The 57,671-nt window shown below is 34.0% G+C and carries 56 protein-coding genes, 1 tRNA gene and 2 riboswitches (2 of these 59 running past the window's edge); of the genes, 46 read left to right on the top strand and 11 right to left on the bottom strand.

Annotated elements, in window-relative coordinates:
- From CPG45_RS02180 to CPG45_RS02155, 6 genes are all read left to right on the top strand, one after another.
- Window positions 1-15: the 3' end of a nucleoside phosphorylase gene (locus CPG45_RS02180; RefSeq protein WP_096230423.1), read on the top strand. The gene continues 726 nt to the left of window position 1, outside the view; 15 of the gene's 741 nt are visible here — the last part of the coding sequence; its start codon lies beyond the left edge, outside the window; it ends in the stop codon at window positions 13-15.
- Window positions 16-67: 52 nt separating this feature from the next.
- The gene (locus CPG45_RS02175) at window positions 68-670 is read left to right on the top strand and encodes an ECF transporter S component (protein WP_096230422.1); all 603 of its coding nucleotides are present in this window, start codon (window positions 68-70) and stop codon (window positions 668-670) included.
- 139 nt (window positions 671-809) lie between these two features.
- The gene (locus tag CPG45_RS02170; RefSeq protein WP_096230421.1) at window positions 810-1,577 is read left to right on the top strand and encodes an energy-coupling factor transporter transmembrane component T family protein; all 768 of its coding nucleotides are present in this window, start codon (window positions 810-812) and stop codon (window positions 1,575-1,577) included.
- Entirely contained in the window at window positions 1,574-2,416 is an 843-nt protein-coding gene (locus tag CPG45_RS02165) for an energy-coupling factor ABC transporter ATP-binding protein (protein ID WP_096230420.1), read from the top strand. The genes CPG45_RS02170 and CPG45_RS02165 overlap by 4 nt, the downstream gene beginning before the upstream one ends.
- Complete coding sequence (locus CPG45_RS02160; protein WP_096230419.1) at window positions 2,409-3,218, top strand: energy-coupling factor ABC transporter ATP-binding protein; 810 nt, start codon at window positions 2,409-2,411, stop codon at window positions 3,216-3,218. Before CPG45_RS02165 ends, CPG45_RS02160 begins: the two co-directional genes overlap by 8 nt.
- Window positions 3,219-4,159: 941 nt before the next feature.
- Window positions 4,160-4,564: a VOC family protein gene (locus tag CPG45_RS02155; protein WP_096230418.1), complete on the top strand. Its 405-nt coding sequence runs from the start codon at window positions 4,160-4,162 to the stop codon at window positions 4,562-4,564.
- Between the two features lie 180 nt (window positions 4,565-4,744).
- On the opposite strand, the gene CPG45_RS02150 is transcribed toward CPG45_RS02155, so the two are convergent.
- Window positions 4,745-5,362 carry a nitroreductase family protein gene (locus tag CPG45_RS02150; protein WP_096230417.1) on the bottom strand — a complete coding sequence of 206 codons (618 nt, stop codon included), beginning with the start codon at window positions 5,360-5,362 and terminating at the stop codon, window positions 4,745-4,747.
- A gap of 394 nt (window positions 5,363-5,756) precedes the next feature.
- Here CPG45_RS02150 and CPG45_RS02145 point away from each other — a divergent pair, with 394 nt between their 5' ends.
- The gene (locus tag CPG45_RS02145; protein WP_096230416.1) at window positions 5,757-6,176 is read left to right on the top strand and encodes a transposase; all 420 of its coding nucleotides are present in this window, start codon (window positions 5,757-5,759) and stop codon (window positions 6,174-6,176) included.
- A 350-nt stretch (window positions 6,177-6,526) separates the two neighbouring features.
- Here CPG45_RS02145 and CPG45_RS02140 read toward each other — a convergent pair whose 3' ends face one another.
- The gene (locus CPG45_RS02140) at window positions 6,527-6,871 is read right to left on the bottom strand and encodes an ATP-binding protein (RefSeq protein ID WP_502695813.1); all 345 of its coding nucleotides are present in this window, start codon (window positions 6,869-6,871) and stop codon (window positions 6,527-6,529) included.
- A gap of 396 nt (window positions 6,872-7,267) precedes the next feature.
- Between CPG45_RS02140 and CPG45_RS02135 the strand changes: the two genes are divergently transcribed.
- From CPG45_RS02135 to CPG45_RS02120, 5 genes are all read left to right on the top strand, one after another.
- Window positions 7,268-8,467 (top strand): iron-containing alcohol dehydrogenase, encoded by a 1,200-nt coding sequence (locus CPG45_RS02135; RefSeq protein ID WP_096230415.1) that lies wholly within the window; start codon window positions 7,268-7,270, stop codon window positions 8,465-8,467.
- Window positions 8,468-8,865: 398 nt separating this feature from the next.
- Window positions 8,866-9,042 carry a hypothetical protein gene (locus CPG45_RS16700; protein WP_157732308.1) on the top strand — a complete coding sequence of 59 codons (177 nt, stop codon included), beginning with the start codon at window positions 8,866-8,868 and terminating at the stop codon, window positions 9,040-9,042.
- A gap of 441 nt (window positions 9,043-9,483) precedes the next feature.
- Window positions 9,484-10,338: a sulfide/dihydroorotate dehydrogenase-like FAD/NAD-binding protein gene (locus CPG45_RS02130; protein ID WP_096230414.1), complete on the top strand. Its 855-nt coding sequence runs from the start codon at window positions 9,484-9,486 to the stop codon at window positions 10,336-10,338.
- Window positions 10,331-11,722, top strand: coding sequence for an NADPH-dependent glutamate synthase (gene gltA, locus CPG45_RS02125; RefSeq protein WP_096230413.1), 1,392 nt, complete (start codon window positions 10,331-10,333; stop codon window positions 11,720-11,722). Before CPG45_RS02130 ends, gltA begins: the two co-directional genes overlap by 8 nt.
- Before the next feature lie 726 nt (window positions 11,723-12,448).
- Window positions 12,449-12,532 (top strand) — tRNA-Leu (locus tag CPG45_RS02120).
- A gap of 364 nt (window positions 12,533-12,896) precedes the next feature.
- Here the strand turns inward: CPG45_RS02120 and thiC are convergent.
- The 3 genes from thiC to CPG45_RS02105 all read right to left on the bottom strand — a co-directional run bounded on the left by thiC (window position 12,897) and on the right by CPG45_RS02105 (window position 16,396).
- On the bottom strand, window positions 12,897-14,198 hold the full coding sequence (gene thiC, locus CPG45_RS02115; RefSeq protein ID WP_096233424.1) for a phosphomethylpyrimidine synthase ThiC: 1,302 nt from the start codon (window positions 14,196-14,198) through the stop codon (window positions 12,897-12,899).
- Window positions 14,199-14,244: 46 nt separating this feature from the next.
- A riboswitch (TPP riboswitch) is annotated at window positions 14,245-14,349 on the bottom strand.
- Window positions 14,350-14,710: 361 nt separating this feature from the next.
- Window positions 14,711-15,892, bottom strand: coding sequence for an MFS transporter (locus CPG45_RS02110; protein WP_096230412.1), 1,182 nt, complete (start codon window positions 15,890-15,892; stop codon window positions 14,711-14,713).
- Window positions 15,893-15,949: 57 nt separating this feature from the next.
- Complete coding sequence (locus CPG45_RS02105) at window positions 15,950-16,396, bottom strand: MarR family winged helix-turn-helix transcriptional regulator (protein ID WP_096233422.1); 447 nt, start codon at window positions 16,394-16,396, stop codon at window positions 15,950-15,952.
- A 530-nt stretch (window positions 16,397-16,926) separates the two neighbouring features.
- Between CPG45_RS02105 and CPG45_RS02100 the strand changes: the two genes are divergently transcribed.
- From CPG45_RS02100 to CPG45_RS02000, 22 genes are all read left to right on the top strand, one after another.
- Entirely contained in the window at window positions 16,927-19,353 is a 2,427-nt protein-coding gene (locus CPG45_RS02100) for a PAS domain S-box protein (protein WP_096230411.1), read from the top strand.
- Window positions 19,354-19,459: 106 nt separating this feature from the next.
- Window positions 19,460-20,293 (top strand): deoxyribonuclease IV, encoded by an 834-nt coding sequence (locus CPG45_RS02095; RefSeq protein WP_096230410.1) that lies wholly within the window; start codon window positions 19,460-19,462, stop codon window positions 20,291-20,293.
- Between the two features lie 209 nt (window positions 20,294-20,502).
- A complete protein-coding gene (gene tig, locus CPG45_RS02090; RefSeq protein ID WP_096230409.1) occupies window positions 20,503-21,801 on the top strand; it encodes a trigger factor in 1,299 nt (432 codons plus the stop codon).
- A gap of 5 nt (window positions 21,802-21,806) precedes the next feature.
- On the top strand, window positions 21,807-22,391 hold the full coding sequence (gene clpP / locus CPG45_RS02085) for an ATP-dependent Clp endopeptidase proteolytic subunit ClpP (RefSeq protein WP_096230408.1): 585 nt from the start codon (window positions 21,807-21,809) through the stop codon (window positions 22,389-22,391).
- Between the two features lie 20 nt (window positions 22,392-22,411).
- A complete protein-coding gene (gene clpX, locus CPG45_RS02080) occupies window positions 22,412-23,686 on the top strand; it encodes an ATP-dependent Clp protease ATP-binding subunit ClpX (protein WP_096230407.1) in 1,275 nt (424 codons plus the stop codon).
- A gap of 81 nt (window positions 23,687-23,767) precedes the next feature.
- Window positions 23,768-24,637, top strand: coding sequence for a hypothetical protein (locus CPG45_RS02075; protein WP_096230406.1), 870 nt, complete (start codon window positions 23,768-23,770; stop codon window positions 24,635-24,637).
- A 78-nt stretch (window positions 24,638-24,715) separates the two neighbouring features.
- Window positions 24,716-27,064, top strand: a complete 2,349-nt coding sequence (lon, locus tag CPG45_RS02070; RefSeq protein ID WP_096230405.1) for an endopeptidase La — start codon at window positions 24,716-24,718, stop codon at window positions 27,062-27,064.
- Window positions 27,039-27,641, top strand: a complete 603-nt coding sequence (gene yihA, locus CPG45_RS02065) for a ribosome biogenesis GTP-binding protein YihA/YsxC (protein WP_096230404.1) — start codon at window positions 27,039-27,041, stop codon at window positions 27,639-27,641. The genes lon and yihA overlap by 26 nt, the downstream gene beginning before the upstream one ends.
- A 120-nt stretch (window positions 27,642-27,761) precedes the next feature.
- Window positions 27,762-27,891: riboswitch (cyclic di-AMP (ydaO/yuaA leader) on the top strand.
- 63 nt (window positions 27,892-27,954) lie between these two features.
- Complete coding sequence (locus CPG45_RS02060; RefSeq protein ID WP_172856457.1) at window positions 27,955-28,599, top strand: potassium channel family protein; 645 nt, start codon at window positions 27,955-27,957, stop codon at window positions 28,597-28,599.
- A gap of 60 nt (window positions 28,600-28,659) precedes the next feature.
- Window positions 28,660-29,322, top strand: coding sequence for a potassium channel family protein (locus tag CPG45_RS02055; RefSeq protein WP_096230402.1), 663 nt, complete (start codon window positions 28,660-28,662; stop codon window positions 29,320-29,322).
- A gap of 28 nt (window positions 29,323-29,350) precedes the next feature.
- Window positions 29,351-29,473, top strand: a complete 123-nt coding sequence (locus CPG45_RS17840) for a hypothetical protein (RefSeq protein WP_255405119.1) — start codon at window positions 29,351-29,353, stop codon at window positions 29,471-29,473.
- Window positions 29,470-30,978, top strand: a complete 1,509-nt coding sequence (locus CPG45_RS02050) for a TrkH family potassium uptake protein (protein WP_096230401.1) — start codon at window positions 29,470-29,472, stop codon at window positions 30,976-30,978. The genes CPG45_RS17840 and CPG45_RS02050 overlap by 4 nt, the downstream gene beginning before the upstream one ends.
- On the top strand, window positions 30,963-31,439 hold the full coding sequence (locus CPG45_RS02045) for a DNA-binding protein (protein ID WP_096230400.1): 477 nt from the start codon (window positions 30,963-30,965) through the stop codon (window positions 31,437-31,439). The genes CPG45_RS02050 and CPG45_RS02045 overlap by 16 nt, the downstream gene beginning before the upstream one ends.
- 83 nt (window positions 31,440-31,522) lie before the next feature.
- Entirely contained in the window at window positions 31,523-32,179 is a 657-nt protein-coding gene (locus tag CPG45_RS02040; RefSeq protein WP_096230399.1) for a F0F1 ATP synthase subunit A, read from the top strand.
- A gap of 63 nt (window positions 32,180-32,242) precedes the next feature.
- Entirely contained in the window at window positions 32,243-32,464 is a 222-nt protein-coding gene (atpE, locus tag CPG45_RS02035) for an ATP synthase F0 subunit C (protein WP_096230398.1), read from the top strand.
- Window positions 32,465-32,485: 21 nt separating this feature from the next.
- Complete coding sequence (gene atpF / locus CPG45_RS02030) at window positions 32,486-32,974, top strand: F0F1 ATP synthase subunit B (RefSeq protein WP_096230397.1); 489 nt, start codon at window positions 32,486-32,488, stop codon at window positions 32,972-32,974.
- Window positions 32,962-33,495: an ATP synthase F1 subunit delta gene (atpH, locus tag CPG45_RS02025; protein ID WP_096230396.1), complete on the top strand. Its 534-nt coding sequence runs from the start codon at window positions 32,962-32,964 to the stop codon at window positions 33,493-33,495. Before atpF ends, atpH begins: the two co-directional genes overlap by 13 nt.
- Window positions 33,496-33,667: 172 nt before the next feature.
- A complete protein-coding gene (atpA, locus tag CPG45_RS02020; RefSeq protein ID WP_096230395.1) occupies window positions 33,668-35,188 on the top strand; it encodes a F0F1 ATP synthase subunit alpha in 1,521 nt (506 codons plus the stop codon).
- The gene (gene atpG, locus CPG45_RS02015) at window positions 35,188-36,045 is read left to right on the top strand and encodes an ATP synthase F1 subunit gamma (protein WP_096230394.1); all 858 of its coding nucleotides are present in this window, start codon (window positions 35,188-35,190) and stop codon (window positions 36,043-36,045) included. The genes atpA and atpG overlap by 1 nt, the downstream gene beginning before the upstream one ends.
- A 43-nt stretch (window positions 36,046-36,088) precedes the next feature.
- Window positions 36,089-37,474: a F0F1 ATP synthase subunit beta gene (gene atpD, locus CPG45_RS02010; RefSeq protein ID WP_096230393.1), complete on the top strand. Its 1,386-nt coding sequence runs from the start codon at window positions 36,089-36,091 to the stop codon at window positions 37,472-37,474.
- Window positions 37,475-37,484: 10 nt separating this feature from the next.
- Window positions 37,485-37,895 carry a F0F1 ATP synthase subunit epsilon gene (locus CPG45_RS02005; protein ID WP_502695798.1) on the top strand — a complete coding sequence of 137 codons (411 nt, stop codon included), beginning with the start codon at window positions 37,485-37,487 and terminating at the stop codon, window positions 37,893-37,895.
- 81 nt (window positions 37,896-37,976) lie between these two features.
- Window positions 37,977-39,440 (top strand): YcdB/YcdC domain-containing protein, encoded by a 1,464-nt coding sequence (locus tag CPG45_RS02000; RefSeq protein ID WP_096230392.1) that lies wholly within the window; start codon window positions 37,977-37,979, stop codon window positions 39,438-39,440.
- Between the two features lie 28 nt (window positions 39,441-39,468).
- Here the strand turns inward: CPG45_RS02000 and CPG45_RS01995 are convergent, their stop codons facing one another.
- From CPG45_RS01995 to CPG45_RS01975, 5 genes are all read right to left on the bottom strand, one after another.
- Window positions 39,469-40,335, bottom strand: a complete 867-nt coding sequence (locus tag CPG45_RS01995) for a DMT family transporter (protein ID WP_096230391.1) — start codon at window positions 40,333-40,335, stop codon at window positions 39,469-39,471.
- A gap of 61 nt (window positions 40,336-40,396) precedes the next feature.
- On the bottom strand, window positions 40,397-42,034 hold the full coding sequence (locus tag CPG45_RS01990; protein WP_096230390.1) for an NAD+ synthase: 1,638 nt from the start codon (window positions 42,032-42,034) through the stop codon (window positions 40,397-40,399).
- A gap of 89 nt (window positions 42,035-42,123) precedes the next feature.
- Window positions 42,124-42,933, bottom strand: coding sequence for an ABC transporter permease (locus CPG45_RS01985; protein WP_096230389.1), 810 nt, complete (start codon window positions 42,931-42,933; stop codon window positions 42,124-42,126).
- The gene (locus CPG45_RS01980; protein ID WP_096230388.1) at window positions 42,926-43,672 is read right to left on the bottom strand and encodes an ABC transporter ATP-binding protein; all 747 of its coding nucleotides are present in this window, start codon (window positions 43,670-43,672) and stop codon (window positions 42,926-42,928) included. The genes CPG45_RS01985 and CPG45_RS01980 overlap by 8 nt, the downstream gene beginning before the upstream one ends.
- An 83-nt stretch (window positions 43,673-43,755) precedes the next feature.
- Window positions 43,756-44,775 carry an ABC transporter substrate-binding protein gene (locus CPG45_RS01975; RefSeq protein ID WP_096230387.1) on the bottom strand — a complete coding sequence of 340 codons (1,020 nt, stop codon included), beginning with the start codon at window positions 44,773-44,775 and terminating at the stop codon, window positions 43,756-43,758.
- A 228-nt stretch (window positions 44,776-45,003) separates the two neighbouring features.
- Here CPG45_RS01975 and CPG45_RS01970 point away from each other — a divergent pair, with 228 nt between their 5' ends.
- From CPG45_RS01970 to pdxT, 4 genes are all read left to right on the top strand, one after another.
- Window positions 45,004-47,508 (top strand): O-antigen ligase family protein, encoded by a 2,505-nt coding sequence (locus CPG45_RS01970; RefSeq protein WP_096230386.1) that lies wholly within the window; start codon window positions 45,004-45,006, stop codon window positions 47,506-47,508.
- 124 nt (window positions 47,509-47,632) lie between these two features.
- Entirely contained in the window at window positions 47,633-48,160 is a 528-nt protein-coding gene (locus tag CPG45_RS01965) for a coiled-coil domain-containing protein (protein ID WP_096230385.1), read from the top strand.
- A gap of 124 nt (window positions 48,161-48,284) precedes the next feature.
- Complete coding sequence (pdxS, locus tag CPG45_RS01960) at window positions 48,285-49,163, top strand: pyridoxal 5'-phosphate synthase lyase subunit PdxS (protein WP_096230384.1); 879 nt, start codon at window positions 48,285-48,287, stop codon at window positions 49,161-49,163.
- A 1-nt stretch (window position 49,164) separates the two neighbouring features.
- Window positions 49,165-49,731 carry a pyridoxal 5'-phosphate synthase glutaminase subunit PdxT gene (pdxT, locus tag CPG45_RS01955; RefSeq protein WP_096230383.1) on the top strand — a complete coding sequence of 189 codons (567 nt, stop codon included), beginning with the start codon at window positions 49,165-49,167 and terminating at the stop codon, window positions 49,729-49,731.
- 12 nt (window positions 49,732-49,743) lie between these two features.
- Here the strand turns inward: pdxT and CPG45_RS01950 are convergent, their stop codons facing one another.
- Window positions 49,744-50,649 carry a WD40/YVTN/BNR-like repeat-containing protein gene (locus CPG45_RS01950; protein WP_096230382.1) on the bottom strand — a complete coding sequence of 302 codons (906 nt, stop codon included), beginning with the start codon at window positions 50,647-50,649 and terminating at the stop codon, window positions 49,744-49,746.
- A gap of 420 nt (window positions 50,650-51,069) precedes the next feature.
- Here CPG45_RS01950 and CPG45_RS01945 point away from each other — a divergent pair, with 420 nt between their 5' ends.
- From CPG45_RS01945 to fcl, 8 genes are all read left to right on the top strand, one after another.
- The gene (locus tag CPG45_RS01945) at window positions 51,070-52,020 is read left to right on the top strand and encodes a DUF4351 domain-containing protein (RefSeq protein ID WP_096230381.1); all 951 of its coding nucleotides are present in this window, start codon (window positions 51,070-51,072) and stop codon (window positions 52,018-52,020) included.
- 25 nt (window positions 52,021-52,045) lie between these two features.
- Window positions 52,046-52,960, top strand: coding sequence for a DUF4351 domain-containing protein (locus tag CPG45_RS01940; protein WP_096230380.1), 915 nt, complete (start codon window positions 52,046-52,048; stop codon window positions 52,958-52,960).
- Between the two features lie 373 nt (window positions 52,961-53,333).
- Window positions 53,334-54,272: a DUF4351 domain-containing protein gene (locus CPG45_RS01935; protein WP_096230379.1), complete on the top strand. Its 939-nt coding sequence runs from the start codon at window positions 53,334-53,336 to the stop codon at window positions 54,270-54,272.
- 58 nt (window positions 54,273-54,330) lie between these two features.
- Entirely contained in the window at window positions 54,331-55,221 is an 891-nt protein-coding gene (locus tag CPG45_RS01930) for a DUF4351 domain-containing protein (RefSeq protein ID WP_096230378.1), read from the top strand.
- Window positions 55,222-55,394: 173 nt separating this feature from the next.
- Window positions 55,395-56,456, top strand: coding sequence for a GDP-mannose 4,6-dehydratase (gmd, locus tag CPG45_RS01925; RefSeq protein WP_096230377.1), 1,062 nt, complete (start codon window positions 55,395-55,397; stop codon window positions 56,454-56,456).
- Between the two features lie 248 nt (window positions 56,457-56,704).
- Window positions 56,705-57,034: a hypothetical protein gene (locus tag CPG45_RS01920; protein ID WP_096230376.1), complete on the top strand. Its 330-nt coding sequence runs from the start codon at window positions 56,705-56,707 to the stop codon at window positions 57,032-57,034.
- 180 nt (window positions 57,035-57,214) lie between these two features.
- Window positions 57,215-57,349 (top strand): glycosyltransferase, encoded by a 135-nt coding sequence (locus CPG45_RS18080; RefSeq protein WP_157732306.1) that lies wholly within the window; start codon window positions 57,215-57,217, stop codon window positions 57,347-57,349.
- A 207-nt stretch (window positions 57,350-57,556) separates the two neighbouring features.
- Window positions 57,557-57,671, top strand: the beginning of a protein-coding gene (gene fcl / locus CPG45_RS01915) for a GDP-L-fucose synthase (protein WP_096230375.1). The gene runs 815 nt beyond the window's last position; only the first 115 of its 930 coding nucleotides appear in the window; it begins with the start codon at window positions 57,557-57,559; its stop codon lies beyond the right edge, outside the window.

The following is a 57,671-nucleotide window of genomic DNA, read 5'->3' as shown; positions in this document are numbered from 1 at the left end:
CGTTTAAACAGATAATAGTGGGATTTAAAATGTTAATCCCAATATTAATAAAAAAGGAGGAATTATAATGAGGGGAAAAAGCATTTGGTCAGTTAAATTTTCTACGGCATCATTAGTTCTTATCCCTGCCGCTGTAGGTATTAATTACATCGGCAAAATGTTTGCACAAGTTTTAAAACTACCGCTTTGGCTTGACTCAATAGGCACAATGTTGGCGAGTATGTTGGCAGGCCCAATAATTGGATCAATTTGCGGAGCTATCAATAATGTAATATATGGTCTTACAGCTGATCCAATATCTTTTATTTATGCTCTAACTAGTATAGCAATAGGTCTTGCAATTGGTATTATGGCAAAGAAAGGTATGTTTAAAAATTTTGGGAAAGTTATAGTAGCAGGTTTGATAGTTGCTCTTGTATCTGCGATCGTTTCAACTCCGATAAATATAGGTTTCTGGGGCGGACAGACAGGAAATGTTTGGGGAGATACATTATTTGCATTTTTGTCTGCTAACAAATTCCCAGTATGGATTTCATCATTTTTAGATGAGTTCGTAGTCGATCTTCCTGACAAACTAGCTACTTTAATTATTAGCTATGGAATATTTAAAGGGCTTCCACAAAAACTTACAGTGCTATATAGCAATGATGACGAAATAGAAACGCTTTAATTAAGATTAATTCACAAAATCATTTATAAATACCTAAAAATAGGGCACATTATTTCTTTAAGTCTTATTTATGGGGAATGATGTGCCCTTATGATAATGGATATTATTAGCTGATCAAAAAAGAGGATGGTGATAAATATTGAAGGCTATAACACTATATGTACCAAAAGATACATTCATATATAAGGTTGATCCTATAACAAAATTGTTTTATATTTTAACCGTAATATTAATTCCGATAATAGCACCTATGCAGTTTGTAGCTTATGTGCTTATTGCAATAAGCCTATTGATTATATTATCCGGAGGGATATTCAAAAAAGTATTACCTATTATCAGTTTCAGCGCAATAATACTTGTTACTGTCGTTATAATTCAGGGATTATTTAAAATCGATAATAAGACAGCGGTATTAAGTATAGGTCCTCTTACTTTTTATAAAGAAGGATTAAATTATGCATTTGAAATATGTGCACGTGTATTAAATATTTTGTTTGCATTTTCAATACTTGTGCTTACGACGAAGCCTTCAGATCTCATCGAATCTTTAGTAAGGAAAGGATTGTCACCTAAAATAGGTTATGTTTTAAATTCAGTTCTTCAGATTATACCTGAGATGACCGCTACTATGGGCACTATAACCGATGCTCAAAGAGCGCGCGGCCTGGAAACAGAAGGTAAGCTTTCTACGAGGATTAAAGCTTTTTTCCCATTAATTGGACCTGTAGTTATGAATTCTTTGATTGCTACAAGAGAAAGGGCTATGGCTCTTGAGGTAAGGGGCTTTAATTCAAAGAATAAAAAGACATTTTTAAATGAAGAGTTTAAGTCTCCTTATTCTAGAGTATTTAGGATATGCCTGATTTTGATTACTATTTTGACAATACTTTGGAGGATATTATCATGAAAAAAATAGTTGTTGAAAATTTGAAGTATAAATATCCGTTAACTGATAAGCTTGCATTAGATGGTGTTTCATTTGAAGTAAATGAAGGAGAATTCATAGGTATTATAGGTCAAAACCTTGCTGGAAAGTCCACTCTATGCCAGTCTTTAGTTGGATTGGTGCCGCATTTTTACCGTGGAGCTTACGGCGGTAAAGTATTGATTGATGGAAGAGAAGTCATTAAAAGCGATATAAGTGAGTTAGCATTAAAAGTAGGCATGGTATTTCAAAATCCGTTTACACAGGTTACAGGAGCAAAGCTTACGGTTTATGAAGAAATAGCATTTGGGCTTGAGAATATGGGATTAAGCAGAAATGAAATGATTGATAGAATAGATTATGCATTATCTCTGCTTGATATATATAAATATAAAGATAGAAATCCTTTTGATCTATCTGGAGGTCAGATGCAGAGGATGGCAATTGCCGGCATCATTGCAATGAAACCAGAAATAATAGTATTGGATGAGCCTACATCCCAGCTTGACCCTCAAGGATCTGAAGAGGTTTTTAAAGCCATTCAGGCTTTAAGTCATGAAGGCATGACGGTTATAATGGTTGAGCATAAAATTGAAAAGATTGCTCGATATTCTGACAGAGTTATGTTGATGTATCAAGGAAAGATTATCGATTTTGATACACCTAAAAAAGTTTTTTCAAGAGGGGATTTAAAAGAATATGGAGTTTTAGCTCCTGCATTTACAAGGATTTGTAGAGCATTTGATATAAAAGATGAAGAAGGTTTTTATCCTGTGACCTTAGATGAGGCATACGATGCGGTGGTGAAAATAAATGGGTAGGATAGAAGTTAAAGATTTACATTTTTCATATAATAAAGGCGAAGAAATATTAAAAGGTATAAATTTGTCATTTGATAAAGAATCTACTGCTATAATAGGGCAAAATGGTGCTGGGAAGACTACTTTTGTAAAACTGTTAAAAGGTCTTTTAAAACCTGACGCAGGTGATATTTTGATATTAGGCAAGAATACTAAAGAGACAACTGCTGCGGAACTTGCAAAATATATAGGATTGGTTTTTCAAAACCCGAATGACCAGATTTTTAAGAATAAAGTTTTAGATGAAGTAATGTTTGGCCCGTTAAATATAGGACAGGATCATGAAGAAGCTGAAGAAAATTCTATTAAAGCTTTGGAAATGGTAGGATGTAAAGACATTTATAATAAAAATCCATATGACCTTAGCTTATCAGAAAGGAAGCTTATAAGCATAGCATCTATAATCGCTATGAAACCTGAAATAATCATATTTGATGAACCTACAATAGCCCAAGATTATGTCGGAAGGGAGAAAATAAAGGCAATAATTAAAAATCTTAAAGAAAACGGAAAACTCGTGCTTACTATAATTCACGATATGGATTTTGTAGCAGAATCGTTTGAAAGAGTTATAGTATTTCAAAACGGTAAAGTATTAATGGACGGGAATACGAAAGAAGTTTATTCTCACGCGGATATACTCTATAGCGCATATCTCGAGCCTCCTCATGTAACTCAATTATGCAATAAATTAGGATATAAGGATACGTTTTTGACCGTAGAAGAATTCATTGAAAGTAAACAATCTTTAAGACAGAAATGACTAAAAAATGCTGGTACATCATAAAAATTGTATCAGCATTTTTTTGTTTTTTACATGTGTTTATCTTGTTTTAATGTAAACATTAAAAATGGAATATTTAATTAAAATCATGATCATATTTGCAAAGAAATAAACGTTATAATTTGTATTGAGGAAAATAAAACAAATAAGTATTTGTTCATTCTATCACTGATTGATAGTTTTATATCTTCTAGTTTGTTACGCGTTTTTCCTCTAATGTTAGTGATAAAATAAAACTATCCGAAAAAGGGAAGGATTTTTGATTAATGTGGATCACTTTTTTATAATCACTTATGCTTTATTTGGCTCAATTTTATTTTAGCATTTATACTTGCAAAATTATCTATCCCAACATGTATAAATTCTTTATTAATTGATGTTGCGTTAGATTTTATCATGTTTAATATTACAGCTGGTTATACATCAATAATAATGGAGACAAGGAGAAAGATATGATTAAAGATCCGTTAGTACTCGCTATGGAAACATAGGACAATGGCGAAGGATACCAGGCGGTTAACACTTGTAATAATTCTCAAAATGCTAATTCTTGAAAGTCCCTGAAATATGGGTAATGAACCATAAGGAAGCGATACCTTATGTATATAAACAACAAGATAGATTTCGAAGGACAGTTTAAGGAATAACAATTATTATGAAGGAATTATTACAGACAGGTGATAGTGGTAACACTAAAATCTGTGTCATTAGGAACTAATCGGTGGAAAGCCGTGTGAGGCGAAAGTCTCACGTACGGTTTAGAATAGGGGAAAAGGTTGAGACGACACAAAGCCTGAACTATCACCACCTTCAAGCAAACAGAACCCTCGTCACTTGTGGAGGGGAGTAGTCAGTTTGTAATAAAATGTAGTATAATATTGCTATGTTTTGATAAACTAAAATATAGGAGGGTTATATTAATGAAAAGAATTACTCCCAATATTTATATTGACAATTGCAAAGAAGCAATTGAATATTACAAAGAACTTTTTGGTGGCGAGATAAAAAATGTTCAATTTGCCGATGGTATTGAAATGTTTAAGGGCTATGAAGGTAAAATTATACATTCGGAGTTACACATAAATGAGAATTGTGTATTATATTTCGTTGATAAATTAGATCCTCAAAAAGCAGTCAGCAACCCAGAATTAATTCTTGAATTGGACAGCAAAGAAGAGATAGATAGATTATATTCAAAGCTTAGAGAAAAAGGAATAGTTAAATTTAAACTACAAAAAACATTTTGGGGTGCTTATCATGCAAATATAATTGACCCATATGGCATAACTTGGTCTTTAAATTATTCCGAAAGGCAAGGTTTATAGCGGTTTAAATTGCAACCGCTATATTTTTTTAAAATCACTTAAGGCATCCTGAGTCAAGCACCGATTTTATAAGCTTCCAAACTCCATATGTAGTTGTTTAACGTCTCTTAAGACATAGCTAGTACTATGCCCTTATAGGGCTAATGTAAACCACCCGTTTTGCGGATGGTTATGATTTTTTCATACAATTTTTACAATTTTATCATATCCGTTGCGCTTTAGCCTCGGGTACAATGTTTTGCTGTCATCAAAATATCCAAGTGAAATTAATAATACAACTACTTTGTTATTCGGTATTCCAAAAGCTTCTTTAAGTTTATCTTCTTCAAAGCCAATCATTGCATGTGAGTCAACACCATAGTATTTAGCCGCATACATTATTGACATGCATAGAAACGATGTATTTCTGACAGCGAAATTATTTGCTTTTAAATCTGTATTGTATAATACATTCTTTGCAAATTCAATGTTTCCAAGTATTTTATCTTCAGGCATTCCAACATCTTTCATGTACCACCATGCAGGATTATTTTCTGTAAAGCCGTTTTTGTCTCCAAGCATAATTAGTGTAACAGGTGCATCAAGAATTTTTGGCTGTTTCAATGCTACATTGTAGAGTTTTTCTTTTGCTTCTAGTGTTTTTACTGCGATTATTTCCCATGGCTGAAGATTAAATGCTGATGGTGTCAATACAGCTAAGTCTATTATTTTTTTCAATGTCTCCTCATCCAAATCCTTATTTTTGTCAAAGAAATTGACAGAACGCCTTTCTTCATATATTTCCTTTAAATCTTTCATAATAACACACATTCCTTTCGCTTCGCTCAGGCACAAATCGTAATGAAAGTGTGCAACTGAGCGAGATTTTTTTGATATAATTTATTATAAAATATATAGATATACTACAAAGCACGGAGGAGGAAGTAGAATTGTTTCCTTCAGTTATTGGAATCAAGTCCGTATTTTAACATGTGCAGAATATCTTTTCAAGCACAAATAAGATGACTATCATCACGTACACTAAACAAGTCACTTTTGCGCAAAAGCCTGAAGAAAAAGGCTGACGAAGTCATCCGGTCAATTATTGGATACGAATTAAAAGATGATCAGTCAGTCAAGATGAAATTTTGCATAAAAGCACTATGATTTTATTAATCAGTGTGTTTCTGACTTAGACAAAGCCATTTCACAGATGGCCAAACCTTATCAAAACTTAATTGATATCGCTGTTACTCTTCACGGCATAACCGAAAAATCGGCAACTTATATCATTGCTGAAATTGGCACAGGCACGACAGCTTTTAAATCTGATAAGCACCTTTGCTCATTGGCTGGTCTTACTCCAAAAAACAACGGAAGTGCAGGAGTTTACTTAAAACTACTTTTAATACAATGTGCCAATGCAGCAATTAGGGATAAAAAGAACCCTTATTTTAAGTTTAAATATGACCGTATTAAAAAGCGCCGCGGTCATAAACGTGTCATTGTTGCTATTGCTCGCATGATGCTAACCTTTATCTACCATATGTTTTTGAAAAAAGAACTTTTCAATCCTTCTGACACTGATTACACTAACATACCAGAAAGACTTTATCAAAGACATAGGCAGTAATGTATTAAAAACGCTATTAAGTTTTTAGAAAAAGAAGGTTATACAGTCATCCCTCCAAAAATTACTTAACATCTCTATATATTTACATTATTTGGATTTTAGGCAGCTTTACTAAGTGCTCTTTTTGGTGTACGTAAATTCCAATATTTTACTTGCACATTATCCTCCTTAAATTAGTATTTGCAAAGTTATTTATTTATATTTTAATTATAACATATTTTTTTAAAACAATAAATTTTGATATGAATAATGGAATTTTTTAAAAAGGATATAGCCAGATAGCCTATATTTGTCAAGTGAAAAATACTCCAAATTTCAATTGAATTTACCTCCACTTAGTGTATAAAAAATCAAGCAATATTCTGACTCTTTATCCATTCCTCCGTTTCTTTAAGTCTATATGAATTTCCATTCATATTTACTAAATAGGCTTTATGTGTTAGTCTATCTACCATCGCTGCTGTCATAACTGGGTCTTGGAATATTTCAGCCCACCTTTCAAATGATAAGTTTGTTGTTATTATCGTTGATTTTCTTCCTGCTCTTAATGATAAGTTTGTAAATAAAAACTCAGACCCTTCTTTATCAAAAGAGATAAACCTGAGTTTATCCGCTATCACAAGATCGTATTTTGCAAATTTGTTTTCAAAAGTATGTAATGTTCTCTCTGACCTATTTTCTTTTAATTGATTTATTAAAGTTGGAATTGCTGTGAATAGTACTCTATATCCTGCTAAACAAGCTTTTATGCCTTTCTTCTTATAAATTCTATGCTTCTTTCAACGTGTCCTTTTTCATTACCTCGATACGTATTGCAAAATCTAAATTTAAAGCAATAATATATTGATAGTTTAAAAAGTCCTTGTGAAAAGTGCGGAAAAATGTACACATCAGAATATTAATATGCCTGTACTAAACAGGTATTTTTTTCTATTTAAGGACGTTATTAAATGTGTTATATTAAGAGACATTATCATAGGTCAATCATAATCATTACTATAATATTATAACTTAAGGTTGACTATTTCCTGAAATAATATTATAATTATGTACAGAGAATGTTATAAATTTAACAATAGGAGGCTATTAAAATGTGGGAAACAAAAATAAATCCAAATAAAGTTTTTGAGCTTCGCTGTAAAAATACGACTTATTTTGGAATAGGTAGTATAAAAAAGATAAAAGATATTCTGGAGGTTCTTAAAAACAAAGGTATCAATAATGTTATTCTTATAACGGGAAAAGGTTCTTATAAAGCCAGTGGAGCTTGGGATGTGGTAAAACCAACTCTTGAAACACTCGAATTAAAATATTCACTTTATGACAAAGTAGGGCCGAATCCTACTGTTGATATGATTGATGAAGCAGCCAAAATCGGCCGTGAAACCGGGGCAAAAGCTGTTATCGGAATTGGCGGTGGTAGCCCTATAGATACTGCGAAAAGTGTAGCTGTGTTGCTGGAGTACACTGATAAAAATGCAAGAGAACTTTATGAACAAAAATTCATACCCGAAAAAGCTGTTCCTATTATAGCTATAAACCTTACTCACGGTACTGGTACTGAAGTAGACAGATTTGCGGTAGCTACAATACCAGAAAAAAATTATAAGCCTGCCGTGGCCTATGATTGCCTGTACCCTATGTATGCCATAGATGATCCTTCACTTATGACAAAGCTTGACAAAAAACAGACAATAGCGGTTACAATAGATGCATTAAATCATGTTACTGAAGCTGCTACTACTCTTGAAGCATCGCCTTATAGCATTCTCACGGCAAAAGAAACAGTAAGATTGATAGTTCGCTATCTGCCTGCAGTTGTAAATGATCCTGAAAACGTTGTGGCGAGATACTATTTGCTTTACGCTTCTGCTTTAGCTGGTATCTCTTTTGACAATGGACTTTTGCATTTTACCCATGCACTAGAGCATCCTTTGAGTGCAGTAAAACCTGAGTTAGCCCATGGTCTTGGTCTTGGCGCCATATTACCTGCTGTGATAAAGGCTATTTATCCAGCTACTGCAGAAATCCTGGCTGAAATATACAGTCCTATAGTACCTGGATTAAAAGGTCTGCCTGCCGAAGCAGAATATGTAGCAAAAAAAGTTGAAGAATGGCTCTTTAATGTAGGATGTACTCAAAAACTTTCGAACTTTGGATTCACAAAAGAAGATCTTCCAATTCTTGTGAAGCTTGCTAAAACTACACCTTCTCTAGATGGATTGCTTTCTATTGCACCAGTGGAAGCCACAGAAGATGTTATTGCCAGGATTTATGAAGAATCTTTTTAAAATTTAACGGGAAGCTTAAAAAAAGTCTCCCATCTTCTATAGGTGGGGGATTTTATATTAAAATTAATATTGGTGATAAAATAAGGCTGCCACTTTCTTACGGTAGCCTAAACATAGTTACCCTGTATAAAAATGATAACAAAAAAATTGTTACAGGGTTGTAACTAAGCTGGAGAATAGTGTGTATGAAAATGCCATAAATTCTAAGCTTGGAAATTTATTATACTGCTTAAAAACTTTGGCGTTCCACAATGAAAGCTAAATCTGAGGCCATTAACGAAGAGGTAATGAAATAACAAAGTAAAATACCGACTAGAGGGAAAAACATGTGTAAAGACACTGATATGTCCTGTTAAGTTTAGCAGAGTTATAGGGATGAAAATGGGAAGAAATGTTTTATGTACTTGTTGGATGATTACCTTAAGATGGAAATTATAAGTTTTATGCCTGTGCATTTGCTTGAGAAAATTGTAGAAAGCGTACGTAACGTATCTTACCGTAAAGCAGAAAGAATATTAAAGATCTTACTTGGCAAGATACCAGCTACTCAAAAGTGTATGGAATGTAATACATGAACTAGTAAAAAGAATAATAAAGCAGGAACAAGAAAAAGTTAAGACATACCAAGAAAGCAGGGTTGAAGACAAAAGGAAGTCGTAAATTAATATGCAAAGAAAAGAACGAAAAGGAGCCTGAGAAATTTGTAGAATTATTGTGGTATACATGAACAAAAAATAAAATACAGAAAAAATTGAGGTTATTCTAAAGTTTGGCTAAAAGCAAACAGAATGCTTTAATTAATACAATTTATAATGTGCAAAAATAAATTTTAAGCATTATTAATCATAATTTTTCACTGAAGGATGCATTAAAAACTTACGAAATATTTGGTAAGAATTATATAATGCATTTAAGATAGTATTAAAACTATACCATTAATAAAATAATTATTGTATGTCTGTTATACAACCAGACATATTTTTGCTACCATATATTATGGAGGTGTAAAATAAACTATGTATGAAATATTGGAGAAAAAGCAATTGAATCCGACTGTAAAATTGATGGTTATAAATTCTCCGCTTATGGCAAAGAAAGCTAAACCAGGTCAATTTGTCATAGTGAGGGTTGATGAAAAGGGTGAACGCATTCCACTGACTATAGCTGATTATGATGCTGAAAAGGGTACTATTACTATTATATTTCAAGAAGTTGGTATGAGTACTAAAGCATTAGGCAAATTAAATGTCGGTGATAAATTACATGATTTCGTAGGCCCACTTGGCAAACCCGTAGAATTTTCTTCTGATACTAAGAGGGTTTTAGCTATAGGTGGAGGCGTTGGAGTTGCACCGCTATATCCTAAGGTCAAGATGTTAAAGAGAGATGGTGCAATCATCGATAGCATAATCGGTGGAAGAAGCGCAGAATATGTCATACTTGAAGATGAAATGAGAGCTGTCAGCGATAATCTTTACATCACTACAGATGATGGCAGCAAGGGACACAAAGGTTTTGTGACAGATGTATTAAAAGAATTAATAGACAAAGGCAATAAATACGACGAAGTCATAGCAATAGGCCCATTGATCATGATGAAAATGGTTTGTCAGATCACAAAAGAATATGATATACCTACAATGGTCAGCATGAATCCTATTATGATAGATGGAACGGGTATGTGTGGAGGGTGCAGAGTCACTGTAGGCAGTGAAATAAAATTTGCTTGTGTTGATGGACCTGCTTTTGATGGACATAAAGTGGATTTTGATGAAGCTATGAGACGTCAATCAATGTATAAAGATATGGAAAAGAAAGAATTGGAAATATATGAACATCAGTGCAAGTTAGGAGGCATCTTAAATGGCTAACATGTCGACAAAGAAAGTTCAAATGCCTGAGCAGGAACCAGAAATAAGGAATAAAAATTTTAAAGAAGTTGCACTGGGCTACGATGAGAAAATGGCTGTAGAGGAAGCAGAAAGGTGTATACAGTGCAAAAACCAGCCCTGCGTCAATGGCTGCCCTGTACATGTACAAATACCTAAATTTATAAAGCATATAGTCGATGGAGACTTTGAAGGAGCATATCAAAAAATAAAAGAGACTAATAATTTGCCAGCAGTATGTGGAAGGGTGTGTCCACAAGAAAGCCAGTGCGAATCATTATGTACAAGAGGCAAAAAGGGAGAACCTGTTGCTATAGGGAGACTTGAAAGGTTTGTAGCAGATTGGCATATGAAAAAAAATACTGATGATAAAGTGGAACTACCATCAAATGGTAAGAAAGTTGCCGTAATCGGTTCAGGACCTGCAGGACTTTCATGTGCTGGTGACCTTGCTAAATTAGGTTATGATGTAACTATTTTTGAAGCATTTCATACACCTGGTGGCGTTCTCATGTATGGTATTCCTGAGTTTAGGCTACCTAAAGAGATTGTACAAAGAGAGATAGATTCCTTAAGAGGAATGGGCGTCAAAATAGAGACAAATATGGTAATAGGGAAGATACTCACAATAGATGACCTTTTTGATATGGGATTTGAAGCTGTATTTATTGGCACAGGTGCTGGTTTGCCAAAGTTTATGGGTATACCAGGTGAAAATTTAAATGGTGTATACTCTTCAAATGAATTTTTGACAAGAATTAATTTAATGAAAGCTTATGATTTTCCTAATCATCCTACACCTGTTAAGGTGGGTAAAAAGGTTGCTGTCGTAGGCGGCGGCAATGTAGCAATGGATGCTGCAAGGTCTGCTAAGCGCATGGGAGCAGATGAAGTGTATATCGTATATAGAAGATCAGAAGAAGAAATGCCAGCAAGGTTAGAAGAAATTCACCATGCGAAAGAAGAAGGAATTATATTTAAGCTTTTGACAAATCCTGTGAGAATAATTGGAGATGATAATGGATATGTAAAAGGCATCGAGTGCATAAATATTGTATTAGGTGAACCTGATGAATCAGGAAGGAAAAGACCTGTTCCTGAAAAAGGTTCAGAGCATGTAATAGATGTAGATACAGTTATTATAGCCATAGGTCAAAGTCCAAACCCACTAATCACATCGACGACAGAGGGGCTTGAAAAGCAAAAATGGGGCGGAATAATTGTTAATGAGGAAACATTGGAGACTAGTCGTAGAGGAGTATATGCCGGTGGTGATGCTGTAACAGGTGCAGCTACAGTTATATTGGCTATGGGTGCAGGTAAAAAAGCGGCAGCTGCTATACATGAATATTTAAGCAATAAATAAGTAAAATATTTTTGTAAATTAAAAAGCCTCTTTCTTGGTGAGAAATGTTATATGTAAACCAAGAAAGAGGCTTTTTACAATATATTCAAACAATAAATAGTGATATTTCATTAGTGAGAATATATGTAAATTTATATTGGACATTTATTAATATAAAAAACTTTATTAAAAGGTTATCTTTAAAATTTAGTTATAAATGTCAATATATCTTTGGCTCTTTCCAAAGTTAGTTGATTTTATGCTTTTTTCAAGCAGTAATATCTTTTCGTGCAACATGTCAAAACTTTTACGACCATTGTAGTTTATTTTGATCCATATGAGATACGGCTATTTTCAACTGATGAGGTAAAACTTTCTTTTTAATTGAGACTTATTAGCAAATAAGCATCAATAATGTTAACCTATCAAGACTTAGTGTAATCAGGCACGACTATATAGAACCTTTAGAACCATGTATATATGGTGAAAATGTACTTATTACGCATAAGGTGTAAAAAATATGGCAATATGTACACATCAGATTATCAGATACTTGTAAAAAACAGTTTTATTTAAAAGACATAATCAAATGTGATATACTAAGACATTATCATAAATCAATAATACATAGCTGTAGGATAATGCATACTCTTGACATTTCAAAAAATATCAATTATAATACCATTGTTGAGATTCTTAATCAGTGGGGCCCGGGTTCGAGTTCCTGATGGAGTACCATTTTAATATGCGGATGTGGCGGAACTGGCAGACGCGCTAGACTTAGGATCTAGTGTCTTTGACGTGGGGGTTCAAATCCCTTCATCCGCACCAAAAAATTAATGGAATGGTTTTTCCATTTTTTTATTGCTTCTTTTTCTTTATCGATTGAAACACGTGAATATAAATCCATAGTGATACCTATTTGAATATGGCTACTATAAAGCAAAATGGATAGATGATACACAACCGTATCATTATTTACTTTTTAAAACAGATGTACCGCCACTAATAATGGATGAAGGAATAATATATCTTTCATTTATTTTTATTTAAACTTAATTCGAGCATGTAATCACACCCTTTTGCTCTGGTTTCTCAAATAAACAGTATAACGGATGATTCATGTTATAGGAAGGTATTTTTTGGTACCTTCCTATTTTCTATTTTTTATCAACTACAAAAATTATACACTAAGCTAGCATTTAGAGACATTTTCACACTCCAGGTATTCGCTCACAATTTTCATAGCGCAAAACCTGCCGCACATGCTACACGTATTTTGATTAGAAATATTTTTACTTTGACGATACCTTGACGCCTTTTCCGGGTCTAAGGAAAGCCGTACCTGCGCCTCCCAATCCAGTTTTTTCCTAGCTATAGCCATGGCTAAATCCCTATCCTTGGCTTTTTTAATACCTTTTACCACGTCCGCGGCGTGAGCCGCAATCTTGGAAGCTATTACCCCTTCTTTTACATCATTTAAATCCGGAAGGCCCAGATGCTCTGCAGGTGTCACATAACATAGGAAATCAGCTCCACAGGACGCCGCTATGGCCCCGCCTATAGCGGCCACTATGTGATCGTACCCAGGTGCTATGTCTGTAACCAGCGGCCCCAACACATAAAAAGGCGCACCATCGCACAAGCTCTTTTGCAATTTTACGTTGGCCTCTATCTGATCTAAAGGGACATGGCCGGGTCCTTCTATCATGACCTGTACGCCCGCATCCCGGCATCTTTTGACCAATTGCCCCAATATCAAGAGTTCATGTATCTGACCCCTGTCGGTAGCGTCCGCTATACATCCAGGCCTCAATCCATCCCCAAGGCTCAGGGTGACATCGTGCTCTTTCGCTATATCCAGCAGTCTATCAAAATGCTCAAATAGAGGATTTTCTCTTTGATGATACAGCATCCAACCAACTATAAATGAGCCACCACGGCTCACCACGTCCATAACTCTGCCCTGCTGCCTTAAGCTCTCTAGGGAATCCATCGTCAGGCCACAATGTACAGTCATAAAGTCGACTCCATCCCTGGCCTGCTGTTCTATGACCTCAAAGATATCTTCCTCTGACATTTTTACAATACTCCCATACCTCTCCATAGCTACTACAGCCGCCTGATACAAAGGCACCGTGCCTATTGGAACCTCACAATGCCGTACAATCTCCTTGCGAGTTGCATTTACATCGCCTCCTGTGCTTAGGTCCATAACCGCATCAGCTCCAGCTTTTAGCGCTACGTCCAATTTTACCAGCTCTTTGTCCAGGTCGGGGTATTCCTCAGAGGTCCCTATATTGGCGTTAACTTTTGTGGACAATCCCCCTCCTATGCCACAGGGTTTTAAACCGCCGTGATGTTGATTACAAGGTATTACAATACGACCTGCGGCGACGCCTTCCAATATAAACTCTTCCGTCACACCCTCCTGTTGGGCCACTGCTTTCATCTCGTCACTTAATATACCCCTTTTAGCGTATTCAATCTGTGTCATGATATCTTCTCCTTTCCAAAATAAATAAAAACCATGGACCGCAAGGCACATGGTTTAACCACTTCCCTACGCCGGTCCTAACCGGATCAAGTTCAAGGGTTGAAAGGACGCACCTTTCTCTCAGCTCTGGCGAGCACCCCTAGTGGAATTAAAACGCTAACTATATGATTTTTTAAATCATTTACTATTAGATTATACCACTATGAACTTAAAAATACTATGGTAATAGCCATTTAAAAGCCTTCAAAATATTTTTTAAAGGGTTATGAAATATAACGAGAACAAGAGAATATATGGATACCATAATAGTTTGTGAAAATAATGTTCATCAAATGATAATAGCACAATCAGATACAGAAACTTATGGATTTGAAGAAAAAATTAAGAAGTATTATCAGCAGCATTAGGATCTGGCTATGATACAGTAGAAAGTATTTTTAACACAGGCATTAAGATATTAGAATCATTAGACGATATCCTCAATATGATTTAGTAAAACTAAAAATGCCATTTCACTTTCTGTAAATCAAAAAATGAGTAATTATCGCAGCAAATTGGAAAGCAAGTCCTACCATGCAAACGCCGTACCATCCGTAATGCTGCCAACAAAGGGTACCAAGGAAAGAACCTGCCGCCCCGCCGATAAAATACGAAAACATGAACACGGTATTATTGCGACTGCGTGTTGAGTCACCAAGTGCTTGGACCCTTGCCTGATTGGAAACCTGTCCACACTGATTGCCAAGATCAAGCACGATAACACCGATGATAAGGCCCCAAATTTGATACCCGAATAGGCTAAAGCACAGATAGGCAAGCGTCGATAGTATTACACCAATGCCTACTGTAAAGCGTGGGCTTTTTGTGTCGGCTCCCTTCCCAATCAAAGGTGCCGCGAGTGCACCAGCTACTCCTGCCAGCCCAAACAAACCGGCCTCCCTCGTGCCCATGCGATATACCGGTGTTTCAAGCAGGAAGATCAAAGAAGTCCAGAATGCGCTGAAAGAACCAAACATAAAAAAGCCGTTAATCGCCGATTCGCGCAAGGGACGTTCACTTTTTATAAGGTGTGGTATGGATTTAAGCAACTCTCCATACGAAATTTGTGAGGACGGCTGGTTTTCGGGGAAATAACACCAGATCAGAACCATAAGAATCATAATGAATCCGGTTGCAAACAGATAAACGGCCCGCCAGTTCAAAACTGCACCGACAAGTCCGCTAAATGTCCGAGACATCAAGATTCCGATTAGCAGACCACTCATAACGTCGCCGATGACTTTACCTTGTTCTTCCGGACGTGAAAGATGGGCTGCATATGGTACGATAAGCTGTGGCACGATCGTCGTAATCCCCATAGTAAACATGGCAACGAGCAGAACCAAATAACAAGGCGATAACGCAGCCGCAAGTAGTGAGATAGCGACAAAAAGCAGCATATGTAAAATAAGAGAACGGCGTTCGCACATATCGCCGAGCGGAACAAACAGCAAAAGGCCGCATGCATAACCTACCTGCGTCAGCATAGCTGCAATGCCCGCCGCGCCTTGTGAAATATGAAATGTAGCTGAAATCTGTGCTTCCAATGGCTGAATGTAATAAAGATTTGCGACGGAAACGCCGCATACAACTGCCATCAACAATATAAACGATCTTGTCATAACAAATTGTTTTTCCTTGGATTGACTATTCAATTTTAGAACCCCCCTATGAGTATTTGTATAGATACTATACACTATACATATAAAAAATCACTTTTCTTTTAACGTTTTTTCAAACTGCAAGAGAAAATCCGTCAGGAACTTTAATTGTTCTTCGTCCGATCCGGTTAGAATTTGGGATATAATTGTGTTATACTTTTCGTGTGCACACTTGTGGTTGAAACAAGCTGTTTCCCCTTTTGGAGTGAGGTGCATGACGACTTTAGATCCTCTGGTCTGGTTCATCTCCTTTACAATCATTTGCTTGCGCTCAAGTCTTTTCACAGTTTGTGACGCCGCACCCCTTGTAATACCTAATTTGCGTGCAATAGCAGAAATATGCAGGCCTGGATTATCCTGAATGCACTGGAGCATGTGTATTTCGGAATGGTAAAGCTCCGTATCAGTACCGAAAGTACGGGCCTTGCTGTCGTTTTCGTAAAATTCGCATATTACATTTAGAAGCAATTCGCATATTTTGTTTATATCTTTTTTCATATTTACTATTGTATAGTATGTATACATTAATTGTCAAGACTCAAATTAAATGAGCATAGTTTAAACCATTTTTGTACCATATTCTCAAATTAATTTAGTATAAAAATAACTTATTCTCGATTTACGTTAGCATTACAGATTTAATGTCAAAAAATTTAACTTGATATCATTTATCATTTAAAACATAAATAAAAAAGAAGGTGCAGTAAGAATACATCTAAATTGCACTTTTATATTCCTCTTTTTAATGTTAAACTTTTTAAAAACCTCTTTTCTTTTAGGACACTAAGTGTTAAACTCTTATTATGGAGATTCCCTTAAATTTTATCAGAAAAGGGGAAATCTCCATATATATTTTGTAAAAAAATATTCATTTTATTTAGCTATCAAATAGCCTATTTAGGTATTTTGATAATTTACCTGCCGAATTCAAGTTAAAATAAAACAAATGTTTAATCAGAGGAAAGCAGCCTAAATAAATAAATGAAGGAGAAAACTGTAAAAATCTACAGTCTGAGAGGCGATAAAAATTGCACATAGAAAATATGCAAAAAAGGAAAAAAATATTGCAGGTAGAAGACAGCCGCTTAACGCAGCTGGTTATTTCGGATCTTCTACATAGCAACGGCTATGATGTGGAAACCGCTGTTACAGGGGAAGAAGCATTACAAAAGATAAGTGGCGTCTTTCCGCCAGACCTGGTTCTGATGGATATCGAATTGGCGGGGGAAATGGACGGAATAGATGCTGCACGCAGAATAATTAAATCCCGGGACATTCCCGTAATATTTTTGACAGCCAATACTTCTAGAGAAATACTGGAAAATATTAAAGCTGTTAAAGGTTACGGATTTGTTGTTAAGGGATCTGACAAATATGCGTTGCTATCCGCAGTGGAAATGGCTTTGAAACTTCATGAAGCAAATTCCCATGCCAGAATGTTTGAACGGCTTTTTGAAAACTCCCTGAATGAACTCTATATTTTTCATCCGAAGTCCCTAAAATTTGTTGCTGTAAACCGCATTGCCAGAAAGAATCTAGGATATACAATCGAAGAACTAAATACCATGACTCCCCTCGATCTCAAACCAGAATTTGACATAAAGAGTTTTCAAAAACTCCTTAACTCACTAGTCAGCGGGGAACAGGAGCAGGTCTTGTTTGAAACAGTGCACCGCCGGAAGGACGGGTTCCTGTATCCTGTGGAAATAAATTTGCAGATTTTTGATTACGAGGGAGAAAAATTATGTCTGGAGTTGGTTATTGACCTGACTGAACGCAGAGAAATGAAAGAAGAGCTGCTGGAAAAGGAGGCGACATTAAGTGCCATTATGGACGCTGTCCGGGACGCTATCGTCATGCTTGACGAGCAGGGAAATGTAACTTTTTGGAACCTTGCAGCTGAGCAGCTCTTTGGCTACTCCCAGGAAGAAATACTGGGAAAGGAATTGCACCGGCTGTTGGTGCCGGATGAATGCTTTTATAAGCTTTATCGTCAGGCTTTCAAGCATTTTCAATTAACCGGAAAAGGCAATGCTGTGGGGAAAATAATTGATTTGAAAGCTAAGCATAAAGACGGACGAGAACTTGATATTGAGCTTTCGCTGTCCGCTTTGAGAATTAGGAATGTCTGGCATGCGGTGGGAATTGTGCGCGACATCAGCGAACGCAAACAGCGGGAGGAGGAACTTGAGTATAGCCATAAACAATATTTGGAATTAGCCGAGAATGCCCCGATTGGAATTTTAAGATGTGATAAAGAAGGCAATGTTATTTATGTAAATCAAAAAACATTAGAAATACTTGGCTCCCCAGGTATTGAGGAAACAAAAAAGATTAATCTTTTAACATTCCCTTTATTGGTCAGACATGGTCTTTCAAGAAAACTTGAAGAATGTTTGCAAAATAATAAGCCCGGCACATATGAAATGAATTATGAATCCAAATGGGGCAAGAAAGTATGGTTGCGAGCTCATGTTAAACCACTGGTAGATAGAAATACGGTGATAGGCGCTCAGATAATTATTGATGATATAACTGAAAGAAAACAACTGGAAGAGGCAAACAGACAAAAAGAAAAAAGGTTTCGCCTTATGCTGGAGGGCATTCCCAGTCCGGCCTGGCTTGTTTCAAGGGAGCGCCGTATTCTGGCACGGAATAAAGCAGCGGTGTCATTATTTGGGACAAAAAATGTGGATTATTGCTGGAAAGGCATCCATGGCGGGAAATACCTGCCGGATGAATACAGAGAGGCATTAAAAAAAACAGGCATCCCTTTGCCCGGTACTAAATGCTATTTCTGTCGCGGAGACGAAGCCTTGGACAGAAATGAACCGATAAACAGCGAAGTGGAGCTGGCGGGTAGTATATGGGATACGTGGTGGATACCCTTGGGGGAGGATGTCTATCTTCATTATGCCACTGATGTCACCAGGTACAAAAAAATAGAAGAAGAACTTCGCCATTTATCTGTTACTGACGCTTTGACAAATGCCTATAACCGCCGTTATTTTACACAAAAATTGGAAGAAGAAATAGAGCGCACCAAACGAACAGATAGAAAGTTTTCCCTGATAATGCTGGATATAGATCGCTTTAAGAGCATCAATGACCGTTTTGGCCATAACGCCGGTGATTTAGTTCTTAAAAGTATAGCAAAACTGATTAAGAACAGGATCCGCAAAATAGATACTCTGGCCCGCTGGGGCGGAGAGGAATTTGTTATACTTCTTCCGGATACAACGGTAAAAAATGCAGCATGCTTAGCGGAAGAGCTGCGGGAAAATTTAAGCTGCATGTATATACCGGGTGTGGGTCATGCAACGGCCAGTTTCGGGGTTGCCGGTTACTGTCCGGGGGACTCGGTTGATACATTGGTGAATAAGGCAGACAATATGATGTATGAGGCAAAGGTTGCCGGCAGGAATCGTGTGCGATATATTAATGAATGTGAATAGCTATTAAGATTAGCGATCCTGGGGTAAATAGAAGATGATTGAATGAGTAGAAAAAGAAAGTTAAAAAGGCATAGGAGATTAGAGAAACGATAATTAGGAGGTAATTATGTTAAATATAGGTTGTCATTTGTCAGTATCAAAAGGATATGCTGCTATGGGAAAGGAAGCTATTCAGCTGAATGCAAATACATTGCAATTTTTTACCCGCAATCCGAGGGGCAGTAAAGCAAAAGAAATAGATCCAAAGGATTGTGAGGTTTTTCTAGAAATTGCAAAGGAGAATAACTTTTCAAAGATTGTAGCACATGCGCCATATACACTAAACCCATGTTCACAAGACGAAAGTGCAAGGAGATTTGCAATGGAAGTTATGGCAGAGGATTTAGAGAGAATGGAATATCTACCATATAACCTTTATGACTTTCATCCTGGAAGTCATGTAAAACAAGGGGTAGAAGTAGGTATAGAATATATAATAAATATGCTTAACACTATACTAAAACCAGAACAAACTACTATTGTATTACTTGAGACAATGGCTGGCAAAGGAACAGAAATAGGCCGAAGTTTTGAAGAAATAAAACAAATTTTAAATGGGGTTACTCTTATCGATAAAATGGGTGTATGTCTTGATACTTGTCATATTTATGATGCTGGTTATGACATAGTTAATGATTTGGATGGTGTTTTGGCTGAATTTGACAGAATCATTGGCCTTGATAAATTATATGCAATACACTTAAATGATAGCAAAAACCCTTTCGGAAGTCATAAGGATCGCCATGAAAAGATTGGCAACGGCTTTATTGGGATGGAAGCAATTATTAAAATAATTAATCATCCCAAATTGAGACACTTACCATTTATTTTAGAAACACCAAATGATTTATCTGGTTATAAAGATGAAATTAAGATGTTACGTGAAGCATATAAAGAATAATTTGGTGGTGTAAAATTATGAAGATAGATAAAACAAACTAACCGTTACAATGTTTAAATAGAAAAATTTGCTAAATTCTAATAAAAGTAGTTTCTTTTTTGTTAAAAAATGATAAAATAAAAGTAAAGACGTTTGAATAAAAATTTTTTTATGTTATAATAAATAGAAGTTATTTAACGTTTAAACATATGAATAGGAGGATTTACTTAATGAGCAGTAATCTAAAGAAATTAGAAAAAAGTGTTGCTACAATTGAATTAAATATTCCAAAAGAAAAATTCGAAGAAGGTTTAAATTATTCATACAAAAAGAATGTTGGTAAGTTTAATATCCCTGGCTTTAGACGTGGAAAAGCACCAAGAATTATTGTTGAAAGGTATTATGGCGAAGGTGTATTATATGAGGATGCTATTGAGCACGTGTTTCCTGATGCATATCAAGAGGCACTAGACTCATTCAAAATCGAGCCTGTAGATAGCCCAAATATAGATATTATTCAAATCGGAAAAGGTAAAGACTTAATAATAGAAGCAGTAGTTCCTGTTCTGCCAGATGTAGAACTTGGACAATATAAAGGTATAGAAGTTAAAAAAGTAGAGTATAATGTAAAAGACGAGGATGTTACAAATAGATTAGAGCAGATGAGAGAAAAAAATGCGAGAGTAATACCTGTAGAAGATAGAGCGGCACAGATGGGTGACATTGTAGATATAAGCTTTGAAGGTTTTATCGATGGTGTTCCATTTGAAGGTGGTAAAAGCGATAATTACTCACTTGAGCTTGGTTCCAAGACATTCATACCAGGCTTTGAAGAACAAATTGTTGGTCATAATGTTAATGATGAATTTGATGTGAATGTAAAGTTTCCTGAAGATTATAGAGTAGAAAATTTAAAAGGGAAAGACGCAGTTTTTAAAGTAAAATTAAACTCAATAAAATATAAAGAGCTGCCTGAATTAAATGATGACTTTGCAAAAGATGTCAGTGAGTTTGATACACTTGATGAATTAAAAGACAGCATAAAAAAAGAAATCCAAGAGCAATACAATAAAAATGCAGAAAATGAGATGAAAGATAACGCAGTTAAAACTGTTGTCGAAAATGCAAAAGTTGAAATACCGGAAGTAATGATAGATAGACAGATAGACATTTCATTGAGAGACCTCGATTACAACTTGAGATATCAAGGTTTAAATCTCGACAAGTACCTTGAGATAACAGGAAAAAGTAAAGATGACTTAAGGAAAGAAATGCATGATGATGCTGCATTAAGGGTAAAGACACAGCTTGTTATAGACAAAATTGGCAAGAATGAAAATATTGAAGCTACAGATGAAGAAGTTGAGAATAGAATAAGTGAAATGGCAAAAAATTACAACATATCTGTAGAAGATTTAAAGAAAGAACTTAATGAAAACCAAATAAATAATATAAAAGAAGATATAGTATATTTTAAGACGATTGACTTTATCTTTGATAATAGTAAAATAATAAGTAAAGAGGAGTGATATAAATGAGTTTAGTACCTATTGTAGTTGAACAGACAAATAGAGGAGAACGTTCATACGATATATTTTCAAGACTCTTAAAAGATAGGATTGTTTTCCTTGGCGATGAGATCAATGATGTCACAGCAAGTCTTGTAGTAGCACAGCTTCTTTTCCTTGAAGGAGAAGATCCTGATAAAGATATTTGGCTATATATAAATAGTCCAGGCGGTTCAATTAGTTCTGGCTTTGCAATATATGACACAATGCAGTATATAAAACCAGATGTAGTTACAATGTGTGTTGGAATGGCTGCATCAATGGGAGCCTTTTTACTTGCTGCCGGGGCGAAAGGCAAAAGATTTGCACTGCCAAATAGTGAAATAATGATTCACCAGCCGCTCGGTGGTACACAAGGACAGGCTACAGACATTAAAATACATGCAGAGAGAATTATCAAGATGAAAGATAAGCTAAATAAAATACTTTCAGAGAGAACTGGTCAGCCACTGGAAAAAATTCAAAGAGATACAGAGAGGGACTTTTTCATGGATCCAGATGAGGCCAAAGCATATGGGCTCATTGATGATATATTGGTTAATAGAAAATAAGCCCCAAAAGAGGTGGAAAAATGGCTAAATATGATAACCAAAAACAACTAAAATGTTCATTTTGCGGTAAATCACAGGACCAGGTAAAAAGATTGGTTGCTGGTCCCGGTGTATATATATGTGACGAATGTATAGAGCTATGCCAGGAGATCATCGATGAAGAATTTGAAGAAAATATAGATGTAGAGATCGGTGAACTCCCAAAACCAAAGGAAATTAAAGATTTTTTAGATCAATATGTAATAGGTCAAGACAAGGCAAAAAAGGCCTTAGCAGTAGCTGTATACAATCATTATAAAAGAATAAACAGCAGAGTAAAGTCTGATGATGTGGAGCTGCAAAAGAGTAATATTCTTATGCTTGGGCCTACAGGATCTGGTAAGACACTTCTTGCCCAGACACTCGCAAGGATGTTAAATGTACCATTTGCAATTGCTGATGCTACATCGCTTACTGAAGCTGGTTATGTCGGTGAAGATGTAGAAAATATCCTTTTAAAGCTCATCCAGGCTGCAGATTATGATATAGAAAAAGCAGAAAAAGGTATAGTATATATTGATGAAGTTGATAAAATAGCGAGAAAATCAGAAAATCCTTCGATTACGAGGGATGTATCAGGTGAAGGCGTGCAACAGGCTTTATTAAAGATTCTTGAGGGAACTGTTGCAAATGTTCCGCCACAAGGTGGAAGAAAACATCCACATCAGGAATTTATACAGATAGACACAACAAATATATTGTTTATTGTCGGCGGTGCATTTGATGGTATCGAAAAGATAATTGAATCGCGAATAGGTAAAAAGTCCTTAGGATTTGGCTCTGAAGTTGTTAGCAAACAAGAAAAAAAGATAGGCGAAATCTTAAAGAACATAATGCCTGAAGATTTGCTTAAATTCGGTTTGATACCCGAATTTATTGGAAGATTGCCGATTGTTGTTACGCTTGACTCACTAGATAAAGATGCGCTTATACGTATTTTAACAGAGCCTAAAAATGCTCTTACAAAACAATATGAAAAGTTATTTGAATTAGACGGTGTAAAACTTGAGTTTGAGAAAAAAGCTCTAAATGTCATTGCACAAAAGGCAATAGACAGGAAGACCGGTGCAAGAGGTTTGAGGTCTATATTAGAAGAGCTTATGCTCGATGTAATGTATGAGATTCCATCGAGCGATAACATTGAAAAATGTATTATAACCGAGGAAACTGTCATAAATAATGCACCGCCTACTATAGTATATTCAGAGGTACAGAAAACAAAAAAGAGGATAAAAAAATCGGAATCTGCCTCATAAGTCATAATGATAAGCATTATTTTTGAAATATATAAAAAGCCTCCTTCCTACACATACTATGCGTATAGAAGGAGGCTTTTTATGCCAGAAAACATAAAAATAAAATGTGAAAAACGACAACAGTTAATTCAAGATAGACTGATTGAACCATTAGAAGAGAAAACTAGGATTAAGACACTTGACGATATTATAGGACAAGAGGAAGCCACAGAAAGAATATTGTATGATCTCAGACTCAATAGACCTAAAAATATAGCGCTATTAGGCCCTGATGGGATAGAGAAAAAAGATATATTAAGAGTTTGCTTTAAGGAAATACAAAATAAAGGTAATAATTTTTTCAATAGTCAATCAAAATTTGTGGAGTACTATCCTAAAAAATCCCATACAGAAGATTTTATCAATGATACACTTTTTGGTAGCGTTTATGTACCTGATGGAAGTGGGATATTTAAAATACCTAGGCCCAAAATGGGTGCAGTAACATTTGCAAATAAGGGAATTATATATGTCGATAATATTGATTTTATGGGCAATAAGTTAATTAAGAAATTGGTTGATGTTGCGAAAGAAAAAAAGGTATTATTAAAAAAGCCCTTTGAAACAAGAATGATCCCTGAACATATGGAATATGTATTCAAATACGGTTTTCCCGCTGATTTTTGCTTAGCTGTTACTGTTAATGACTATAAAGTCTTGCCACATGACTTATTAGATATGTGTGATTTAGTATACTTTAAAGAGCAAAGTAGGGATGAAATAATAGAAATATTTAAGAATACCGCGAAAAAAGGCCTTTTTGATATTCAACAAAATGTCTATAGCATTGTAGGTGATATAGCAAAGAGTGGCAATGACGCAATCAATATTTTGCAGCATGCGGCTATTCATGCTCTTAAAGATGAAAGAAAAATAATAATTGAAGAGGATTTAGAAAATATTTTGAAATAATATATTTTTTGAGATTAAAAGGATTTAAGGTATAATATATATATTAAAAATGTATAACAGGATGAACGAGGTGACTTTATGGACAAAAAATATATATTACCTATGGTGCCGCTGAGGGGACTTACGGTTTTTCCATACATGGTTTTACATTTTGATGTAGGAAGAGGAAAATCTGTCAAAGCTATTGAAGAAGCTATGCTTCGCAATCAACTTGTTTTTTTAGTTACACAAAAAGAAGCAGAAATCGATGACCCTTCGATTGATGATATATACAATGTCGGAACAATAACAAAAGTGAAGCAGATGCTGAAACTTCCAGGTGAAGTTGTTAGAGTACTTGTAGAAGGAATCAGCAGAGCAGAATTAAAGAATTTGATAAGTTCCGAGAGCTTTTTTGAAGTAGAGGTTATTGAAAGAGTAGATGATGCTGAACTTCAAAAAGACAGTGAGATAGAAGCACTGATGAGAAGTGTAATATCGGCCTTTGAAGATTATATTAGCCTAACTTCGAAACTATCATTAGATAATTTGTATAATGTTGTATCAATAGAAGATCCGGGAAGATTATCTGATGTCATAACAGAATATATAAATTTAAATCAAAGCCAGAACCAGGAGTTATTAGAATGCTTTGATGTAAAAGCAAGACTAGAAAAGCTACTAGAATTTTTATTAAAAGAACTCGATATACTTGATATTGAGAAAAAAATAAACATGAGAGTTCACAAGCAGATTGATAAAGTTCAAAAAGAGTATTATTTGAGAGAGCAGCTAAGAGCAATAAAGGCTGAGCTTGGAGAATCTGACGAGATAGACCAGGAAGTAGAAGAATATGAAGAAAAGATTGCGAAAAAGAATCTACCTGATGAAGTTAAGGAAAAGGCTCTAGAAGAACTCAAAAGATTTAGCCGCATGAGCCCAGGCTCTGCTGAAAGCTCTGTTATAAGGACATATATAGATTGGATACTTGACCTTCCATGGAATGAAGAAACAAAAGATATACTTGATCTAAAAAGGGCAGAAAAAATATTAAATGAAGATCATTATGGGCTTGAGAAAGTAAAAGAGAGAATTTTGGAATTTTTAGCTGTTAGAAGCTATCATGAAAAAATGAAAAGCCCAATTCTCTGCCTTGTTGGCCCGCCTGGCGTTGGCAAAACGTCCCTTGGGAGATCGATAGCCCGCGCTATGAATAGAAAATTTGTAAGAATGTCACTTGGCGGTGTAAGGGATGAAGCAGAAATAAGAGGACATAGGAGGACATATGTCGGTGCTATACCAGGTGGAATAATTAATTCATTAAAAATTGCTGGATCAAAAAACCCGGTTTTCTTATTGGATGAAATAGACAAAATGAGCTCAGACTTTAGAGGTGACCCTGCATCAGCCATGTTAGAAGTTTTGGATCCAGAGCAAAATTCAACATATAGAGATCACTACCTTGACCTACCATTTGACTTATCAAAAGTATTGTTTATAACAACGGCAAATACCTTAGATACTATACCGGCACCACTTTTAGACAGGATGGAAGTCATATATGTATCAGGATATACAGAACTTGAAAAATTACACATTGCTAAGGGTTATTTAGTTCCAAAAATTTTAAAAGAACACGGTGTAGGTGATAATGTTATAAAGATACAGGATTCTGCAATAATAGGAATCATTTCTGAATACACAAGAGAAGCTGGTGTAAGGGCCTTAGAACAGAATATAGCAAAAGTCGTCAGAAAGTCTATAAAAAAGATAATTGAAGATGGTGATAAGTCCGTAAAGGTAGGAAAACAGAATTTGCAGAGATATCTTGGGAAGCCCATATATAGGATTGATAAAGCCAATTTAAAAAATAAAATAGGCATGGTAACGGGTCTTGCATGGACAAGAGTAGGTGGAGATACTCTAACAGTAGAGGCATCTACAATGCCGGGAAGTGGGAAACTTACATTAACTGGTCAGCTTGGGGATGTTATGAAAGAATCTGCACAGGCCGGGTTCAGTTATATAAGAGCAAATGCTGATATATTAGGTATCGATAGTGATTTTTATAAAAAACTTGACATACATGTACATGTACCGGAGGGAGCCATACCAAAAGACGGTCCGTCAGCAGGTATAACAATGGTTACTGCAATGGTATCGGCTATTAAAAAAGTACCTGTAAAAGGTGATATTGCAATGACGGGCGAAATAACCCTGACAGGAAAAGTTCTGCCGATTGGAGGCTTAAAGGAAAAAGTATTAGCTGCACATAGAGCAGGTATTACCAAGATTATTGCCCCTATTGAAAATAAAAGGGACCTTGATGAAATACCGCAAAGTGTAAAGAAGAAGCTGGAATTTAAATTCGTTTCAAGTATAGATGAAGTCTTAAAAATGTCATTAGTGGAGGAGAAGCAAGATGCTAATAAAGTCAGTGGAACTTAATATTACCGCATTTAACAAGAGCCAATATCCCAATGATAAATTGCCACAGATAGCGGTAATTGGAAGGTCTAATGTAGGTAAATCTTCATTCATTAACACAATTATAAATAGAAGAAATTTTGCAAGGGTTAGCGCAAGACCTGGTAAGACGCAAGGAATAAATTTTTACCTTATAAATAAATCATTTTATCTTGCTGACTTACCAGGTTACGGCTATGCAAAAGTATCGAAAGAGATGAAAAAACAGTGGTCATTAAATATAGAGACATACCTTAATACATCGGAATATCTAATCGGAGCAGTGATGCTTGTAGATATAAGGCATGTGCCTACAGAAGATGACATCTTAATGGTAGATTACCTTAAAAAAAGAGAAATACCATTTATAATAATTGCTACAAAATCAGATAAATTAAATAAACAGGAGATTCAAAAATCATTAAAAGCAATTGCTGACACACTTTCAGTTGATAACGAGAAGATTATAACTTTTTCGTCATTGAAAAGATTTGGTATTGATGAAGCGCATTCCGCTCTAGATATGTTTCTTGTAAATAGTAGCAACATTGAGGATTAATGATATTTAGAGTGTATTTTGGATTGTATTCGTTACACTTTGACAAAATTGATTTAATATACTCATTTATTCTATATAATTAATGTTTGCTATTAAAAAATGCCAGTTGTATAATTATAATAATGAAATAAGCCGAATTCCTAAAGGAAACGGGGGGCCCAATGAGTGGGGCTAAATTCGATAGAATAGGGTTAAGCTCTCTAAAACCCTAGCCCGACAGCTAACCTCGTAGGCTTTTTTGAGAGAAGTAAAAAAACCTAAATTACTTCAGGTTTTTTTTCTGTTTTTTCATAATAATATGGGAGGTAACACAATGTATATAGTTATCGTTGGTTGCGGTGGTTTAGGTTCAGCACTTGCAACCAAATTAGCCGATGAAGGCCACAATGTTGCTATAGTTGACAGAGATAAAAATGCTTTCAAAAAGCTTGGCACTGGATTTAATGGGCTTGAGATAACCGGTGTAGGTATTGACGAAGATGTACTGAGAAACGCGGGAATCGAAAGGGCCGATGCATTAGCTGCAGTTACAAGGGATGACAATATAAATATAATGGTGGCACAGATAGCCAGTAAAATATACAATATAAAAAGAGTAATAGCTAGGATATATGACCCGGAGAGAAAGTCCGCGTATAGGGACTTTGAGATAGAGACTGTTTGCCCGACAACGATGGGTGTAAATGAGATAAGAAATATATTGATTGCAAATGGTGTTAAGAAAAGATTTGAGCTTGATAATGGTATATCAATACTTGAAATAAAAGTAAAGAAAAACGTTAACATGACTGTTTATGATATAGAGGATAAATTCGATTTAAGAGTATCCGGTATAAAAAGAGAAAGTACGATAATAGCACATGATAGTACAATTGTAAAAAAAGATGACATTCTCATTGTTACTATGAAAGAAGCAAAAGCTGAAGCATTAGCACGCTATCTTGGAAACGAGGGATAAAAACTTATCAATCATTTTATTTTTGAATATTATATAAAGTAATTGAAAGGATTGAATAGTATGAAAATAGTTGTTGTTGGTGGAGGTAAAGTTGGTTATTATTTAATAAAAACCCTTTACAATAAAAAACATGAAATATCCCTTGTTGAAAAAAACAGTGATATATGTGATAAAATTGCAGAGGAATTAGATATTCTGGTTATAAATGGTGATGGTACAAATGTCGATGATTTAAAAGACGCAGGAACGGGGCAGGCTGATACAATTATAGCAGTGACAGGTAAAGACGAAGAAAACCTCGTAATATGTCAGATCGCAAAGAAAAATTTTGATGTTCCTAGGACAATAGCAAGAGTAAATAACCCCAAAAACGAAAAGATATTAAAAATTTTAGGCGTTGATACTGTTGTCTGCTCTACATCAATAATTGCAAATCTGATTGAAAAAGAAGTTTTAATTGGTGAAGTAAAGACCCTATTGACGTTTAATCATGGTGAAATGACAATAGTCGAGACAAATATTCAAAAAACTTCACCTGTAATAAATAAGATGATAAAAGATATAGAACTACCAGCAGACTGTATAATTGTATCTGTTATAAGAGGTGACAAAGCTTTAGTCCCAAAGGGTGATACCGTAATAAAAGCAGGCGATGTTGTCATATCGATGGTTAATGAAAGAAGTATGCAGGATGTTAAAGATGTAATGATAGGAAATAATTAATAAATATGCTTTAACGGGAGGAATATAAATGCAGAGGCTGGAAAAGGATCGGAATAAGGATATTGTTAAAGGGATCATAATTGAGACACTCTATGTTGTTGTTATGATGTTATTAGCGTATGTTATTGGATTTGTGATGGTGAAATTATGAATAGCTTTATTGAGGATTTTAAAATTGTAAACTACTATTCTGCAAAGATTATCGAGGGAATGGCTTATGTCATGGCTATTCCATTTATTACTGCTATTTTTTATAAAGAATGGAATACAGCGGTTGATTTTGCACTGAGCTTTATGATATCAATGATAGTGGGGCTAATGCTTGAAATCTTTTGTAAAGACCATAAAAAAGATGTAAGATGGCTTCATGGTATGCTTATAACCGGATATGCATGGCTTATGCTTACCGTACTTGATGCGGTGCCCTACTGGTTAAGTGGACATTATGGCTCATTTCTCGATGCTTCATTTGATGTTATGAGTGGTTTTACAACAACCGGTTTAGTACTCATACAAGACCTTGACCATATTTCAAATGGAATAAATATGTGGAGACACCTTCTCACATTTATCGGCGGTCAAGGTATGGTGGTAATGACATTAAGCTTTTTAGTAGGTTTAAAAGGTGCGTATATGATGTACGTTGGTGAAGGTAAGGATGAAAAGCTTCTTCCGAATGTAAAACATACTGCAAGAGCTATATGGGGGATAAGTATAGTATATCTTATTATCGGGACATTAGCACTTACAATTGCGGGAATAATTATAGGACTTTCACCTATACGCTCATTTTTAGATGGTTTATGGGTATACATGGCAGCATGGAGTACAGGTGGTTTTGCACCACATTCACAAAATATTCTATATTATCACAGCATGCTATATGAAGTAATAGGCATTATTATTTTTGTAATAGGTTCATTTAATTTTGCATTACACTATTCTATATGGACAGGTAATAAAAAAGAAATATACAAAAATATTGAAACTGTATCATTTTTTACAACCGTGATGATAACATTCATAATATTAACAGCAGGTCTTATTAAAAACAATATATATCCAAATGCGGTAATTATGTTTAGAAAAGGATTTTATCAGCTTATATCGGCACATACGACGACGGGTTTTATGACATTATATGCTAACCAGATAAGTACAGATTGGGGTACATTAGCGATTTTAGCAATGGTAATTGCTATGCTTATTGGTGGTAGTGCATGTTCAACTGCCGGTGGCTTTAAAGGGATGAGAGTTGGAATCATCTTTAAATCCTTTATATATGAAATCAAAAAGTTATTTATGCCAGAGAAAGCAATATCTGTTGAAAAATACCATAATCATGGCGAAATAAGGCTTGATGATGAAACTGTAAGAAAAGCCATGTTTATTGTGTTATGCTACATAGTAACATTTACAATTGGGGTGCTATTTACAACATATTTTGGATATCCACTTGAAAAGGCGGCATATGAGGTCGCATCTGTCACAGGAAATGTAGGTCTATCTATTGGAATTACACAACCATCAATGCCAAACACCTTAAAAGCAGTCTACATTTTGATAATGTGGGCTGGCAGGCTCGAGTTTATGGCTGTTTTCGCGATTTTAGGTTATGTTGTATCGGGGGTCAGGAAAATATGGCAAAAAGATTAATTGCTCCTATCATATTTTTGGCTTTTGTACTTACGACATCATATTTATTTGCAGCTGAACCTACTATTACTGATATGATAAATAACCCACAAAAATATGATGGCAAATCTCTCTCAATAAAGGGTGAAGTAATAGGAGATATAATGAAAAGAGGTGATTTTGCCTGGGTTAATATAAGCGATGGAAATAATGCGCTTGGTGTCTGGATACCGTATAATTTAACAAAAGATATAAAGTACAAGGGTAATTATGCCGATAAAGGTGATATAATAACTGTCCAAGGTACTTTCAATAGAGTATGTAAAGAACATGGCGGTGATATGGATTTTCATGCAGATAAAATTATTGACATAAAGGGTGGCGAAAAAGTAAATCATATAATCGATACTAATAGATTAGTGTATCTTGGTGTAGCGACAATAATTGTTATATTATTAGCAATAATGAAAAATAAGAAGTAAAACAATTATGTAAATGTGATTTGAAATTTACATTTCAAAGTATTATAATTGTATTTATCGAGATGAAGAAAGGGGTGATATGGGTGAGTATTGATCAGCCGGTAGTATTTAAGATTCCAATATTTGGCGGTATACCAGTAACATCGACAGTTGTTGTAACATGGATAATAATGGCTATACTAACTGTAGCTTCAATTACTGTAACAAGAGGTTGGAAGCTTATTCCTACCGGTGTACAAAATGTCGTTGAAACTGTAGTAGATGGTTTAAATTCATTTACAAAGGATGCACTTGGTAAATACTGGGTTACTTTTACACCATATCTTGGGACTGTTGCACTTTACCTTATATTAGCAAATACCATCGATTTATTTGGTCTTACACCGCCGACAGATGACCTTAGTGCAACGTCAGCACTTGCTGTAATGTCTATTATAGTTGTAATTATTGCGTCTATAAAGGCAAAAGGTGTCAAAGGATATGCTAAATCATTTTTTGAGCCTATGCCGTTCTTTTTCCCAATGAAGATACTCGACATGTTTACAAGACCATTATCATTAGCTGCTAGGTTATTTGGCAATATTATAGCAGCATTTATAATAATGGGACTAATTAGTAAAGTAGTTCCTATAGTTGTACCAGCAATATTCAGTATTTATTTTGATTTATTTGATGGTGCATTGCAAATGGTTGTATTTGTATTCTTAACTATGTTGTATATTGAAGAAGCAGTAGAATAAAAAGAAACAATGTTTATTAATACGTATATAATTATAGATAAAATAAAAAGGAGAGATATATGTATGAATTTATTGGCAATAGGAGCAGGAATTGCAGCACTTTCAGGTATTGGTGCAGGAATAGGTATAGGTATAGCAACAGGAAAGGCAGTTGAAGCTGTATCAAGACAGCCGGAATCAAGAGGAAGTGTAATGCAGTTTTTACTTCTCGGTGGTGCATTATCAGAAGCAACAGCCATATACGGATTGTTGGTTGCATTTTTAATAATATTCTTTATGAAATAATAGGGGAAAGAAGGTAATAAGTTGAGCCTTATAAATCCGTATACCTTTATTTTTATGATCATAAACCTCGTTGTTTTATATTTAATACTGAAAATATTTCTTTTTAAACCCGTGACAAAATTCATGGAAGAAAGGGCACAAAAAATTAAAAATTCCCTTGAAGAAGCTGATAAGAAGGTTCATGAGGCATATGCTCTAAAAGCACAGTATGAGGATATTTTAAAGAATGCCGACAATGAAGGCAAGGAAATTATCGCAAGAGCAGAAAAATATGCTAAGGAAAAAGCTGACAAGATTATAGAAGAGGCAAATAAAGAAGCCAATTCTATAATAGAAAGAGCTAAGGAAGAAGCGGAGACAGAAAAGATTAAAGCTATGCATGATCTAAGAGTAGACCTTTCACATCTTATTGTTGAAGCAGCTTCAAAGGCAATCGGGAATATTAATTTAAATGATGATAAGATAATAGATGAGGTGGTAAAGGAGGCAGGTGCATCATGGAACAAGTAATTGCCAAAAAATATGCACGTGCTCTTTTTAAAGCCGCTAAAGAAAGCAATAATATTGAAAAATATTATAAAGAATTAATAGATATTGAAGAAATATTGAAAAATAAAGATGTATATAAAATATTTGTAAATAGAAGTATCTATTTAAAACAAAAGATGAATTTTATCGACGAAATATTAAATGGCTTTGATAAAGAAGTTGTCAATTTTATAAAATTAATTATATCTAAGCACAGAGAACTAAATTTTGACGAAATTTTTGATGAATATACGAAAATGTATATGGATTACAATGGAATAATAAATGTAACACTCGTCTCTGCACATCCTTTAGATGCTAATGTAACTAATAATATTAGGAATAGATTAGAATCAAATTTTAAAAAGAAAGTAAATATAAACCATATGATAGATCAATCTATACTTGGAGGACTTAAGATAATAATTGGGAATAAAGTTATAGATGGAACTATAAAAGGTAAGCTTGATACACTGCTAAAAAATCTTGAAAAAGCTGTGTAATAATATACTTTTCTCTTAAAATGAAAAAATCTATGAAATACGAAGATGCAAGCAGGACAAGGAAGTCGTGGCAAGAAAACCACAATGTATTTATGATACAAAAGGATTTTTGAGCCGGTGACTTACACGGTAATGTGATGCATATAAGGATTTTACAATAGAAGGTGAATATATGGATATAAAACCAGAAGAAATAACATCTGTCTTAGAAGATAAGATAAAAAATTTCAATTTTAAAATTGAAACACAAGATATAGGACATGTAATAACAGCTGGTGATGGTATAGCAAAGATTTATGGGCTAGATGATGCTATATACGGAGAAATGGTAGAGTTCGACAATGGCGTATTTGGAATGGTATTAAATCTTGAAGAAGATAATGTAGGTGTTATAGTTCTTGGCGATCCAAAGGATATAAAAGAAGGAAGCATTGTTAAGAGAACTGGAAAAGTTGTTGAAGTACCAGTTGGCCCTGGACTATTAGGAAGAGTCGTAAATCCATTGGGCATGCCTATAGATGGAAAAGGTCCTATAAAAAGCGATGGAACAAGACCTGTTGAGTACCCAGCACCGCCGATTATAAAAAGAAAGCCTGTTGATACGCCATTGCAGACGGGTATCCTTGCAATTGATTCTATGATACCTATTGGCAGAGGTCAGAGGGAACTTATAATAGGTGACAGGCAAACTGGTAAAACTGCTATTGCAATTGATACAATATTAAATCAAAAGGATAAAGACGTGTACTGTATATATGTTGCAATAGGCCAAAAAGCATCAACAATTGCGGGACTTGTAAATACACTGGAGAAATTTGGAGCTATGTCATATACGACGGTTGTAGCATCAACTGCCAGTGACTCAGCAGCACTGCAGTATTTAGCACCATATGCAGGATGCGCTATGGCAGAATATTTTATGTACAATAAAAAAGATGCATTAATTGTATATGATGACCTATCAAAACATGCTGTTGCATACAGGACGATTTCACTTCTTTTGAGAAGACCGCCAGGAAGAGAAGCATATCCAGGTGATGTATTCTATTTACATTCGAGATTGCTTGAGCGTTCAGCAAGATTATCAGATGATATGGGTGGAGGATCAATAACAGCATTACCCATTATTGAGACACTTGCTGGTGATATTTCAGCGTATATACCAACAAATGTTATATCAATAACAGATGGACAGATATATCTTGAATCAGAGCTTTTCTATTCTGGAATAAGACCTGCAATAAATGTAGGACTATCGGTATCTCGTGTTGGTGGTGCTGCACAAAGAAAAGCGATGAAAAAAGTTTCAGGAAGAATGAGGCTTGAACTTTCACAATATAGAGAATTGGAAGTTTTTGCACAGTTTGGTTCAGACCTTGATAAATCAACTATTGACCTATTAAAACAAGGTGAGAGAATCGTAGAGATAACAAAGCAACCTAGGTATCAACCAATATCACTTGAAGACCAGGTTATTATTATATACACTGTTATGAATAAATACCTAGTTGATGTACCGCTCCAGAATGTAAAAAAATATATAAAAGATTTGTTAGAGTTTATCGATATAAACTATTCTGATATAAAAAAGGCCGTAAGAGAAACGGGTAAGCTTGAAGATGATACTATTGAGAAATTAAAATCAGCAATAGAGGAATACAAAAGGAAATACGCATCGAAAGGTGATGCATAATGGGTAAAAGGGACATTCAATTAAGAATAAAAAGTATAAAAGAGACGAGGAAAATAACGAAGGCAATGAATCTAATATCCGCGGCCAAATTTAGAAAAGCAAAAATAATGCTTGATAATGTTAGACCATATTACGAAAAAATACAGTCAACAATGGAAGATATATTGATTCATAGCGGTGAAGCAACATCACATTATTTCGAAAGGCAGCATGAAGCAAAGGGTGGTAGAAAAAAAGCAGTAATTGTAGTAACAGGCGATAAGGGCCTTTGCGGTGGTTATAACCATAATGTTATAAAAAAAGCAGAAGAAGTTATTGACGGTGATACACAAAACCTTATGGTTATTGGCGAGGTTGGACGCAGTTACTTTATAAATAAAGGTTACAATGTCGATGTAGAATTCCTTTATACTGCACAAAATCCTACAACATCTGCTGCAGGTGAAATATCAGATGTTTTAGTAAGTATATATGATAGAGGAATAATTGATGATATTTATGCAATATATACCGAAATGTCTGGCTTAAAACAGATAGTAAGGACAATTAAAATATTACCCCTCGATATAAAGAATTTCAACAGTGATAAAGATGTTAAAATATTAAGTGATATGATATATGACCCATCGCCCACAAAGGTATTTAATCTACTTGTTCCTGAATATATAAAGGGAATAGTATATAGCTTTTTAATACAAGCATATGCAGCAGAACATTTTTCGAGGATGGTTGCAATGGAAGGTGCAACATCAAATGCAGATAAGATGATATCAAAATTCACGTTAGAATACAATAGGCTAAGGCAAGCATCAATAACACAGGAACTTTCAGAGATAATTGGAGGTTCTTCTGTTTAATGATTTTTAGATATACAAATCGTAGTTTAAAGGGGTTGTTATATTGAATAAGGGTTATATAACACAGGTAATAGGACCGGTAGTTGATATAAGGTTTGATGAAGACCTTCCACCGGTTAATAATGCAATAAAAATACCATTTGGTGATAACGAGATCGTTGTTGAAGTATCACAGCATACAGGTGACAATACAGTAAGATGTGTTTCAATGTCATCAACAGACGGTTTAAAAAGAGGCATGGAATGTTTTGATACCGGCGGGCCAATTTCGGTACCTGTCGGCAAAGGAACACTTGGCAGGATGTTCAACGTATTAGGAAAAGCTGTTGATGGTATGGGAGAAGTTAAGGCTGATAAATATATGTCAATACACAGAAATGCACCGAGCTTTGAAGAGCAAAGCCCTGTTACTGAAGTACTTGAAACAGGTATAAAAGTTATTGACCTTCTTACGCCATATGCAAAAGGTGGTAAAATTGGCCTTTTTGGCGGTGCAGGTGTTGGTAAGACGGTCTTGATAGAGGAGCTTATAAGAAATATTGCAACAGAGCATGGCGGATATTCTATCTTTACAGGTGTCGGTGAAAGAACTCGTGAGGGTAATGACTTATGGCATGAAATGGATGAATCAGGTGTTTTAGATAAAACAGCATTTGTGTTCGGACAGATGAATGAACCACCAGGTGCAAGAATGAGAGTCGCTTTGACAGGTCTTACAATGGCAGAATATTTCAGAGATGAAGAGCATCAAGATGTACTTCTTTTTATAGATAATATTTTCAGATTTATACAGGCAGGTTCAGAAGTATCTGCATTGCTCGGCAGGATGCCATCTGCTGTTGGATATCAGCCTACACTTGCGACAGAACTTGGTGCGCTTCAGGAAAGGATAACATCAACAAAGAGCGGCTCAATAACATCAGTACAAGCAGTATATGTACCCGCAGATGACTTAACAGACCCTGCACCTGCGACCACATTTACACATCTCGATGCAACGACTGTTTTATCAAGAAGCATTGTTGAAATGGGTATATATCCTGCAGTTGATCCACTTGATTCAACATCGAGAATCCTTGAACCAAGTATTGTCGGCGAAGAACATTATAATGTAGCAAGAAAAGTTCAGGAAATACTGCAGAAATACAAAGAATTACAGGATATTATAGCAATACTTGGAATGGATGAATTGTCTGATGAGGATAAGCTTACAGTATATAGGGCCAGAAAAATACAGAGATTTCTCTCACAGCCATTCTTTGTTGCAGAGACATTTACAGGAATACAAGGTAAATATGTACCACTTAAAGAGACCATAGAAGGGTTTAAAAAGATAGTAAATGGAGAGATGGACGATATACCGGAAGCAGCTTTCTTTATGGTGGGAAACATTGATGAAGTGTACAAAAAAGCAGAAGAAATGAAGTGAGGTGTCTATAATGGCTAAATATCACCTCGAAGTTTTGACACCACATCGTAAATTTTACGATGGTGATGTCGAAGAAATTATTGTGACAACAAGTGCTGGGGAAGTTGGAGTTCAAAGGGGACACATTCCAATGACGGTAGCACTTGGTATAGGTACATTAAAAATTAAAAATGATAATGAATGGAAAGAAGCATCAATATCCAGCGGCTTTATGGAAGTTAAGCCTGACAATGTTATAATATTATCTGATGCTGTCGAGTGGCCTGAAGAGATTGATGTATCTCGCGCTGAGGCAGCAAAGGAAAGGGCAGAAGAAAGACTTAGGCAGAAAAAAAGCCAGCATGAGTATATATTAGCAAGAGCGGCGCTAAGACGTGCGTTAGTTAGAATTAATGTTGCAAAAAAATATAAAAAAATATAAAAATTACCTCCACATTTTTGTATAAAATCTCCCTATTTAGACTAAAATCTAAATAGGAGAAAATAGTGGAGGTGTTTTTATATGAAAAAAATAACGGCATTAATACTGATGTTCATAATAATAACAATGACTATAAATTGTTATGCAATGACAAATAACGATGAAAAACTGACTAAAGATGATGTAATATCGATAGTAAAAAATAAGCTTGGTGACATAAAATACGATGATTTTAATATTCGGTACAGAGAATTTACAAATAAAGATTCTGTTTGGATATTAAACTATACAAAAAATGACATTTATCAAAATACGTTGATAACTATCGATGCAAAAAACGGCGATATACTGAAATATGATTTTATGACTGAAAGGAAGGAAGATAAAACTATAAGCAAAGCTGATGCATTTAAAGCTGCAGAGAATTTTTTGTCAAAAGTAAAGCCGAAAAATTTGAGCAAATATAAATTGGACAATAATATATTTAATGAAGAGACACCATATGTATTTAATTTCAAGTGGAGAAGAGAAGAAAACGGCGTAAAATTCCTATATGATACAATAAATATATCAGTAGATAAAAAAAGCGGTGACGTATTACATTACTCATATAACTGGACAGAGGGTGATCTACCGTCGCTTAAGAATGTCATTGATATAAATGAGGCAACAAAACTTTTCAAAGAATATCTAAAACCAAAACTTGTATACACTGTAATTTACAATAGGAATAAAGGTGATGTCAAACTTGTATATGTTTCACCATCACCCCAATACATGATTAATGCATATAATGGTGATATTATTGATGTATATGGCAATAAAGTAAACTTAAAGCCATCTGGAATAAACCATATAACACTTGATAAAGCGTTTAAAGGGTCAGGAAGACCCGTTACAAAAGAAGAAGCTTTAAAAATAGCATCAAAGTATGTAGGTAAAGATTATGAACTAAAAAATACTTCATATTTTGAAAAATACGCGGGATTAAATTTAAGTATATGGACATTTGCATGGAACAAAATAAATGGAATAGGGTATACTCATGTTGCTGTAAATGCAAAAACAGGCAATGTCATAGATGTCATGACAAGTACAAAAAATGATTCAGACATAATAATTTCCCGGGAAAGTGCACTACAAAAAGCCGAAGCCTTTGTTAAGGAAAATTTTAAAGATGTCTTGCCATATTTAGATTTTAGTAACAATAACGAATATACTTCACAAAGTAAAGTATACGGTTATCATTTTATTTTTCCACTAAAGCAGTACAATATACCATTTATGAATAATGGTGTGACAGTTGAGATTGATGGGAAAGGAAATATATCTGCATACACCTATAAGAACTATGATATACCTATACCATTTCCGTCAAATATCATAACACAAGATACGATAACGAATAAATACTTAAAAAGCGGCGGTTTTTCTATAAAATATTTTAAACCTTTAGGCAAAGATTTAATACCTGTTTATACTGTTGATGAACCAATGTATAGCAACATAGACGCAGTTACAGGTGAAATAATAAGACCATATTAATAAAATATTTAATTTAAGGGCTTTTTTATCAAGCTCTTAAATTATCCCTCGCAGGCATTTCAGATAGAATCATACTAAAAAACATCAAAATACCACCTAATATAACTCTTAATGTCATGACTTCACCTGCAACTATAAAGGCTGTTAGAGCAGAGAAAACAGGTTCAAAAGAAAAAATGATTGCGGCATGTGTTGCAGATGTGTTTGCCTGCATAGTATTTTGTACAGCTAATGCGAAAGCCGTTGCGAAAATACCCGTCAATATTAATGCGAACCATACGCTACCTGATATAGGGATGGTTGGCTTTTCCAAAATAAAAGAGAAAATACCGCTTAAAACAGCTACAATTCCAATCTGTATCATTGCAAATAATACAGTATCAACAGATGGAGCGTATTTCGCTATTAAGACAATCTGAAAGGCAAAAGCAATAGCACATAAGAATGTCAAGAAATCTCCATAATTGATAGTAAGATCTAAATTAGCAGTAATAAGTGAAAGCCCCGCTAATGCCAATAATACACTTATCCATGAAGTCTTTGATAATTTCATCTTTATCAAAAATGCTTCTAATATTGGTACAAGTACGACATTAAAGCCTGATATAAAACCGGATTTAGATGCCGTCGTATATTTAAGGCCCATTGTTTGGAAAGCATAACCAGAAAAAAGCATAATGCCGACAATAACCGAAACGAGAAATGTTCTTCTGTCGATTTCTCTAAACTTTTTGTGATAAAGGATTGCTAAGACAATGAATGCGATGGAAAATCTTAAAAATAAAAAATTATAAACGGGGATTATTCTTGTTGCATTTTTTACTATTACAAATGTAGATCCCCAGATTATTGTAACAAAAATCAATAGCAAGTCGCTTTTTATCTGTTTTGTCAATCATGCAGCCTCCCTTAATTTTCTCTATCATTATATGTCTTTCTGAGCACACCGAAAAATCCTATGGTCTAAATCTTTGTGCGATAGGCATGCGCCTTCCTACTCCAAATGCCTTTGTTGTAACTTTGAGTCCTGGTGCGGCTTGCTTTCTTTTATATTCTGCATTGTTTATCTTTCTAATTATTTCTTTCACAAGATTTTCATCATAACCATCTTTTACAATCTCATTAAGTGACTTATTATCCTCAATATAGGCTTTTAATATCTTGTCAAGTACTTCATATGCTGGCAGCGAATCAGTATCCTTTTGACCTGGTCTAAGTTCAGCAGATGGCGCTTTTGTTAAAGTTGATTTTGGGATTATTTCACCATTTCTGTTTATATACTTTGCAAGTTCGTATACCATTGTTTTAGGTACATCAGATATGACAGCTAGTCCACCGCTCATATCACCATAAAGAGTACAGTATCCTACTGCAATTTCAGATTTATTTCCTGTTGTAAGTACCATGTAACCTTCTCTATTCGATATAAACATGAGGTAATTTCCCCTTATCCTTGCTTGAATATTTTCTTCAGCAAGGTCACCTTTAGCAATTCCATCTTCATTAAATATAGAGATATAACTTTTAAATACATCTTCTATCGGAATTACTCTGTATTCAATGCCGAGATTTTCAGCAAGAGTTCTTGCGTCATCTTTACTTTCTTCTGATGAATAACGGGAAGGCATAGACACACCAAGTACATTTTCACGACCAAGTGCTTCTACAGCTAATGCACAAGTAACGGCGGAATCAATGCCACCACTTAAACCAACTAAAGCCTTATTGAAGCCGGTTTTTTTAAAATAATCCTTTAGACCTAAGATTAGTGCATCATGTACCCAAGAAATATTTTCTACTACATTTGGTAGAGCTTTCATATTTGTTAAATTTTCTGTATTAATAATCGTTAAATCTTCATCGAAAGATCTCAATTGTACTATTCTATCACCATTCGAATTAATGACAAAGCTCGAGCCATCAAAAATAAGCTCATCATTTCCACCGACTTGATTTACATATATAAGCGGTCGATGATATTTTTTTGAAATTTGTTTTACCATCTTAACTCTTAATTCATGCTTACCGAGGTTATATGGCGATGCAGAGATATTAATAAAAATATCAGGATTTAGCTTAAATTGTTCTTCAACTACATCTATGTCATATTTAGGTCTTTCCCAGAAGTCCTTGTCATTCCAAATATCCTCGCAGATATTTATCGCAAGCCGTACACCTTTAAAATCAAAGCATTTTCTTTCGCGTGCAGGTTCAAAATATCTGTGCTCATCAAATACATCATAATTTGGCAAAAGTGTCTTATCAGATTTACCTATAATCTTATTATCATATAGAAGCAATGCTGAATTATGAAGTATATAGTCTTTTTCATCATCCTGTGTAACAGTGCCTATTATAACGCCAATACCATCTGTATAAGGTAAAATTAACTCATGTAGTGCACTTTTTGCGGATTCTAAGAAATCCGGGTTGTATAGAAGGTCTTTTGGCGGGTATCCAATAATAGTGAGTTCGGGAAAAACAATAAGATCTGCTTTAACATTTTTCGCTTCATTTATATATTTAATTATCTTTTCACAATTGTTTTTAATATCACCAACAGTTGGATTTAACTGTGCTAATGCTATTTTCATAATCTTCACCTCGAAATATTTTCATAAAGATATTTTAGCACATAATAAAAAAAAATACACCAGCAATATGCGGTGCAATAAGTATAACTTTACTGCCATTTAACTATTTTTTTCTCGATATAGACCAAGAGCACATACATTAGTGCAGCAAGTATAGAGAGAATCAATACACTAGACATTACAATATCAAGCTTAAATATCTGGCCACCATAAACAATGAGGTATCCAAGACCTGCTTTAGATACTAAGAACTCACCTGTAATTACACCTACCCATGAAAGTCCCATGTTAATTTTTATAGCAGACATTATTGTTGGTACACTTGCTGGCAGGATGCATTTTGTAAGTATCTGATGTTTTGAAGCACCAAATGTCTTTAAAAGTTTTATCTTATCTTCATCGACTTGCATAAAGCCTGTTTCAAGGCTTATAATCGTAACGATTAGGGATATGGCCAGTGCCATTGTTATTATTGGTGCTTCACCATTTCCCATCCATACAATAAATATAGGTCCTAAAGCTATCTTTGGAAGGCTATTCAATACGACGAGATATGGTTCGGCGACTTTTGAGGCAAAATCTGACCACCATAGGATAATGGCGATTACAATTCCTATTAATGTGCCCAGTGAAAAACCTATAAGTGTCTCATTTAATGTAACCCATATGTGCATAAAAAGTGATCCATTTTCGCTTAAATTAAGTATAGTTTTTAACATCCTCGATGGTTGGCTAAAAAGAAATGGATCGATTATTTTAAGTCTTCCTGCTAATTCCCAGATGGCGAAAAATGCTAAAAGAATATCAATCTGAGTCACTCTCACTGCTACTTCTTTTTTTTTGACACTTTTTAAAAACTCCTCATGTTCTTTTGATATTTTATATGTTGCGTCATACATGGACATCAAGCTCCTTCCATATTTCATTAAAGTAAACCCTGAATTCCGGCGCTTTTCTGCAACCTATAGGTGAACGATTGTCACATGTCATTTTTATTTCATATATATTCTTTACAGTTGAAGGCCTATTTGAAAGAACCACGATTCTATCGCACATAGCAATTGCTTCAGAGATATCATGTGTTACGATGATAGCCGTTTTTTTCTCTCCTTTTAAAATACTCCATACCTCATCAGAGATTGCAAGCCTTGTTTGATAATCGAGAGCTGAAAATGCTTCATCCAAAAGCATGATATCCGGTTTTAGCGCGAGGGTTCTTATCAATGCTGCTCTTTGCCTCATACCGCCTGAAAGCTGATTTGGATAATGTAGCTTAAAATCTTTAAGTCCATATTTATCAAGTAAATTTTCTGTGTAGTGTTTTGTTACATTATTTACAGCATTTTGTATTTCGAGTCCTAATAGTACGTTCTGCAATATATTTCTCCATTCGAAAAGATGATCCTTTTGCAGCATATAGCCTATCTTACCATTTACTTTAATATTGCCACTTGAAGGCTTTAAAAGTCCCGCTATTATTGATAAAAGTGTCGACTTACCACAGCCCGAAGGCCCTATGACACCTACAAATTCACCTTCATGCACATCAAAGGAAATGTTCTTTATAGCTTCTGTTTCGCCTTTTATAGTATGATAGTTTAATGATATATTATTTAATTCCACCATAACTTTATCCATCAAATACACCTCCTGCCAATCGATAAAATCGCCATAGAAAAGTCGTATTTATACCCCGTAAGGAGATACCGGGATTAATATATTTATTTCTTTATGGTGTTTATGGCTTTATCAGAAAATCTATTATCTATCAATATATTGGAATCAACCATTTTTTTCAGTTCTCCTGCATTGATAATAACTTTTTGTAAAGCATCAAAGTCACTTGCTTTCATTTGCGGCGTTGTACCCCATGCATTTATACTCTTATATCTATCTATTACTGTTGCTATCAAATCTACATCTGCATCAGGGAAAAATGATTTAATATCTTCAGCGACTTGCTTTGATGGATGTAACTTAATATAGAGCATGCCCTTATAAATTGCATTTGTGAAATGCTGTATTATATCTGGATGTTTTTCAATATAGCTTTTTCTAGCATTAAAAGTAGTATATGGAACATCATGTCCGGCAGCACCTATTGATGCGACAACATAACCGCCCTTTTCTTTTTCTACGAGGGATGCAGTCGGTTCAAATAATGCTACATAATCAGCATCTGACCTCATAAAAGCACCTGCTGTTGCTGTGAATTGAAGATTTGTCACAAGATTTACGTCTTTTTTAGGATCTATACCATGCTCTTTAAGTACATATTCAAGGGTCATTTCAGGCATACCGCCAGGTCTTCCGCCGATGATCTTTTTTCCTTTTAAGCTTTCCCACTTAAAATTCGGTTCAGGGTGTTTTCCAACTAAGAAAGAACCGTCTTTTCTGGTACATTGTGCAAAATTAATCAGATAATCTTCCTTTCCTTCATTATATACATATACTGTTGTTTCCGGCCCCTGAAGACCAATATCAGCTTGGCCTGATACAACTGCAGTCGCTGCTTTATCAGAACCCTGTGCTGTTGTTATTTTTAACTCTAACCCTTCTTCTTTAAAGAATCCTTTATTTACTGCTACATAATATGGTGCATAAAATATAGAGCGTACAACTTCAACAAAATTTATTTTTGTTATCTTTTGCTCTTTCGTTCCACATCCTGTAAAAGCAATTGATGATAATGTGATAGTAAATATAAGCGTAAATATAAGAAAAAGTCTATACTTCTTCATACTGATACCTCCATATATTTATATTTCAATTTATTATATTCTATCAATTGCAAATGGTGATTGCTTAGATGATATGTTCGATATGAATATAATAGTTTTTAAGTTAAATGGCTTCGTAAGGAGGAAATTAAAGATTTTTGTCGAATAAATATAGTTGTGCAGTCTTTTATGTTTATTATGATTCCTCATAAACAAATTCATTAAATATTTTATAAAAGGAGAGTTATAATGGCACAAAAAGTAGCAAAAAAGAAAAAAATAAATAAAGTAGTACAAAAAAAGGAATCAAATACATCTATTTCAAATATTATTTTCTATATCATACTGCTTGCGCTTGTTGCATACCCACCATATTTTAGAGGAATGTACTTTGACAATGAGTTTCTTCCGACAATAGCGGCAACATCAATTGTCGTTATAATATGGTCATTGGTAAAAATATTTAAAAATGAGCCTATTATTACAGAAAATCTTGATTATGCTGCATTATCACTTGTCGGTGCATACCTTATATCAACGCTGTTTGCAGTAAATATAAGGACGGCAATTGGTGAAACACTTAAATACATAGATTATGTATTTATCTACTTTATGGTAAGCAGGTTAGTTAAAAATAAAAAGGAAATATGGATACTCTTAAATGTTTTAGTATTAAGCTCTTTTGGTGTTGCAATAGTGGGTTTAGGATCTGCAGCAGGTTTAATTAACTACAATGGTTCATGGGTCGGCGGTAGAATAACTTCTACATTTCAATATGCTAATACAGCAGCGTCGTTTTTGATGGCATTTTTCTTAGTGAATCTTGCACTTATATCTGATGCAGAAAATAAATATTTAAAGGCTTTATATGGAATAACAGCATTTACACAGTTTTACGCATATATTTTTACACTATCCCGTGGTGCATGGGTTATGCTTCCATTTCTCGGTATTTTGCTTATGATATTGATGCCAAAAGGTAAGAGAATTGAGCCCTTTATCTATTTTATAGGAATATTCGTAGCATCTGCAATGCCGATTGTAAAATTCAATTCAATCGTGAATGGACCTCAGCCACATAAATTGTTGATTTGGGTTTTAATTGGGGTAGTTTCATCTGCTGCTATTACATATCTTATGAGTTTTATAGTTAATGCTATAAACAGGATAAATTTTAAAGTTGGCTTATCCATTGCTGTAATCGTCGCTATATTCGCATCTATCGGTGGATATACAGTCTTAACAGCAGAGCAACCATTGACATTGAGCCATGGGCCAAATGAAGCTGATAGCGAGAAAAGCGTTATAAGATTTGTCAATGTTGATCCAGATAGGCAGTATGTATTAAAGTATACAATAAAATCCGAGAACCCTAATAATAAGGATTGGGTATATGGTATAACAATTGAAAGTAGAAATGATCTGGATCAGCCAACAAAGATAAAAGACGTCTACGATAAAAATAGCTTTAATGGTGAGAAGACTATTGAGTTTTCTACATTAAAAGATACCAAAAGGCTTGCAATTACTTTTATAAATAATTTTAAAGATACATCTGTGACATTTGAAAATGCCGAAGTTTATCCTAAGAATAATCCTAAGGATGTTCAAAATATAATGCTTAAATATAAGTATTTACCAGAAAATGTTGCATCAAGGATTCAAGATATCAGTTTAACGAGTCATAGCAGTTCCGAACGCATGCAGTTTTATAAAGATGGCTTTAAGATATTCAAAGATTACCCATTATTTGGTGCTGGTGGTGGTGCATGGGCATCATTATACTTTAAATATCAGTCATATCTGTATTGGACAACACAGACGCATAACTATTTTATGCAAGTTTTACTTGATACGGGCATTATTGGAGCCGCGGCTATCTTGTTTTTCCTTATTTCGCTAGGCATTATTGTAGTTAGATTAATAAAATCTGACTTGGATTTACATGAGAGAGCTCTATTTGCGGCAGCTACTATTGGTATAATAAGTCTTTATGCACATGCATCAATGGACTTTGATTTGTCATTGTCAGCCGTAACGATAGCACTCTTTGCCTTGATAGGAATAATAAACGGGATGTGGCTTTCGAAGAATAAATCTGAAGTTAATGTGAAAAACACTAAAAAGCTTAATTATGCATACTCTAGCTATGGTGTTATGATAGTAGGTGCTATTGTAATGTTTATGTCGCTATCCATGTCTACTGCATTAAGCTATGCGCAAAAGGGTGACGGTTTTATTAAATCAAATAATATAATACAAGCAGAACAAAGCTATAAAAGCGCTGTATCATATGATCCGTGGAATGCAAAATATAGGATGGCATATGGACAGACTTTGACAAATATAGCGGACCAGACTAAAGATTCTGTACGGTTACAAGAAGCCTTTCTTCAAGAACAGAAATCAGTTGATTTGGAGCCTTATAATTCACAGCTTGCAGCACAGCTTGGAGCTTTTTATCTTTCACACGGACAGATAGATAAAGGCATACAATATGTCAAAAAAGCTGTAGATGTTCAACCGTTAAGACCAGAGAATTATCAGCAGCTTGCAGATGCATATAACAAGGTCGGCATGTTTTATTTACAAAAAGGTGATAAAACAAAAGCCAAAGAGTACCTGCAAAAAGCTATTGATGTAGAGAAGTTATATAATGAGGCAAATTCAAAATCAGAAGAGCCAAAACCTATGACAGATGCGACTAAAAAGATTATAGATGATTCAAAGAAAGTACTTCAAGGGATACAGTAATGTATCCCTTGAAAAACGCAAACATTTATTCGATATTTTTATTGACATGTTATATTTTCAATGATAATATTAAATCATGCAACATATGGAAAAGGGCGAATAAAAAACGAATGGGGGTATGTTTGTGACAAATGAAGAGTTTATGAATTATGTAGTCCAGCAATTTGAAAACATTGGGAAGAGATTTGACAGGATTGATTTAAGACTTGATAAAATTGAGGTAAGATTAGATAATGTTGAGAAGAGACTTGATAAAGTTGAGGCAAGACTTGATAATGTTGAGGCAAGACTTGATAATCTTGAGAAGAGACTTGATAAAGTTGAGATAAGACTAGATAATGTCGAGAAGAGGCTTGATAAAGTTGAGGCAAGACTAGATAACGTTGATGCGAGGCTTGATAATGTTGAGAAAAGGCTTGATAAAGTCGAGGTTAGGCTAGACAAATTAGAGAAAAGGCTTGATAGTGTCGAACAATTAGCGAATGCTACTTTTGACCAAGTGGCGAGAAATTCTGAGTCTATAACAGAAATTAATATGAAACTTGATAAAAAAACTCAAGAAGCAAATATAAAAATCGCAAAAGTGAAACATAGGCAAAAAAGATCTGAGCTTGATATTCGATTGTTAAAAAAAGCTGTTGTAAATCTATAGATACACAAAAGTGTATCTTTTTTTTTGTACCCCTATTGTACTGATTGACATGTTTGCATTTAATAGATACAATTGATATAAACATTATATAAATGTTATACTAAAAACAGGGGGAATAAGCACAATGAATGAAAGATATGAACTAAATAAAAACTTGGCCCAGATGTTAAAAGGCGGAGTAATAATGGATGTCACAACACCAGAACAAGCCGTAATCGCTGAAAAAGCTGGTGCAGTTGCGGTAATGGCACTTGAAAGGGTACCTGCCGATATAAGAGCACATGGCGGTGTAGCAAGGATGTCTGATCCCAAAATCATAAAAGCGATAAAAGAAGCAGTATCAATACCTGTCATGGCAAAAGTCAGGATAGGACATTTTGTCGAAGCACAAGTTTTAGAGGCATTGAAGATTGATTATATTGATGAAAGTGAAGTACTCACACCGGCTGATGAGTCATATCACATAAACAAATGGCAGTTTAAAGTCCCTTTCGTTTGTGGTGCACGAAATCTCGGTGAAGCATTAAGGAGAATTGGCGAAGGGGCATCTATGATAAGGACTAAAGGTGAAGCTGGTACAGGAAATGTAGTTGAAGCAGTAAGGCATATGAGAACTATAACAGCCGAGATGAAGAAGCTTACAACGCTAAGCGAAGAAGAACTTATGACAGCATCAAAAGAATTGCAGGCACCATACGAACTTGTAAAATACGTCGCAGAAAATGGGAGACTGCCAGTTGTGAATTTTGCAGCAGGAGGCATTGCAACACCGGCAGATGCAGCATTAATGATGCAGCTTGGCGCAGATGGCGTTTTTGTAGGATCTGGTATATTCAAATCAGAGAACCCCGAAAAGCGTGCAGCAGCTATTGTAAAAGCGACAACATACTTTGATAAACCAGAGATAATAGCAGAGGTATCAGAAGGTCTTGGCGAAGCTATGAACAGCATTGACATAAGAGACCTTTCAGAAAAAGACCTATATGCAAATAGGGGATGGTAATATGCGTGTTGGCGTCCTCTCAATACAAGGTTCTGTAGAAGAACATATAGAGAAACTAAAAAGATTAGATGGTATAACACCTGTAGAGGCAAAAGATAAAGAGACTTTAAAGAGCATAGATGCACTTATACTGCCTGGCGGTGAAAGCACTGCCATAGGAAAAATGCTTAATGACTTTGACTTAAAAGATGTCATTATAGATCTTTACAGATCTGGTGCGCCTATATGGGGAACGTGTGCAGGTATGATATTGATGGCTAAACATATCGTGAATGATGATAAAGTTCATCTCGGCATAATGGACATAAAGGTGCGGAGAAATGCGTATGGAAGTCAGCTTGATAGCTTTATAACAAAGCTTAGTATGCCTGAAATATCAAAAGATGAAGTAGATGCAGTATTTATAAGAGCGCCGTATATTGAGGATGTAGGAGAAAATGTAAAAGTGCTATCTAGATACAATGGGAAAATAGTGGCAGCAAGGGAAGGCAACCTTTTTGCGACTTCGTTTCATCCAGAACTGACGAACGACTTAAGCTTTTACAAATATTTTTTAGGGCTGCAGTAAATGCAGCCTTTTTCAACTTGAAGTATCAACGCTCCATGTATTTCCCCCATCGTTTGAAACATAAACAACGGCATGTTCATCGTTTTTGCCTTCATTTGTTTTGTAATAATCAACTTTTATAGTTCCATTTTTATTGTTGCTAAATATAGGAACAGAGGCTTGTAAAACGCAATAGCTAGCATATTTTAGAGGCACAGGCAAAACTACCTTGGACCATGTCTTACCGCTGTTGCTTGTTTTGTATAATATTAAATCTGATGATAATGGATTTGACACGCTAATCCATCCACTATCAGCGCCGTAAAATATCATATCTGTCGAGGTGCCAACATTGGGCAGTCCTGAATAGGATCCATTGGAAGTAACATTTGCTTTATCCCAGCTTTTACCGCCATTATCTGTCTTAAATAAATACTTTATTTGCTGGCTAGCAGCACTATCAGATACGGCCAAAAGCCATCCTACTTGAGGTGATACAAATTGTATCTTAGAGATGCTTTGAACATTATACCTTGATAGGCTGAAGCTTACAATATTCCACGTTTTTCCGCTATCACTTGTTCTAAGCATGTATAGTGCTTTGCTATTATTATTTATCCATGAAATCCAGCCATCATTTGAGTCAAAAAAGAAAGGCATAACATTTTCTACAAAATTAATATCATAAACATTTTTTGATATAGTATCCAAAGGCAATGATACCAAAGACCAAGATTTTCCGCTATCGATTGATTTAAAGATTTGCAAGTTGTTAAGTGACTTTTGACCATCCTTAAAAGACCACTTCCATTTAATGATTGAAGTATTTGCATTAGAAGTCTTCGCTTCTGCTGCATTTTCCTTATTATTACTTTTAAATTGGCATCCTGTCAAAAGTACTGAGATAATCAATAAAACAATAAAAAATTTCTTAAACATACTATCCCTCCCTTTGATTAACAATATTATATAACTAAAAAATAAATTTTGCGCTGGTATTTAATAAAGTTTATAAAAAATTTATTTTTTACTGTATATGTATAGTAATTATTAACTTTATGATTCTAACTTATTAGTGGTTAATAAAAAATTCAATTTCTTATAAATAGGACATTAAAAAAATTGATAGTAAAAGAAGGATTTTCAAAATTTATGTCGAATAAGTTAATATTGTAAAGTAGTAATATTATCCAAAAATTTTCATGAGGCTGTTTCGGCGCCCTTGAATGTTGATGGTGTTAATATATTGCTTCGTAGCGGGGGCGGTGAATTTAATTCACTGGTGTCCGTATAGCGAAGCTATGCCTATTTTAAGAATGAAAATCATATGGTATAATGAATGTAGAAAGGAAAAATAAAATGAATGATTGGCACAGCGATTTTGTAGCGGCCATAAAAGAAGAGCTAAAAGATGAAAAAGTTGAAATAAAACAAGAAGAATATCTATCAAAAGAACCTTTAAGAATAGATGTCATAATAATAAAAAAAGAAAAAGATGTAAAAATAAATAAGAGAGTAGGACAAATATTTAAAAGATACAATATAATAGAGTACAAATCTCCAGATGATTATATATCAATAGATGATTATTTCAAAGGTTTAGGTTATGTATATCTATATAAATCAATAATGAATGCTTACGATAAATCACGAAAAGAAGTTGATGACATAAAGATAGATGAATTAACACTAACATTTGTATGTAGCAATCTTCCGAAAAAACTCATATCATTTTTAGAAGAACATAAAATAAAGTTAGACAATTCTGATAATGGCATTTATTATATAGATAATGAATGGATACCGGTACAAATAATAATATTGTCTGAGTTAGATAATGTAGAGGAAAATTATCCATTGATGGCTTTATCAAATAACATGTATTTCAAAAATGCAATAGAAAAAATATTCACCAGTATAAATGAAGCAAAAGAATACGACAATAAAATAAGATTAATTGAAGCGGCATTTAGAATAGATCCTGGTATAGTTTCGGAGGTGATTAAGATGTATGCAGACAGATTAAATGAAGAACAGATGAAATATGTAATAAACAACTTAAAGGAAGCAAACTTTAAAATTTATACTGAGGAAGAATTAAAAAAGAGTATGGAAAAAGGCATAGAAAAAGGTATCGAGAAAGGTATGGAAAATCTCGTTATAAGATTGTTGAAGAAGAAATTCAGTGATATACCTGAAAAATATATAAAGTTAATTGAAGATGCAGATGAGAAGACATTGCTTCAAATAGCAGACAACATATTTGAAATTAACGAGATAGAAGATATAAAGAAATATATTGTAAATTAACATTGTTAATAAGTAGGAGAAAAACGTGAAGAATAATAATTTAGATATATCTTATCAGAATAACGATATAATATTAAAATCAATGGCACAAGAATTCAAAGATAAATCGCTGGAGTTTTACGGGATAAATGCACCTAAAATAGTGACAGTTATACCGGCGAATTTACCGTCAATTGAAGTTAAGGAAGATAGGCTGGATTTTATATTTCTTTTGGAAGATGACTCATTGCTGCATATGGAATTTCAAACGACAAATAAAAAAGCCGATATAAAAAGATTTTTGCAGTATGACACAAGGCTTTATAGTAAATATGAGAGAACAATAAGAACTGTTGTAATATATTCTGGTAAAATAGAAGAAGCGATTAGTAGATTAGACATTGGATCAATAATATATAATGTAGAACAAGTATTTTTAGCAAAATATGATGGTGACAAAATATATAAAGAATTAAACGAAAAAATTGATAGGAAATTACAACTAACAGATATAGACAAATTGAACTTAATATTTTTCCCACTTATGGGCAGTAAAAAAAGCAGTGATGAGATGGCAATAGATGCAGTAGAACTGGCGAAAAAAATAGAAGATGAAGATGAAAAAACATATATAATCGGTGCATTAATAGGAATAAGTGATAAATTTTTGACTGAGGAATATAAAAATAAATTGAAAGGAGCGATAAGAATGACTAAGATAGCCGAAATGTTGATACAAGAGGGAAAGGCCGAAGGAAAAGCCGAAGGAAAGGCCGAAGGTAAGGCTGAAGGTAAGGCTGAATTAATTATTAAACTTTTAAATAAAAAATTTAACAAAATACCGGAATTGTATGTAAAAAAAATGTACGAATTAAATATAGATAAGTTAGAAAAGATAGGTGAGAATATATTTGATATAAAAAAGATAGAGGATCTAGATAAATACTTTAATGATAATTAGTTTGATAAAAAAGGTAATTAAGCCTTTTATTTTTTTATGCATGAATATCCATGGCAAGATGATGAGTTTAGAAAAACTTTAACGATACTAAGTGGAGCGGATCATGTCTTGCCGCCAATGTTATTATGCATGATATTTAAAAAAATTGATAGTAAAAGAAGGATTTTCAAAATTTATGTCGAATAGATTAATACTATAAAGTAGTAATATTATCCAGAAATATTCATGAGGCTGTTTCGGCGCCCGTGAATGTTGATGGTGTTAATATTTTGCTACATAGCGGAGGCGGTGAATTTAATTCACTGGTGTCCGTATAGCGAAGCTATACCTATTTTAAGGGAAATGTGATATAATTGAGGAGAAGGAAAATAAAATGAATGATTGGCACAGCGATTTTGTAACAGCCATAAAAGAAGAGCTAAAAGATGAAAAAGTTGAAATAAAACAAGAAGAATATCTATCAAAAGAGCCTTTAAAAATAGATGTCATAATAATAAAAAAAGAAAAAGATGTAAAGATAAATAAAAGGATAGGACAAATATTTAAAAGATACAACATAATAGAGTACAAGTCTCCAGATGATTATGTATCAATAGATGATTATTTCAAGGGATTAGGCTATGTATATCTATATAAATCAATAATGAATGCTTACGATAAATCACGAAAAGAAGTTGATGACATAAAGATAGATGAATTAACACTAACATTTGTATGTAGCAATCTTCCGAAAAAACTCATATCATTTTTAGAAGAACATAAAATAAAATTAGACAATTCTGATAATGGCATTTATTATATAGATAATGAATGGATACCGGTGCAGATAATAGTATTGTCTGAGTTAGAAAATGTAGAGGAAAATTATCCATTGATGGTTTTATCAAATAACATGTATTTTAAAAATGCAATAGAGAAACTATTCACCAGTATAAATGAAGCAAAAGAATACGACAATAAAATAAGATTAATTGAGGCGGCATTTAGAATAGATCCGAGTAAAGTTTCGGAGGTGATTAAGATGTATGCGGACAGATTAAATGAAGAACAGATGAAATATGTAATAAACAACTTAAAGGAAGCGAACTTTAAAATATATACTGAGGAAGAATTAAAAAAGAGTATGGAAAAAGGCATGGAAAAAGGTATGGAAAACTTAGTAATAAGACAATTGAAGAAGAAATTTAGTGATATACCTGAAAAATATATCAAGTTAATCGAAGATGCAGATGAGAAAACATTGCTTAGAATAGCAGACAATATATTTGAAATTAATAAGATAGAAGACTTAGAAAAATATATTACTTTTTGAGATTTGTTTTTGTATTTTAAATAAAAGATTGATGCGATATAATAAGAGGAGAAAAAGAGTGAAGGATATTAATTTAGATATATCTTATCAGAATAACGATATAATATTAAAATCAATGGCACAAGAATTCAAAGATAAATCGCTGGAGTTTTACGGGATAAATGCACCTAAAATAGTGACAGTTATACCGGCGAATTTACCGTCAATTGAAGTTAAGGAAGATAGGCTGGATTTTATATTTCTTTTGGAAGATGACTCATTGCTGCATATGGAATTTCAAACGACAAATAAAAAAGCCGATATAAAAAGATTTTTGCAGTATGACACAAGGCTTTATAGTAAATATGAGAGAACAATAAGAACTGTTGTAATATATTCTGGTAAAATAGAAGAAGCGATTAGTAGATTAGACATTGGATCAATAATATATAATGTAGAACAAGTATTTTTAGCAAAATATGATGGTGACAAAATATATAAAGAATTAAACGAAAAAATTGATAGGAAATTACAACTAACAGATATAGACAAATTGAACTTAATATTTTTCCCACTTATGGGCAGTAAAAAAAGCAGTGATGAGATGGCAATAGATGCAGTAGAACTGGCGAAAAAAATAGAAGATGAAGATGAAAAAACATATATAATCGGTGCATTAATAGGAATAAGTGATAAATTTTTGACTGAGGAATATAAAAATAAATTGAAAGGAGCGATAAGAATGACTAAGATAGCCGAAATGTTGATACAAGAGGGAAAGGCCGAAGGAAAGGCTGAAGGAAAGGTTGAATTAATAATAAAACAATTAAAAAAAAGATTTAACAAAATACCAGAATTTTATGTAAAAAGAATGTACGAGTTAAATATAGATAAATTAGAAAAGATAGGTGAGGATATTTTTGATATAAAAAAGATAGAGGATCTAGATAAATACTTTAATGATAATTAGATTGATAAAAAAGGTAATTAAGCCTTTTATTTTTTTATAAAAATATTAAAAGAATTATACGAAATCATAATTTAGTATAATTGAAGGGAATCAAAACTAATTTTGCCATTAATCATATGATATATATTCATATATACTAGCATAAAATTATATATGAAGAAAGGTTGAAATTTATGAAAAAAGCATTGATAACAGGTATTACAGGGCAAGATGGATCATATTTGACAGAATTATTATTAAATAAAGGCTATGAAGTACATGGCATTATTAGAAGGGCGAGTACATTTAATACAAAAAGGATTGATCATTTATACAAAGATCCTCATAATCCGGATGTAAAATTACTTTTGCATTATGGAGATTTAACTGATTCCAGTAACCTTAATAGATTAATTGAAAAGATTGAGCCTGATGAAATATATAATCTTGCAGCACAGAGCCATGTAAAAGTATCTTTCGAAGTTCCAGAATATACTGCTGATGTTGTTGGGGTTGGTACATTAAGATTAATTGATGCTATAAAAGAAACAGGCATACATACAAAATTCTATCAAGCTTCTACAAGCGAATTATTCGGAGGATTACCAGAAAGTGCTCCACAAAGTGAAAAAACGCCTTTTTATCCGAGAAGCCCGTATGCTGCAGCAAAGTTATATGCATACTGGATAACAGTAAATTATAGAGAAGCTTACAATTTATATGCCTGCAATGGTATATTATTTAATCATGAATCACCGCGCAGAGGTGAAACATTTGTAACAAGAAAAATAACAATGGCAGTTGCAAATATAGTAAAAGGTAGGCAGGATAAACTTTATCTTGGCAATCTTAATGCAAAACGTGATTGGGGTTTTGCAGGTGATTATGTAGAAGCAATGTGGTTAATGCTTCAACAGGAAAATCCAGATGATTATGTAATAGCTACAGGAGAAACTCATTCAGTTAGAGAATTCTGTGAAAAAGCATTTAAATATGTTGGAATAAATTTAGAATGGAAAGGTTCCGGCATTGAAGAGAAAGGAATAGATAAAAGGACAGGAAAAATATTAGTAGAAGTTGATCCGAGATATTTTAGACCAACTGAAGTTGATTTACTCATAGGTGATCCAACAAAAGCAAAAGAAAAACTTAAATGGAAACCAAAAGTTTCATTTGACGATTTGGTATATATGATGGTTGAAAGTGATTTAAATAGTGATGAATGCTATGAAGAATCAGCAGCAACTCTGTATTAATTAATAGGATAAGAGATAAGAATATGAAAACTATGCATTATATCTCAAATCATGGATTTGGACATGCATCTAGAAATATATCAATAATTAAAAATCTATTAGACAAAAATAAAGAATTAAAAATAATTATAAAAACACATACTAGGCAACTGGATTTTATTAAGCAATCCTAGAATTCCTACGATTCAAGAATTGCTTTTGTTGATGAATTAGTTGATATAGGCCTTATTTTAAAAGAAAATAGTTATTTGGTAGATAAAGAGAAATTGGAAAAAGTATTAAGGAAATTTATATCGACATGGGAAGATAAAATAAATAATGAAAAGAAATACTTAAGGGAAAAGCAAGTTAATCTTGTTATATCAGATATAGTTCCGTGGATATTTAAAGCTTTAAAAGATGTTGGGGATAAAAGTATATTAATATCAAAATTTATCTGGACAGAAATATATAATGAAATATTTAATAATGATATTGGTGCCATATATGAAGATTATTATAAAAAAGCAGATTATGCATTTATTTATACACTGGCAGGAGATATTAATAAATATTTTAATAACGTAATTAAAGTATGATTAAGTTGCAGAGAATTTAATGATGAAATCATAGAAAAAATCAAGATCAAGTATAAAAGACCAATTATTTTTTTTAGTCTGGGAAGGTCTGTAGATATTGCAGAGGAGATAGATTTTGAAGGTTTACCATATGATTTTATATATACAAAAGGTATAAGATTAAAGGGTGGTAATACATACATGCTTCCTGTAAATACAAGTAATACTCACGATTATATAAAAGCGAGCAAATTAATTATAACAAAAGCTGGCTGGAGTACAATATCGGAAGCGATATGCGTGCGAAAGCCAATAATTGTTTTAGATCTGAGATAAAAGAAGATATAAATACAGTAAATAATTTGTTAAACTTAAAAATTGCAAATTCAATGGAATTTAATTAAATAAAGAAAGCTTAATAAATTTTATTGATAATACCACAAAATTGGAAAATAATTATAAATTTTTATCAGATATATACCAAAATAAATCTTATGAAATTGCTGATTGATATTAAAACTCTTGTAGGAAGGGATGTTATAATTGAACAGAGATAGTAAAATATACGTTGCAGGTCATAGAGGATTAGTTGGTTCTGCCATAGTTAGGAATCTGGAATCAAAAGGATATACAAATATAATAAAAAGAACTCATAAAG

The organism is Thermoanaerobacterium sp. RBIITD, assembly GCF_900205865.1.
In the GTDB taxonomy this organism is placed as follows: Bacteria; Bacillota; Thermoanaerobacteria; order Thermoanaerobacterales; family Thermoanaerobacteraceae; genus Thermoanaerobacterium.
This window is presented reverse-complemented; position numbering and strand designations above follow the sequence as displayed.

Coding starts and splice junctions, on each gene's coding strand:
- CPG45_RS02175 (WP_096230422.1), top strand. CDS start 68: ATGAGGGGAAAAAGCATTTGGTCAGTTAAATTTTCTACGGCATCATTA.
- CPG45_RS02165 (WP_096230420.1), top strand. CDS start 1,574: ATGAAAAAAATAGTTGTTGAAAATTTGAAGTATAAATATCCGTTAACT.
- CPG45_RS02160 (WP_096230419.1), top strand. CDS start 2,409: ATGGGTAGGATAGAAGTTAAAGATTTACATTTTTCATATAATAAAGGC.
- CPG45_RS02155 (WP_096230418.1), top strand. CDS start 4,160: ATGAAAAGAATTACTCCCAATATTTATATTGACAATTGCAAAGAAGCA.
- CPG45_RS02150 (WP_096230417.1), bottom strand. CDS start 5,362: ATGAAAGATTTAAAGGAAATATATGAAGAAAGGCGTTCTGTCAATTTC.
- CPG45_RS02145 (WP_096230416.1), top strand. CDS start 5,757: ATGGCCAAACCTTATCAAAACTTAATTGATATCGCTGTTACTCTTCAC.
- CPG45_RS02135 (WP_096230415.1), top strand. CDS start 7,268: ATGTGGGAAACAAAAATAAATCCAAATAAAGTTTTTGAGCTTCGCTGT.
- CPG45_RS16700 (WP_157732308.1), top strand. CDS start 8,866: ATGTACTTGTTGGATGATTACCTTAAGATGGAAATTATAAGTTTTATG.
- CPG45_RS02130 (WP_096230414.1), top strand. CDS start 9,484: ATGTATGAAATATTGGAGAAAAAGCAATTGAATCCGACTGTAAAATTG.
- gltA (WP_096230413.1), top strand. CDS start 10,331: ATGGCTAACATGTCGACAAAGAAAGTTCAAATGCCTGAGCAGGAACCA.
- thiC (WP_096233424.1), bottom strand. CDS start 14,198: ATGACACAGATTGAATACGCTAAAAGGGGTATATTAAGTGACGAGATG.
- CPG45_RS02105 (WP_096233422.1), bottom strand. CDS start 16,396: ATGAAAAAAGATATAAACAAAATATGCGAATTGCTTCTAAATGTAATA.
- CPG45_RS02095 (WP_096230410.1), top strand. CDS start 19,460: ATGTTAAATATAGGTTGTCATTTGTCAGTATCAAAAGGATATGCTGCT.
- tig (WP_096230409.1), top strand. CDS start 20,503: ATGAGCAGTAATCTAAAGAAATTAGAAAAAAGTGTTGCTACAATTGAA.
- clpP (WP_096230408.1), top strand. CDS start 21,807: ATGAGTTTAGTACCTATTGTAGTTGAACAGACAAATAGAGGAGAACGT.
- clpX (WP_096230407.1), top strand. CDS start 22,412: ATGGCTAAATATGATAACCAAAAACAACTAAAATGTTCATTTTGCGGT.
- CPG45_RS02075 (WP_096230406.1), top strand. CDS start 23,768: ATGCCAGAAAACATAAAAATAAAATGTGAAAAACGACAACAGTTAATT.
- lon (WP_096230405.1), top strand. CDS start 24,716: ATGGACAAAAAATATATATTACCTATGGTGCCGCTGAGGGGACTTACG.
- yihA (WP_096230404.1), top strand. CDS start 27,039: ATGCTAATAAAGTCAGTGGAACTTAATATTACCGCATTTAACAAGAGC.
- CPG45_RS02060 (WP_172856457.1), top strand. CDS start 27,955: ATGTATATAGTTATCGTTGGTTGCGGTGGTTTAGGTTCAGCACTTGCA.
- CPG45_RS02055 (WP_096230402.1), top strand. CDS start 28,660: ATGAAAATAGTTGTTGTTGGTGGAGGTAAAGTTGGTTATTATTTAATA.
- CPG45_RS17840 (WP_255405119.1), top strand. CDS start 29,351: ATGCAGAGGCTGGAAAAGGATCGGAATAAGGATATTGTTAAAGGGATC.
- CPG45_RS02050 (WP_096230401.1), top strand. CDS start 29,470: ATGAATAGCTTTATTGAGGATTTTAAAATTGTAAACTACTATTCTGCA.
- CPG45_RS02045 (WP_096230400.1), top strand. CDS start 30,963: ATGGCAAAAAGATTAATTGCTCCTATCATATTTTTGGCTTTTGTACTT.
- atpE (WP_096230398.1), top strand. CDS start 32,243: ATGAATTTATTGGCAATAGGAGCAGGAATTGCAGCACTTTCAGGTATT.
- atpH (WP_096230396.1), top strand. CDS start 32,962: ATGGAACAAGTAATTGCCAAAAAATATGCACGTGCTCTTTTTAAAGCC.
- atpA (WP_096230395.1), top strand. CDS start 33,668: ATGGATATAAAACCAGAAGAAATAACATCTGTCTTAGAAGATAAGATA.
- atpG (WP_096230394.1), top strand. CDS start 35,188: ATGGGTAAAAGGGACATTCAATTAAGAATAAAAAGTATAAAAGAGACG.
- CPG45_RS02005 (WP_502695798.1), top strand. CDS start 37,485: ATGGCTAAATATCACCTCGAAGTTTTGACACCACATCGTAAATTTTAC.
- CPG45_RS02000 (WP_096230392.1), top strand. CDS start 37,977: ATGAAAAAAATAACGGCATTAATACTGATGTTCATAATAATAACAATG.
- CPG45_RS01990 (WP_096230390.1), bottom strand. CDS start 42,034: ATGAAAATAGCATTAGCACAGTTAAATCCAACTGTTGGTGATATTAAA.
- CPG45_RS01985 (WP_096230389.1), bottom strand. CDS start 42,933: ATGTATGACGCAACATATAAAATATCAAAAGAACATGAGGAGTTTTTA.
- CPG45_RS01980 (WP_096230388.1), bottom strand. CDS start 43,672: ATGGATAAAGTTATGGTGGAATTAAATAATATATCATTAAACTATCAT.
- CPG45_RS01975 (WP_096230387.1), bottom strand. CDS start 44,775: ATGAAGAAGTATAGACTTTTTCTTATATTTACGCTTATATTTACTATC.
- CPG45_RS01970 (WP_096230386.1), top strand. CDS start 45,004: ATGGCACAAAAAGTAGCAAAAAAGAAAAAAATAAATAAAGTAGTACAA.
- pdxS (WP_096230384.1), top strand. CDS start 48,285: ATGAATGAAAGATATGAACTAAATAAAAACTTGGCCCAGATGTTAAAA.
- pdxT (WP_096230383.1), top strand. CDS start 49,165: ATGCGTGTTGGCGTCCTCTCAATACAAGGTTCTGTAGAAGAACATATA.
- CPG45_RS01950 (WP_096230382.1), bottom strand. CDS start 50,649: ATGTTTAAGAAATTTTTTATTGTTTTATTGATTATCTCAGTACTTTTG.
- CPG45_RS01945 (WP_096230381.1), top strand. CDS start 51,070: ATGAATGATTGGCACAGCGATTTTGTAGCGGCCATAAAAGAAGAGCTA.
- CPG45_RS01935 (WP_096230379.1), top strand. CDS start 53,334: ATGAATGATTGGCACAGCGATTTTGTAACAGCCATAAAAGAAGAGCTA.
- gmd (WP_096230377.1), top strand. CDS start 55,395: ATGAAAAAAGCATTGATAACAGGTATTACAGGGCAAGATGGATCATAT.
- CPG45_RS18080 (WP_157732306.1), top strand. CDS start 57,215: ATGCTTCCTGTAAATACAAGTAATACTCACGATTATATAAAAGCGAGC.